The following is a 48023-nucleotide window of genomic DNA, read 5'->3' on the forward strand; positions in this document are numbered from 1 at the left end:
CGGCACCTGGGTCCAGACCGCGCCGAACGGTCGTCGCGTCCTGCACGGCAACCCGCTGCACCTCGTCAACAAGAAGGCCAAGGAGCTCGCCGGGCTGCTCGGCCAGAACGGCAAGCGCGTCTGGGTCGCCGAAGCCGTCTGCTTCACGGACGACGGCCTGCGCATCCGACTGCCCGCCCATGACGAGAACGGCGTCTACACCGTCTCCGAACTGGTCGCGATGCTGCAGCAGCCCCCGCGTGACGAGCGCCGACGCATCACCGCCGTCGACTCCCGCGAGATCAAGGTCGCCCTGGAGCGGGTCGGTGTCCGCCCCAGCGATGCCAAGTACAAGGTCGGCCCGTACGAGCTGAAGCGGAAGGCCTTCGACTCCGGCGAGACCTGGGCCGACTACCTCGCCGAGCACACTGAGCTGCCCGAGGTGGCCCGCGTCCGCATCTACCTGCGCGAACGCGGTTCGGACACCTCGATCCGGCAGTCCGTGGAGAACGCCGCCCGGCGCGAGGCCGCGGTCCTGCGCCGCTTCCGGCACCCCGGCGTCGTCCAGCTCAAGCAGTACGACCCGTCCGGGCACTCCTCCGGCCCCGCCCTGATCTTCGACTACCACCCGCACACCCTGCGTCTCGACGAGTACCTCTTCCAGTACGGGGAGAAGCTCGACATCCTCGGCCGCATGGCGCTCGTCCGCCAGCTCGCCGAGACGATGCGCTCCGCGCACTCCAGCCGCATCCACCACCGGGCGCTGGCCGCCCGCTCCGTCCACGTGCTGCCACGCAACCGGGGCCGCGAGGGTCAGGCCGTCGGCGAGGACGCGGCCTGGCTCTCCCCGCACCTGCAGATCTCCGACTGGCAGATCGCTACCCAGCGCAGCGGCACGGGCGGCTCCGGGGAGGGGATGACCCGGTTTGCACCGACCGCACTGTCCGCGATGCACCTGGCGGAGGGCTCCGACCCGTACCTGGCGCCCGAGCTGACCGCTCTCAACGCCGACCCGGTCTACCTCGACGTCTATGGCCTTGGCGTCCTCACCTACCTCCTGGTGACGGGCAAGGCACCGGCCGCGAGCCAGACCGAGCTGCTGACCCGCCTCGAAGCCGGTGAGGGTCTGCGTCCCAGCTCGCTGGTGGACGGCCTCTCGGAGGACATCGACGATCTGGTCCAGGCGGCCACCGCCTACCGGCCCGGCCAGCGCCTCTCCAGCATCGACGAGTTCCTCGAGATGCTGGAACTCGTCGAGGACTCCCTCACGACCCCCGCCGCGCCCCCGGTACCGGAGGCCCCCGAGAAAGACCCGCTCGAAGCCGTCGCCGGCGACGTACTGGGCGGCCGCTGGCAGGTCCGCCGCCGCCTGGGCACCGGCTCGACCAGCCGCGCCTACCTCGTCTACGACCAGGACCACGTGGCGCGCAAGACGCGCCCGCTCGCCGTCCTCAAGGTGGCGCTCTCCGACAGCCGGGGCGAGATCCTCGCCCACGAGGCCGCGGTCATGGGGCGCCTGCGCGCCGACTCCCGCGTGATCCGGCTCGTAGAGCCGGAGCCGTTGAAGATCGCCGACCGCACGGTGCTCGTCCTGGAGTACGTGGGCGACGAGCGGGAGGAGACTGGCGAGGGCGAGGAGTCGGGAGCCCCCCGTACCCGCCGCCGCGAGGAGACGGTCGCCCGCCAGCTGCGCGAGAGCGGCCGCCTCCAGATCGACCAGCTGGAGGCGTACGGCGACTACCTCTTCGGCGCGGTCGACTTCCTGGAGGGCGAGAGCGTCTGGCACCGCGACATCAAGCCCGACAACATCGCTATCCGCATCCGCCCGAACCGCACCCGCGAGCTCGTCCTCATCGACTTCTCCCTGGCCGGATACCCGGCGAAGGACTACGAGGCCGGCACCGAGGGCTACCTCGACCCGTTCATCGGGACGCTGACCCGGACCGCCTACGACTCGCACGCCGAGCGGTACGCGGTCGCGGTCACCCTGCACCAGATGGCCTCCGGCGAGCTGCCCAAGTGGGGCGACGGCTCGGTACTACCCCGCATGACAGACCCAAGGAAGCACCCGCACCCGATCATCGCGAAGGACGCCTTCGAACCCGGGGTGCGCGACGGTCTGGTCGCCTTCTTCGAGAAGGCCCTGCACCGGGACGCCGCCCAGCGCTTCCCCGAGCTGAAGCCGATGCGGGACGCCTGGAAGAAGATCTTCCTGGACGCCACGCAGGCCGTCCCATCCAGCCACCGCTCCCGCCACCCGGAACACTCCGAGACTCCGTCCCTCGACGCCGGTCAGGCCACCATCGCGGACGCCGAGCCGCTCACCGCAGAGCAGCAGCGCGAGCAGCTCGCGGCGGAGGTCACCCGCGAAACCCACCTGTCGGCCGCCGGCCTCACCCCTGCCGCCGAGGCGTTCCTGTACGGGCTGGGCGTCACGACGGTCGGGGAGCTCCTCGACTACAGCCGCCGCAAGCTCCTCAACGCACCCGGTCTGGGTGCGAAGACCCGCAGCGAGGTCCAGCGTCGCCAGCGCGAGTGGGGCGACCGGCTGCGCGAGACCCCGATCTCGCCGCTCACCCCGAGGGGCCGGGCCGAGGCCAAGGAGGAACTGGCCCAGCTGTCCGCCACCGAGTCGGCTCTGCTCGGCACCCTGGCCAGCGGAGACTCCGCCGGGGGCCTCACCGGCTCCGCGCTGCGCGCGGTCAGCCTGGACACGCTGGCCACGATCTTCGTACCGGAGCTCAACAACAACCGCTCGAACCACAACAAGGTCGAGACGGTACGCCTGCTCCTGCGTCTTCCCGACGCGCAGGGCGAGCTCCCCGATATCGGGGTCTGGCCCAAGCAGAAGGACGTCGCGGACGCGCTCGGCCTGTCGGCTGGCCGGATCCCGCAGCTCCTGAAAGAGGAGCGCAAGCGCTGGAAGAAGCACCCGGCGGTGCAAGCCCTGCGCGCCGAGATCATGGATCTCCTCTCCGATCTGGGCCGGGTCGCCTCCGCCGCCGAGATCGCCGATGCTCTGGCCGTGCGGCGCGGTACGCAGCTGTCCGAGCGCGAGCAGCGGCGCGCGCTGGCGCTGGCCGCAGTACGGGCCGTGGTGGAGGTGGAGCAACTGGAGCCTGAGGAAGCCGAGTTCCAGCACCAGCCCAACCGCAAGGCCACCGAGGAGGCCCTGGGTGCAGGCCTGCTCGCCCTGGATGTCCGCGAAGACGACGCCCCGGACACCCCGACGGCGCCGGGCCTGCTCGACTATGCGACCCGTCTGGGGAAGACGGCCGACCGCCTGGCCAAGCTCGAAACCCTGCCGACGGCGACGACGGTACTGAGCGAGCTCGGCTCCCTCACCCCGCCGCCCGGCTCGGTGGAGTGGGACGAACGCCGCCTGGTGGAGCTGGCGGCCGCCGCCTCCCTCAACGCGGCGGCGACGCCCCGCCTGGAGATCTACCGGCGCGATCTGTCGCTCGTACGCGCCCTGCGGCTGACCCAGGCCGGTCTGGTCCGGCTCATCCCCGGCGTCCCCGAGGCCCGCCAGCCGGGCGTGACGGGCGAGGACGTCCACGAGCGCGTCCGGGCCCGCTTCCCCGAGCTGGTCCTTCCTGACTCTCGTGGCGGCTTCTCCCACGACCTCCCGACGGCCGGCCCGCTGACGAAGGCCCTACGAGACGCGGGCTTCGACTTGACCCTGTCCACGCGCGAGGACACCAAGACCCTGCGCTACCTGCCCACGCGGATGGACAGCGCGTCCAGCTACCTGACCACGGGTGCGTGGAGGCAGGCCACGGACGTGGGTGCGGTGACGCGGTACGCGGACGACCCTGCCCTGGCGGGTGCGGTCCGCGCGCAGGAACGCCTGGCCGCTTCGGCCCGCCGCGACGGCTACCGGGTCCTGACCGTGCACCACCACCGCCCGGAGGAAGCGGTACGGGCACTGGGCGCTGCCCCCATCTCCGCCCACGCCGTCTCGGTGACGGCTCTCTTCCTGGAGGCGATGCACGCGCTGGCTCCGGAGGGGTCGAAGCCGACGTGGGAGACGCTGCTGAAGGCGGACGTGGCGGAGGCGGGCTCGCGGGGCGCGGTGAAGTTCGCGGAATACGCGCGGACGGCGTGGGGCGCGGTGGAGCCACAGGTCCGCAGCCTGCTGGACCGCGCCGCCGACTCGGGCCCGGTCCTCCTGACGGAGGCCGCGGTCTTCGCCCGCTACGACGCGATGGGCGTCCTGGACCGCCTGGCGGAGGCGGCCCGCCAGGGCGGTCGCGGCCTGTGGTTGCTGGTACCGCAGGGCGACCCGTCGAGGGAACCCAAGCTGAGTCAGGTCGCGGTGGCGTACCAGGCAGGCTTGGGTGAGTGGATCGAGCTTCCGGACTCGTGGGTCAAGGACGCGAGTACGAGCAAGGCAGCAGTGACGGACGGAACCGAGGGAGACACCAAGTGATCGACCGCAAGGCCCTGTTGAACGACCTGAAGCAGCAGGTCAAAGCGGTCGAGACGGACCTCGGCAAGCAGGTGAAGGCTGTTGCCGAAGTGGGCACCCGCTTGCGCACCGAATACGACCAGGCCCGCAAGCTGGGCCGCACGGCCGCGACATGGAACTCCTGGCTGGACGAGCGGGTCACCCAGGTCGCGGTGGCCTGGGTCCTGGGCACGGTTTTCGTCCGCTTCTGCGAGGACAACGAGCTGATCCCGGAGCCCTACCTGACGGCGCCGGACCCGGACCGTCGCGACTTGGCCCTGGCCCGGTACGAGGAGTACGTGGCGAACGACTCGGACCCGACCTTCCGTGGCTGGCTGGAGCGCGCGTTCGCGGACCTGGGCGCGGGCCAGGCGGGCCGGCTCCTGTTCGACCGCAAGCACAACCCGCTGTTCCAGATCCCGGTGTCCCACGACGGAGCGCGGGAACTGATCGCGTTCTGGCGCGAGCGAGATGAAGCGGGTGTGCTGGTCCACGACTTCACGGACAAGCTGAACGAGGACTGCACGGAGGGCTGGGACACCCGCTTCCTGGGCGACCTGTACCAGGACCTGAGCGAGGCGGCCCGAAAGACGTACGCCCTACTCCAGACCCCGGAGTTCGTGGAGGAGTTCATCCTCGACCGGACCATGGACCCGGCGGTTCGTGAGTTCGGCTACGAGGGCCTGAAGATGATCGATCCGACGTGCGGGTCGGGGCACTTCGTACTGGGGTCCTTCCGCAGGCTGGTCCGCCTCTGGGCAGAGGATCAGCCGGGCAAGGACCGGCACGAGCGGGTGCGGGCTGCGTTGGATTCGGTGCATGGTGTTGACCTGAACCCGTTCGCGGTGGCTATTGCTCGTTTCCGGTTGCTGGTCGCGGCGATGGCCGCGAGTGACACGCGGACGATGGCCGAGGCCGCTAAGTACGAGTGGCCAATTCACCTGGCGGTCGGCGATTCACTGATCAAGGCCCGGCAGCTGGAGCTCACGCTCGGCGGGGAGGAAGATACCGAGGACCCACTAGCTTCCTTCACATACGCCACAGAGGATGTGCACGAGCATCCTGCAATTCTGCAGCAGGGGCGATATCACGTGGTGGTGGGAAATCCTCCATACATCACAGTAAAGGACAAGCAGCTAAACACCTTGTATCGGGAGCTGTACGACGCCTGCGCCGGCAAGTACGCTTTGTCGGTGCCTTTCGCGCAGCGGTTCTTCGAGCTAGCCGCACGCGGCGATTCAGGCGGTCGCGGCTACGGCATGGTAGGGCAGATCACTGCGAGCTCTTTCACGAAACGAGAGTTCGGATCGAAGCTGATCGAGACATACTTCGGACATACAGTGGAGCTGACCGAGGTTATCGACACATCTGGGGCATATATTCCGGGGCATGGGACCCCCACAGTCATTCTGGTTGGTAGACGGCGGGGGGGTAGCGGCCGCTCCGAGACGATCCGCACCGTACGACGCGTTCAAGGCGAGCCATCCACTCCCGCAGCGGGCGAGGAAGGCAAGGTCTGGAAGGCGATAATCGAACAAATCGACCAGCCGGGGACGGCAAGTCAATGGGTATCAGTCGACGACTTGAATCGAGCCCGCTATTTCGGCAGTCAGCCGTGGATTTTGGCCGATGGCGGCCTTGAAATGGTCGAGCAGCTCGCACTTCATGCGGTGTCCAAGATTCGGGATTGCGCCACTGAAGTCGGAATCTCTTCAGTACCCGGCGAAGACGACCTCTACCTGCTCCCCGCCAACGGAAGCGGCGAGCGAAATCGTGTCGAGTTCGTACGCACGATGGTCACGGGCGACATTATCCGCGACTATCAACTGTCTCCAGCTTTTGACGCAGTCTGGGCATACGATCACGAGTTCAAGGTTCTACCACTCGACCAGATCCCCAATACGGAGCGATACCTGCGCCCATATTGGTCAATCATTTCGCGCCGCCGCCGCTTCGGCACCCCCATGCTCCAACGCGGACTGACCTGGTACGAGTGGCAGGAGCTATACCCGGCAAAGCTCCGCACTCCCCTGACGATCACATTCGCCTTCGTGGCTACCCACAACCATTTCGTGCTCGACAGGGGCGGGAAGGTATTCAAGCAGTCTGCCCCTGTGATCAAGTTGCGAGAGGGGGCGAGCGAGGAGGAGCACCTGCAGCTTCTTGGGCTGCTCAACAGTTCCACGACTTGCTTCTGGATGAAGCAAGTTAGCCACAATATGGGAAGCACGGTGGATACGAAGGGAGCCCGCCAAAGCACGCTGCCTTTCGAAGACTTCTACCAATTCAACAGCACACCACTCCTGGATTTCCCTCTCCCCGCCGCGTACCCCACTGCCCTCGCCACTGCGCTTGATTCGCTCGCCCAACAGCTCAGCGACTCCAGCCCCTCCACCCTAGTTACTGAAACCACCCCAGCCGCTCCTACGCTCCGCCAAGCCAAAGCTAGGTGGGAGTCCATCCGTTCCCGCATGATTGCGCTCCAAGACGAGTTGGACTGGCAGGTCTACTCGCTCTATAAGTTGCACCCCGAGGACTTGCGCGGCTCCGAGGATCCTGATTCCCCGGACATTCCCGAGCTCACGCTCGGTGAGCGTGCCTTCGAGATCGTGCTGGCCCGCCAGATCGCCGCCGGTGAGGCAAGCGACGAGTGGTTCAAGCGGCACGGGTCCACGCCCATCACCGAGATTCCTGCCCACTGGCCCACCGCCTACCGCGCGGTCGTCCAGAAGCGGATCAATGTCATCGAGTCGAGTCGCGCCATCGGGATGGTCGAGCGACCGGAGTACAAGCGACGGTGGGCCACCGAAGGGTGGGACGCGCTTGAGGAGAAGGCGCTCCGCTCCTGGCTGCTCGACCGGATCGAGAACCGTGACCACTGGTTCGACGAGAACGACATGCCCGCCCTCGTCAGCCTCTCGCGGCTCACCGACGTGCTCTCCCGTGACGAGGACTTCGTCTCCGTCGCCAAGATCTATGCGCCCCGCAAGGAGCTGCCCGCCGTCGTCGCCGAGCTGATGACTGACGAGCACGTGCCGTTCCTGCCCGCCCTGCGCTATAAGCCCTCCGGGCTGAAGAAGCGCGAGGACTGGGAGCACGTCTGGGACCTCCAGCGGCAGGAGGACGCCGCCCCGGACGAGCCGGCCAAGCGGAGGATCCGGGACACGATCCCCGTACCGCCGAAGTACACCTCGGCGGACTTCCTGCGCCCCTCCTACTGGAAGGCGCGCGGCAAGCTCGACGTACCCAAGGAGCGGTTCATCTCGTACGGGCAGACCAACACCTCCACGCCCGACCTCTACGGCTGGGCCGGCTGGGACCACCGGGAGCAGGCGTACGCGCTCGACGCGTACATCGCCTCTCACGAGGCACTGACCTCCGAGGAGCTGACGCCGTTCCTCGCCGGGCTGCAGGAACTCCAGCCCTGGCTCGAGCAGTGGCACGACGAGTTCGACGCTAACTTCGGCGCCTCACCGGCCGCGTTCTTCCGGGGCGACCGGCAGATGGTGCAAGGCGAGCACGGCCTGACCGACGACGACCTGCGCGCCTGGCGCCCGGCCGCCGCCACCCGAGGACGACGCACGACCAAGAAGTAGAGCACCGACAACGCCGGCGGCCTCCGCGAACCCAAGGGTTCTCGGAGGCCATCCGCTTTGTGGTCGTTCCTCAGCAAGGAAGTTGGCAGTCCTTGACGGCGGTGACGAAGGCCGACCAGCCACCCGCCGGGAACACGAGCACCGGACTGCGCGGGTCCTTGCTGTCCCGCACCGGGACGACACTCCCGAAGTCGTCGCAGACCTCGACGCACGCACCACCGTCCGGGTTGCTGTGTGAGCTCTTGCGCCAGGTCATGGCACTCAGGTCGATGGATCGCACGGCACTTCCTCCAACATGCGCAGGACGAACTTCCGCGACTCGGCCGGGGACAATGCCAGGTCGCGCACCGCATCGTAGGCGCGTTGTAGTCGCTCTACCGTGGCGTTTTCTTCGACCAGTTCGCCCTGATAGGCGTTCTCGGTGTACGCCACCGTACGCCCGTCCGGCATTCGCAGAAACCACACGTCGGTGCTCACCAAGCCGTGCGGCCCAGCACTCTCGGGCAGCACATGAATCGTCAGGTTCGGACGCTCGGCCATCTCGGCCAGGTAGCCCAACTGCTCCCGCCACGCCTGCTCATCTCTCAACGCCATCCGTAAGGCCGCCTCCGACAGAATCGTCCGGAACGGCGGCGCACCCTCCCCCTCCAGTAGCTCCTGCCGCCCCAGCCGCGCCTGCACTTGCTGCGTCAGTTCGTCCCCCGTGAACCCACCCGCAGCCAGCAACTCCCGCGCGTACCCCCGCGTCTGCAACAACCCCGGCAGCACACTCACCGCAAAGTGCCACAGGCTCACCGCCTCGGCCTCCAGCGTCATGTACCGCCGGTACCGCTCCTTGAACTGCGTCTTGTCCCCACGCGCCAGCTCCCACAACACGAGCAGCATCCCCGATGTTCCGTAGTGCTGGTCCAGCGCCTGCACCACCTCGGGCCCACCCAGGGTCTCGCCCTTCTCCATCTTCCCGAAGAGCGACCAGTCCCACCCGAGCCGTTCCCCCAGCTGCCGCAGGCTCGCCCCGCTCCCCGCGCGCAGCTGCCGCAGCTCCTCAGCGAAGCGCTGCCGCGGCTCCTGGCTCCGGCCCGTGACCACCCGGCGTGGTGGCATCGCAGCTCCCCTCCCTGATCTCCGTGGAAGGTGTGGAACTACCGCTGCGAGCCGGGGAACCACACCCCCACCCACGGTGTCGCCGGCCTCCTGCGGATACATGCTCGTAGTGCCCGGGCTACGCACCGTAATCCACCCCACACCCTCCGGTCCGGGAAACCAGAGCGCGACCAGCCGAAGGAGTCCGCCATGCCCACCTCCCGCCCCACCGCCCCCAACCAGCGCAAGATCAAGGAAGCCCTGGACGCCCGCGACGCCCTCGCCGCCGCTCTCACCCGGGCCGGCATCCAGTTGCCCGCCATGGACGTCCGTACCCCCTGGGCCGACGAGTCCCGCTACGCCCTCATCCACCTCGGCCTCTGCTCCGCGCCCGTGGCTCACGCCCTCGCGGAAGTGATCACGAAGGGCGCCTCCCGGTGACGGCCGAACCCCACCCCGGCCGCCCCGCCCTCGGCGAGATCGTCCGGGACACCCACCACAACCGCCTCGGCATCGTCACCGACCGCCTCGGCCCGTACCTCCGGCTCCGCCCCCTCGCCGGCGGCCGGGAATGGGACGCGGACCCGGAAGACACCGAGCCCCTCAGCCCACCCGAAGCCCTCCGTGCCCGCCTCGCGGAGGTGAACGCCCGCAGCCGCAAGCTCCGTCCGAGCGGGTGAGCCGACCGCCCGCCCCCTCGGCCCGTCCTTGTCAGTGCCCGATGCCATCCTGATCCACGGGAGATTTCCGGCCATCAGCCCCGTAACCAGCGATGATGCCGGACAATGTCCCGAGGAACTTGTCCCGGTACCGGCACGGACAGCGACGGCGACGGCCGTCAGAAGGTGAGCGAGACGCGCAATGGCCCAGCAGCCGCCCCTCCTCCGCGATGTGATCAACATCAAGGAGTCGATCTCCACGTCCGACTTCGTCCTTCAGCTCTCCGAGGCCACCACCCCCGAGGGTGCCGAGCTCGCGCTCAAGGACTACGTCGTCACGGAACGGCTGCTGGAGAACTTCGACGAGGCCCTCGGCCTCATCAAGGCCTCCCTCGACGGGCACACCTCCAAGGCCGCCTACCTCCACGGTTCCTTCGGTTCCGGTAAGTCGCACTTCATGGCCGTGCTGCACGCCCTGCTCAGCGGCAGCCCGGCCGCCCACCGCCGCGCCGACTTCGACTCCGTGCTGACCAAGCACGAGTGGCTCACCACGGACGGCAAGAAGTTCCTGCTCGTGCCGTATCACATGCTCGGCGCGAAGGCCCTGGAGCAGCGGGTCCTCGGCACGTACGTGAGCCACGTCAAGAAGCTCCACCCCGAGGCGCCGACCCCCCGGGTCTACCGCACCGACTCCCTCTTCGCCGACATCCACGCCATGCGGGAGCGGATGGGCGACGAGGCCGTCATCAAGGGCCTCGGCTCCGTCGGCGGGGATGCGGACGAGGACGACGAGTGGGGCGAGTCCTTCGCCTGGACCTCCGCCCTCCTCGACACCGCGCTCGCCGCCGAGGAGATCCACGAGTCGGGGTACGCGCTCAACCTCGTCGCCCCTTCCACCCCCGTGGAGCTGCGCGCCCGCCTGGTCCAGGACGCGAGCACGAACCTCTTGCCCGGCTTCACCCAGAACGCGCACGAGAACGAGCACGGCTTCATCTCGCTCGACGCCGGCCTGTCCGTCATCGCCGAGCACGCCAAGTCCCTCGGATACGACGGCCTGATCCTCTTCCTCGACGAGCTGATCCTCTGGCTCGCCACCCTCATCCACGACCAGAAGTTCGTGGGCCGCGAGGCCGGCAAGATCACCAACTTCGTGGAGGGCGCCGATGCCCGCCGCGCCATCCCGATCGTTTCGTTCATCGCCCGCCAGCGCGACCTGCGCGAGCTGGTCGGCGAGGAACTGTCCGGGGCCGCAGAGTCCTCCATCCAGGACACCCTCAACCAGGCGTCCGGCCGGTTCGACAAGATCACCCTGGAGGACCGCAACCTCCCCCAGGTCGCACACGCACGCCTCCTCCAGCCCAAGAACACCGAGGCCGCCGCGCTCATCACGGCCGAGTTCGAGAAGACCCGCAAGGTCCGCCAGGAAGTGTGGGACACCCTCCTCGGCTCCGACCGCGGGGCCGACGGCGTCGGCGCCGACGAGGAGAGCTTCCGGCTCACCTACCCCTTCTCCCCCGCCTTCATGGACACCCTCGTCCACGTCTCCTCCGCGCTCCAGCGCAACCGCACCGGCATGAAGCTGATGGGCCAGCTCCTCGCCGACCACCGCCACGAGCTGCGCCTGGGCGACCTCATCCCGGTCGGCGACCTGTATCCGCTGATCACCGCGGGCGGCGACAAGCCGTTCACCGACAGCCTCAAGGTCGTCTTCGAGGCGGCGGACAAGCTGTACCGGACCAAGCTGCGCCCGTTCCTCCTCGCCACGTACAACGTGTCGGAGGAGGTCATCGAGCAGTACACCCACCGCCCCGACAGCATCACCGACGCGGCCCTGCGCGGCCGGGTGAAGACCTTCGTCGGTGACAACCGGATCATCGGCACCCTCCTGCTCTCCGCCCTCGCGCCGAGCGTGCCGGCCCTCGCCGATCTGACGATCCGCAGGCTGTCCGCGCTCAACTACGGCTCGGTCGTCGCCCCGATCCCCGGCCGCGAGTACGGCATCCTGAAGAACAAGGTCGCCGACTGGGCGGGCCGCTTTCCGGAGATCAAGGAGACCGGTACCGACACCAACCCGGGCGTCCGCCTGGAGCTCTCCGGCGTCGACGTCGACTCGGTCATCGCGAACGCCAACGTCAACAACAACCCGGGCAACCGCCTCGCCCTCGCCAAGCGGCTGCTCGCCGAGGAACTCGACGTCAGCCACGGCCAGTTGGTCGAAGAACTGCAGTTCGTCTGGCGTGGTACGAACCGTTCCGTCGAGGTGATCTTCGGGAACATGGCGGACGAGGACGAGCTGCCCGACCATGACCTGATGCCCCGTGAGGACGGTCTTTGGCGCATCGCCGTCGACCTGCCCTTCGATGACGGCGAGTACGGCCCCGTCGAGGACGCCAACCGCATCCGGCGCCTGCGCGAGAAGCAGCAGGGCGAGCGGTCCCGTACCGTCGCCTGGCTGCCCACCCACCTCTCCAGCCAGCGGTACGGGGACTTCTGCCGCCTCGTCGTCATCGACAAGGCCCTCGCCGACGACCAGCGCTTCGACAGCCAGTACGCCGGCCACCTGAACGCCGACAACCGCACCCGGGCCAAGGGGCTCCTGGAGACCCAGCGCGAGTCCCTGCTCAAGACCGTCAAGGCGGCCTTCAAGCAGGCGTACGGGCTCGCCGAGAAGAAGCCCACGGACGTGGAGCTGGGCTTCGGCGACCACCTGGAATCGCTGCGCGAGGTCGACGGGCTCACCCTCTCCTTCGGCCAGTCGCTGCGCGACGGCATCCGGCACATCGCGGGCAAGCTGCTGGCGACGCAGTTCCCGGACCACCCGGACTTCGACCCCGCCCAGACCGGGGCGGTCGTCAAGGCCACCGACGCCAAGAAGGTCTTCACGCACGTCCGTGCCGCCGCCGAGGCCCGCGACGGCCGCGCCGAGGTTCCGTCCGGCGACAGGGAACTGATGAAGCGGATCGCCGGGCCGCTGCGCCTCGGGCAGCAGAAGGAGGCGTACTTCGAGCTCTCCCCGTACTGGGCCGACCACTTCCGCCAGCTCGCCCGCGAGAACGGCGCCACCGGCGACCTCACCCTGATCACGCTCACCGACTGGACCGACAAGCCGGCCCCGCGCGGGCTGCCGGACTTCCTCGGGCGGCTCGTCGTGGCGGCCTTCGCCGAGATGGACGACCGGGTCTGGGTGCGCGAAGGCATGCCGCTCGACCCGGCTCCCGAGCTGGCGCAGATCAAGGACCGCGACGCCCTGCGCAGTCAGCCGCTGCCCTCCCCCGAGGACTGGGAGGCCGCCAGGCAGCGCTTCGCGGCCGTCTTCGGGCAGTCGGCGCCCACCCTGCTGCGCGGACGCATCGTCAACCAGTTCGCCCGGCAGATCACCGAGCAAGCCCGCGGAGTTCAGGAGGCCGCCGCCGAGCTGGCCGAGCGACTGAGCGAGCACGCCGGTTTCCTGCACCTCGACCAGACCGCCGAGACCGGGCGCCTCGCACTCGCCCGGCGGGCCGTGGAGCTGCTCAAGGCCCTGACCGGCACGGCCGGCCAGGGAGCGGCCGGAGCGAAGAAGACGGTGGAGGCCCTCGCCCGTTTCGACCTCGGCGCGATGACCGCCGAACAGTACGGGACCTCGGTCAAGCAGGCCCGGAAGGTGGCCGAAGCGCTCGCCGCGACCTCCTGGAGCACTCTGGAGCTGGCATCGGCCGAAGGCCCCGAGGGCGAGGCGCTCCTCGACTCCCTGCGCAATGTCGCCCGCAGCGACCAGCAGCGCACGGACAAGCTGGAGGAAGCCCTCGTCCGCACCCAGCGCGAGGTGCTGGCTCTGCTCAAGCGGAACCGTGCAGTCTCCCCGCCGGTGGCTCCGAGCCCCGGCCCTCAGAGCCCCGCCGATGTTCCGCTGGACACGAAGACCAGCGATCCGCGGATTCCCTACGAGGGGTCTCCGACGGCGCCGTCCGCCCCTGCCCGGAAGCACCGCACGAGCGGGGCGCGTACGACGACGGCCTCGCACGCGGTGGCCGAGCTCCAGGCGGAGCTGGCCGAGCTGGCCGCTGCCGAGCCCGGCGTCACCGTGGAGATCACGTGGCGGGTGGTCGGCCGATGAGCGTCGCCTCCCCCGCCGTCGCCGTGCGCCTGAACCTCGCGACCGTCACCCAGTACCTGTCGTCCCAGAGCTCCCTCACCGCGTCCCTGAGCGGCAACGACCGGCGCCGTGCCGTGCTGCTGCGCTCGGCACCGCAGTGGGAGGGTCCGGCCGAGCCTTCCTGGGGGGACGGGCTGACGGCTCGCATCGCAGCCGCGCCGTCGCCACTGGCCGTGCACGAGCTGCTGCTGGACCATCTCGGAGGCACGGTGCCCGGACCGGCCGTACTCGTCGTCCTGACCGACCGCGAGCAGAACGAGCTGGATCCCGCCATCCTGGCGCGCGCGCACAAGAAGCGCGTCGACACCGTCGACAGCTGGGACGTGGTCCGCGACGCGTTCCGCGCCCAGCAGGTCGATCCCCGGCTCAAGGATTCCAACTGGGCCGCTGAGGCACTGCTGGACGCCACCCCGCCGAAGGGCGGCTGGCCTCCCGTCGCCGGCGGCATACTCTCCCGGCGCACCGCCCTCACCTCCCTGGCCCTGCGCAGGTTGCGGCTGGGCCGGTACGACAGCGAGGCGGAGTCCTCGGGCCGGGCCCCGGCCGGCGACACCCTGGACCCGCAGACGCTGTTCGGCTGGTCCCTGACCGCCGGCGGGCCCGAACTCCTGCTGAAGCTCCGCCGTCCGGAGCGAGAGGGACTGTCCGCGTTCCTCGGCGAGGAGGACCAGGCGGGTCACGCCGGACGGGCACTCCTCGCGCTGGTCGAGGCCGAACACGGCCCCGACGCGGTGGCCTTCGGGCTCGTCTGCGCCGCGCTGTGGGTCCACTGTGAGCCGGACGCCGCCGTCTACCGGGCTCGCGGGCGAGCGGAACGATGGTTGGGCGAGCAGCCCCTCGCCAAGGGTGAGGAGCTCGACCTCGTCGTGTCCCGGTTCGGGATCGCCTCCGAGGAGTACGTGGCCGCGCTGCTGACCTCCGCGTCCCGCGCCGGCGGCGATGCGGAAGCGGTGCGCGAGGCCCGCCGACTCAGTGACACCGTCCTGGACCGGGCCTCCGCGCTGGTCCGCCAGTTCGGCGCCGAGGATGCCGCCAAGGCCAGCGCGCTGCTGGCCGCGGGCCTCGAAGCACGTTTCGCAGCAGTGGGCCGGGCTCTGGCCGCCGGGGAGCCCCAGGCCGTCGCGGACGCCGTACGCACCCTGGGACAGCACAGGCAGGCCGACGGGCCGGAGGCACGGGCCCGGGTGGAACGGGCCCGGATGGGTCGGCGGCTGGCCCAGTGGCTGGCCGGTGACCCGGCCGTCACCTCGGACACGGTGGCCGATGCCCTGCAACGCCACATCACCGAAACCGGGTGGGTGGACCGGGCGCTCGAGCACATCGAAGCCGGCGGCGACCCGGACCCCGTCCTGAAGTCGGCGTACGACACGCTCGGCCGTCAGGTGCGCCGCAAGCGCCACGAGATCGACGGTGACTTCGCTCGCGCCTTGGCCGGCTGGACCGCTGCCGGAACCCGACCCGGCACGATGCTGACCGTGGAGACCTTCCTCGACCGCGTGGTGAAGCCGGTCGTACGGGGCGGGGCCGACCGCCGCGTGCTCCTGCTCGTACTCGACGGGATGAGTGCCGCGATCGCCTCTGAGCTGGGCGAGGAACTGCGTGCTTCGTGGGCCGAGTTCGATCCGCTGGACGAGGGTGTACCCCGCCGTCGCGCGATGGCCGCGGCTCTGCCCACGCTGACGGCCGTCTGCCGGACGTCCCTGTTCGCGGGCCGACTACTGAAGGGCACACAGGCGGAGGAGAAGAGGCTTTTCCCCGCCCACGCCTTCTGGGGCGGGGAGCCGGCCGCGGTCTTCCACAAGGACGATCTGCGTGCCGACGGCTCAGGGGACACGTTCGGTCCGGCACTCACGGAGGCCCTCGCCGACGGGCGCACGCACGTCGCGGTCGTACTGAACACCATCGACGACCGGCTCGCGAAGGAACAGAAGCTCGGTGACGGGGCCTGGCACCTCGACGAGATAGGGCTGCTGCGCGATCTGCTGCGGGTCGCCGCGGCTCAGGGCATGGCGGTGATCCTCACCAGCGACCATGGCCACGTCGTCGACCGGCGCGGGGTCAAGGTGGATGCCGGTGTACCGGAATCCGCCCGCCACCGCTCCCCCGGCGGCCCCCTGGATGCCACGGAGGTCGCCCTGTCGGGACCCCGCGTGGTCTGGCCCGAGCCGGGCGGCTCGATCGTCGCCCTCTGGGACGCCGACTCCCGCTACACCTCGCTCAAGGCCGGCTACCACGGCGGCGCGGCTCTGCGTGAGTTCACCATCCCCGTACTCGCTTTCCTGCCTTTCGGCGCCACTCCGCCCGGCGGCTGGCGAGAGCTGGGTGATCAGCGTCCGGCATGGTGGTTGCTCGACGGGCACACGCCCCTCCAGAACGCCGTTCCGGTCTCGGCGTCGGCTGCTGCCCGTCCGGAGAAGCAGAACCGGCACAAGCCGACGAAGGCGCAGGCCGAACTGGCCCAGACGCACGACTCCCTCTTCGACGTCGCTCTGGTTCCGGCGGCCGAACACGAGGGCGCCCTGGTCACACCCGTGCTGGTCGCGCCGGACGACGCGCTGATCACGGCACTGCTCGCCTCCGAGGCGTTCCAGGACCAGGTCGGACTACTGGCCCGGAAGCCGCCCCTGGACAAGCTGGAGAAGGCGATCCGGGCACTCCTGGAGGCCGGAGGCACCCTGCCCGTGACGGCTGTGGCGCAGCGCGTCGACTACCCGGCCACCCGCGCGGACGGCTTCGCCGCGGTGCTGCGGCAGGTCCTCAACTACGACGGAGTTCAGGTCCTGCAGACCCTGCCGGACGGACGGACACTCCGTCTCGACAGGAGTCTGCTGCAGCTGCAGTTCAGGGTGTGAAGCGGTGGGTCAGCCGACGTAGTCCCGCAGCAGGGTGGTGAAGGCCGTCAGCTCCCGCATCGACGCGAGAGGCAGAGGCTCCGCATCGAAATGAGCGATGCGGTTCCGAACGTCCTTCACACGCTGCAGATGACGGACGAACTGGCCGCGGTCCAGGGATTCGCACTGGAGCGCGGCCCAGTTGAGGTCCGCCTGCTGCGCCATGGTCTGCTTCTTCTGCTCCCCGTCGAGGAGATAGACGTAGTCGCCGAACGTCAGATCCTCGACCCTCCCGGAGCGGTGCTCGGCCTTCTTGTTCGTCTGAACCGCCCTGATCGCTTCTTCGTCGAGCTTGGCTCCCAGCCACCGGCGCAGGAGCGATTCGATCTCGCCGAGCAGGAAGAAGGGGCGGGCAGCGCTCTCGAAGCGGTGGACCACATGGGCCTGGGTCACGATGCCGGACAAACTTCCGTCCTCGCCTCGGACCAGAAGGTAGCCGTGCTCCGAGAGCATGGGCAGGCACGCGAAAAACTCCTGCCGCGCGTCGGCCACCGGCAGTGACTCCTGCTGCATGGCGTTCTCCAGGCTGCTCTCCTTACCCACCTCGTACATGAGGGCCAGGGAACGCCAGGTAATCACTCCGTGCAGGGTCGTCATGCCCGTCGTGACGGGTATCTGGGCGTACCCGCGTTGGCGCATCAGGTACGTCGCTTGAGAGAGCTCCGAAGTGATGGACACGCATCGCACCCCGCCGCGTGCGGAGGGCAGATCGCCGATCCGGAGCCGCTGCGGCAGCGCGGCCGACGGAAGCGGATCCCTCTCTGCATCGTCCGCGTCGTCGGGCTCGGGCGTGACCTGCGCGGCCGTGGCGAAGGCGACGATCTGAACCCGCTCGCCCGGAGCGCAGTTGGCGAAGTCCGGCAGAGTGGCGAGCCCTGCGTCGGTCAGTGCTTGCGCGATGTCGTGCACGTTCCACGGCCGGCGCACCCGCACATCGAACAGGTCCAGCAGTTCCCGGAGGGGGATCTCTGTGCCCTTGAGCGCGAGAAGGTCTTCGGTACTCGGCTTCTGGCTCACTTGACCGCCTTGCCGTCGGTCATGTCGCGCAGGATCGTCCGCTTGCCCATGGCTGCGTACACCATGTCCTCGAGCTGCTTGGCCCGTGCCGTGTAGAACGCCTCGTAATCGTTCGTCCTCAGGAAGTACGGATCGATCAGATGCGTCGCGATGACGTCGTCGAACCACTCACGGCGCATGTCGGAGGCAGCGGCGAGTGAGTCGAGATAGGTACCGGGTGCGCCGGTGAGGGCCTGGGCCGCGCGCAGAGACAACGGTGTCTTGTTGACGATGGAGTTGGCTGGGAAGGTCTTGGCCCCGCCGTACTGTCGGCGCACCCAGGCTCGGGGGAAAACGTGCCGGACGTCTACGCCGTACTCGTCCATCAGGCCGGGCTTCAGCGGCGTCTCCGTGTAGTGCCAGTCCACAGCGCCCTGTTTGATGAGCAGGGCATAGATTCCCTTATAGGCAGCACTGTTCCGGGTGGTGAGCGTGTCCAGCCGCTCCGGGAAGAAGTAGGCGTCGGTGACGGTCTCCGGGGCGGGCCCCTCACGCCGGACCCATGCCACCAGCTGTTCGACGTCCCGCGTGAAGCGGGTCTCGGTGGAGCCGCCGTACATCTCACCGAGCACGCCGCACCAGTACCACTGCGTGATCATGTCTTCCGCACCGAGCGTGTCGGTCGCCTCCTCGAGGATCGCCCTGACCGCGGCGAGCGGTACCAACTGGGTGCGGTAGGGCAGCTCGGCAGCGCGCACGATGCACTGCCTCTCAAGGAAGGCGCCCGCCCAGGCGAACGCCTTGGCAAGCCGCGGCGCGAGCGACTCGAAGTCAGCCAGGGGAAGCTCAAGGAGGTCACGGCGTTTGCAGGAGACGCCGGTGCCCTGCCCATCCTGTTTCCGGGACCACGTGCGCACCAGCGCCACGGCCTGCAGGAAATCGCTGCTGCTCAGTCCGTCGTCGATGCCCGCCTCAAGCCGTCCGAACACGGGATGACGGCCGGCCAGGTCTTCCTTGATCGCCCGCCAGACTTGCGGCAGCTGGTAGTAGTCGCCGGTCCGCTCGCGGTAGGCCCGGTCACCGGCGTAGGTCGCCGTCAGGAGCTCGAAGACGTTGAGGGGCACACCCCCTGTGTTCACTCGCTCGAAGACGGCACACACGGCGTCCATGGAAGTCGAGGCGGCCAGTTTGATCATGGGCACCTGGAAGGAGCGCACGGGCTCCAGGACCTGCTCCTCGAAGCGGCTCCACCGGTCGAAATGGCCGTCGTCCACCTTCTCGTACGCGCGCCGCCAGGCATTCACCTTCGCGGTGTCGAAGACGATGCTGAGGGGGAAGAGTCCTGCAGCGCACTCGCCTTCGGCGGTCGTCAGGTCATGAACGATGTTCCGGGCGAAATTGGACCGCTGGACCTTGTCCTCCGGCACGGACACGATGGCCTCGTCGCGGTCCGCGGGCGAGCCGATGGCGTTCTCGATGTCCACGTAGTACCAGCGCCTGACAGAGTTGCCACGCGCATCTGTGGTCTCGACGGGGCTGTCCTGGAAGAGGGCTTGGAAGAGCGACGTGAGACGCTGCTGCCCGTCGAGGAGCAGAAGGCTGGGCGCCACGTCCTCCGCAACCTGCGCACCGGTGAGCGACCGGGCACGGAAGGGTGAGTCGCCCCCTGTCTCCAGCGTCATCACCACGCCCAGGGGGTAGTCGAGCGTCACCGTCGCGACAATGGCGCGAATTCGATCGTCGTCCCACTTCCAGTCACGCTGGAAGTCGGGCAGCTGAAGAGAGCCCGACGCCACATCTGCCAGGAGCGCCTTGAGCTTCACATTGTCGAGTCCGGCCACGTGCTTGTTCCCCACCCTCGCAGTGCTGCGCGTTCTTCACGCGAGCGGCGATTAGACCAATCACGCGACACGGAGGTCAACGAGGTTGGCTGCACCAACAGTCGACTTCGGCCAACCGCCCGGCACCACTGGAATGGGACACTGGCTGACGTGAGTACCGCTGCTTCCTCCCGCCCCTCCCCTGCCAGTGCGGCGCGTCGCCGTGCGGTGATCGACGCCCTGCGTCGCGGCGCCGTCCCCGAAAGCGGGCTCGACCTCCTGGCCACCGGCCTGGACCGGTTCGAGGCAGCACTCGATGCCGAGCTCGACACGGTCGCCTCCGGTTCGTCGGTGTTCAAGGCCGTCCGCGGGGAGTACGGGTCGGGCAAGACCTTCTTCACCCGGTGGCTGGGCGAACGGGCCAAGCGGAGGGGCTTCGCGTTGGCGGAGATTCAGATCTCCGAGACGGAGACCCCCCTCCACAAGCTGGAGACCGTTTACCGGCGCCTCACCGAGCGGCTGGCTACCGCAAGCTTCCCCCCGAGCGCGCTCCGGCCGGTCGTGGACGCATGGTTCTACACCCTGGAAGAGGACGCCCTCGCGGACGGCGCGGAGGAGGAAGCTCTCTCGCAGGCGGTGGAGAAGCTACTGACGGCACGATTGACCGAGGTGTCCCGGCACGCACCCTCGTTCGCCACGGCACTGCGCGGCTACAAGTCAGCCCTCTCCGGGGGCGACGAGGCGACGGCAGCGGCAGTCCTGGCATGGCTGGGCGGCCAGCCGCACGTGGCAGCGGCAGCCCGGCGCTCCGCCGGAGTCCGCGGGGACCTCGATCACTTCGGGGCCTTCGGCTTCCTGCAAGGGCTCCTGACCGTACTGCGCGACTCCGGACACAACGGCCTGTTCGTCGTCCTGGACGAGGTCGAGACGCTGCAGCGCGTCCGTTCGGATGCGCGGGACAAGGCGTTGAACGCCCTTCGACAGCTCATCGACGAGGTGCACTCCGGCCGGTTCCCCGGCCTCTATCTCCTGATCACCGGAACTCCGGCGTTCTACGACGGCCAGCAGGGGGTTCAGCGGCTCGCTCCTCTCGCCCAGCGCCTCGCCACCGATTTCACCACCGACCCGCGCTTCGACAACCCACGTGCGGTGCAAGTGCGACTGCCGGGCTTCACACAGGAGTCGCTGGTCGGCCTCGGAGTGACCATTCGAGACCTCTACGCGGAAGGTGCCGCTTCGCCGGAACGCGTGAAGTCACTCGTCGACGACACGTACGTTGCCGACCTCGCCCGCGCGGTGGGCGGAGCCCTGGGGGGGAAGGCAGGTGTGGCGCCGCGGCTGTTCCTCAAGAAGCTGGTCGGTGACGTCCTGGACCGTGTCGACCAGTTCGAGGACTTCGACCCTCGTCAGCACTACCGACTGACCGTGACGAGCAACGAGCTCACGGACGTGGAGCGCAATCACGCGGCATCCGGCTCGGCCGACGACATCGACCTGGACGTGTGATGAGTGGAGACGAAGCGGGTGGAGGGTCCGCCCATGCCGGCGCCCACCGAGAAGGCACAGACCCCGTCGACCGACTCGATCCCATCATCCTCCACCATGTCGTGAACACGCTCGGCTGGCCCGACCTCCGGCCTCTGCAACGGGCCTCGATCGACCCGCTCATGGACGGCGAGGACGCCGTACTGCTCGCGCCCACCGCGGGCGGAAAGACCGAGGCAGCATGCCTGCCGATCCTGTCGGCCATGTCCCACGAGGGCTGGTCCGGAACGTCCGTTCTCTACCTGTGCCCGCTCAAAGCACTCCTCAACAACCTGGTTGTCCGCGTCGACTCCTACGCTCAGTGGCTCGGCCGCCGAGCCGAGCTGTGGCACGGAGACACGAAGGAGTCTCAGCGCAGGCGCATCCGTACGGACACACCCGACATCCTCCTCACCACTCCTGAGTCCCTTGAGGCCATGCTCATCGGAGTCAAGACCGACCACGCGCGCCTCCTGGGCGGGGTCCGGGCAGTCGTGGTGGACGAGGTGCACGCGTTCGCGGGCGACGACCGGGGCTGGCATCTGCTCGCGGTTCTGGAACGTCTGGAGCAGGTCACGGGACGCCCCATCCAGCGGGTAGGTCTCTCTGCAACCGTCGGTAACCCTCAACAGCTCCTCACCTGGCTCCAAGGTTCCGGTGCAGGCAAACGCCCGGGGCAAGTCGTAGCCCCCGACCTCACCCTCACCCCGGATGCCGCCCCGACCGCCGCCCCCACGATCGGGAACCTCCGGCCTCCAGGCGAGGTGGAGCTGGACTACGTAGGGTCGCTCGACAACGCGTCCAAGCTGATCGCCGCCTTGCACCGCGGAGAGAAGCGGCTGGTGTTCTGCGAGTCCCGACGACAGGTGGAGGAGCTGGGAGCCGCCCTGCGGGCGCGCGAAGTGACAGTATTCCTCTCCCATGCCTCGCTCTCGGCCGAAGAAAGAGCCCGGTCGGAACAGGCCTTCGCGGAGGCACGCGACTGCGTCATCGTCTCCACCTCCACACTGGAACTGGGCATCGACGTGGGCGACCTGGACCGCGTCATCCAGATCGACTCGCCCCGCACCGTGGCTTCCTTCCTCCAACGCATCGGCCGTACCGGCAGGCGCTCGGGAACCACTCGCAACTGTCTCTTCCTCGCTACCGGCAAGGACACCCTGCTGCAAGCCGCCGCCCTCCTGCTGCTCTGGGGCCGCGGCTGGGTCGAACCGGTCACACCGCCTCCAGAACCTCGCCACCTCGTGGCGCAGCAGCTCCTCGCTGCCACGCTCCAGCAGCACCGCATCGGTGACCGGACGTGGCAAGGAATGTGGAACGGACTGGCCCCGTTCGACCGGTCAGCGGCTCCCATCCTGCGACACCTGGTGGAGGAAGGGTTCCTCGACGAGGACGGCAGCATGCTCTTCATCGGTCCCGAGGCAGAGCGACGCTTCGGGCGGCGTCACTTCATCGAATTGACCGCTTCCTTCACCGCTCCCCCGCAATTCACGGTTCTGTCCGGTCGCACCGAGATCGGGCAGACGGATCCTTCCGTGCTGACGGAAGAGCGGCCGGGCCCGCGCCGGTTGCTGCTCGGCGGACGCAGCTGGCAAGTGACGTTCATCGACTGGGGGCGCAAGCGGGCCTTCGTCGAGCCGGCCGACGGTGGTGGCGTCGCCAAATGGACGGGCGGTTCCCTCGCCGGTCTCTCGTACGCCTTGACTCGCTCGATGCGCGACGTACTTCTCGGAGCAGACCCCCTGGTTTCTCTGACCCGTCGGGCCGAGGCGTGCCTGACCGAGTGGCGTGGGGAAGATGCTCCGCAGATCACGGATGCTGACGGCTCCCTGATCACCCGCCTGGGAACGGATGTGCGTTGGTGGACGTGGGCCGGCTACCGAGCGAACGCGACACTGGCCGCCACCCTTCCGTCGATCAGTGACCCCGTTCAACGACCGACGGACTGCTACGTGCGGCTGAGGGAAGACCTGACACCCGACATGTGGCGAGTGGCGCGTGCGGATGCCGACGCCGGAAACGCGTTGGTGTTGCCTGATGTCGATCACCGAGCCGTACACGGCCTGAAGTTCTCAGCAGCGCTCCCCCAGCGTCTCGCGGTGGCCACCGTTGCCGCGCGACTGGCCGACTTCGACGGCGCGCGAGCGGCCTTGCACGACACCGTACGGTTCCACACCGCGTCCACCCGTTGAAACGTGAGGCCAGGCTCTTGATCCGCTGCCTGTTCTAGAATGGCCGCGACAGACTCAGCGGCCCGACAGGCTTCCGCTCCGCATTCGCGGAACCAGGACATGCCCCCACCCGCACGAGCGACTTCGTGCTGCCTGGGGGCATTCTCTTGCTGTTCCGTGAGTCTGCGGCGTCACTGGCCACCCGCACCCACGTCGAGGGCCGATTGGCGCGGCTCCTGACGGAGAACTTCCTGCACCAGCACCGTCACCGGCCCCAGCCGGCGGAGGTCCGGGCTTGGGAGCGCAGCATCCCGGCACTCACCAACGTGCTCGTGGAAGCCGGGCTCGGCGAAGTGGAGATGCTGCTGGAGTACGGGCTGCCGCTGACCAGCAAGCGCGCTGACGTGATACTGGCCGGCGTGCATCCGGGCACCGGTGAGGCGTCGTACGTGGTGGTCGAACTGAAGCAGTGGAGCGAAGCCCACCCCGAGCCGGAGGATCCGCTGCTCTGCCATATCGACGCCTACGACCATCCGATCCTCAACCCGATCGAGCAGGTGCGCGGCTACTGCGACTACCTGGCCTCGTTCAACGGGGCTCTGGAGAACAATCCGAAGTCGGTCGTCGGCGTGGCATACCTGCACAACGCCACGGAGGCCAAAGTGGCGGGCCTGCGCCATGTCGCAGAAGACGATCGCGGCCGGATGTTCACCGGTGATCAGCGCGGCGCCTTCCTGAACTACCTGCGTTCGCGCCTGGCCGCGAAACCCGGTGCGGATGCGGCCGATGCCTTGCTGCAGGCCAAGGTCAGGCCGTCGAGGCAGCTGATGGCCGTTGCTGCCGCAGAGGTGCGCGACCGGGAACAGTTCGTCCTGCTCGATGAACAGCGGCTCGCCTACGAGACGGTCATGGCCGCGGTGCGGCGGGCGCGACAAGCGGATCACAAGCAGGTCGTCGTGGTGACCGGGGGGCCGGGCTCCGGCAAGAGTGTGATCGCCTTGTCTCTCCTCGGAGACCTCTACCGGCGCGGGGTGCCCGCCCTGCATGCCACCGGCTCGCAGTCGTTCACCAAGACGATGCGCAAGATCGCCGGCACCCGCAAGCCCGAAGTGCAGCGGCTCTTCCGCTATTTCAACAGCTTCATGGAGGCTGAGCCCAACGATCTCGACGTCCTTGTCTGCGACGAGGCGCACCGCTTGCGCAAGACCTCCGCCAACCGCTACACGAAGGCGACGCTCCGCACGGGCCGACCGCAGGTGGCGGAGCTGATGGCAGCGGCTCGGGTTCCGGTCTTCCTGCTGGACCAGCACCAAGTGGTCCGACCGGGCGAGATGGGGACGGAGGAGCAGATTCGGGAAGCAGCCGCCGCATTGGGGCTCGCATGCACCGTGGTGGAACTGGACAGTCAGTTCCGATGCGGTGGCAGCGACGCATACCTGCGGTGGGTCGTTGACCTTCTGGGGCTCGAAGGTCGAGCTCCCACCGTGTGGGAGCCCGACGACAAAGTCCGTTTGATGACCGTCGACACCCCGCAGGAGCTCGAAGACTTCCTGGCCGCTCAACGGGCGCAAGGCTACGGCGCCCGCATGTCCGCGGGCTACTGCTGGAAGTGGACGACGAAGATCACTTCCAGTATGAACGCGCTGCCCACCGACGTGGTCATCGGTGACTGGGCGAGGCCATGGAACCTCTACGGTGACCGAGCCCTGCTCGGCGCACCGCCGGCGCCACTGTGGGCCACCGCCCCCGAGGGGTTCGGGCAGGTCGGATGTGTGTACACCGCGCAGGGCTTCGAGTACGACTGGTCGGGTGTCATCATGGGCCCGGACCTCGTCTGGCGGATCGACCGCTGGGTGGTGGACCGCACAGCGTCGAAGGATCCCTCGTTCACGAAGGCGACATCGGACGACGACGTGGATCGCCTCGTGCGCAATACGTACAAGGTGCTTCTCACCCGGGGCATGATCGGGACGGTCGTCTATTCGACGGATCCCGAGACTCGCGAGAAGCTCCGCACGCTGATCCCTCCGACGTCTTGAGCACCAACCGCATTCGAGGCGCCGCGGAAATCAGGGCGCTCTCGGCCACTGGAGCACTGCGAAAACCACGACGCGCGGGCCGGGCCACGAGATAGCATGATCGCGCTGCGCACCTTCCCGGAGGGTACGAGGCAAGGGTCGGTACGCCTGCCCCAATGACCCCTGAGCGACGAACGGTTGTGCCCGTCGTGTGGCGACACACGACGCGAGCGTGGATGCCCGCAGGGCGTCCCCCTGCCATTCCGATCTCACTGCATTGGAGCGGCCATGACCTCGGTCGAGTACAAGCCTGCGCGTCGTGAACGGATCCGCGAGATCCTGATCGAAATCGTCGTCGGAGTCGTCACCAGTCTTGTGGTGACGGCCTTGCTGTCGATTGCGGGTCTGCTCTTCTAGAGCGGGGGGTGGCGGGCCCGGTGAGCCGGCCACTCACACCGAACGCGAAAGCGTGTCAGAACAGCGTCAGATCGGGCCCCTGCGACTTGCGCGCCTTCCGATTCCTCTTGCCGCGTCTTCCCCCGCTGGGTCGGGGCAGGTGCGGCTTGCGCGCCTCCGCTGGCAGATTCTCCCACGTAGGACGCAATGCGTGGAGCTCGACCGGTCCGACGAGTTCCTTGAGGTAGGTCCGGGTCTCCTCGTCTGTGGAGTAGAGCACTGTTGCCCGGCTGGCCCGGGTCATCAGCACGTGATAGGCGTGGCGGACGAGTCGGGCGAATTCCTCGTCGTCGACACTGCCCGCCTTCACCTTCGGGTCGAACGAGCCGGGGCGAGCCACTCGCTTGGCGTCGGACTCCTCGTCCTTGCGCTCCTTGCCCCGGCGGAACACCCATTGGCCGTCTCGGCGCACCATGTCCTCGCCCATGATGACGCCGCACCAGTCCCATTCGAGGCCCTGCGCCGTATAGACACAACCGATCTGGCCGAGGCCGTTCTCGTGCACGGACCATATCTTGGACGGGGGCACGTCGTCAGCGCAGAAGGTGTCGCTGTCCGCGTTCCACGGCCGGTGCCAGTCGCCGATGCGCACATCGGCCTCCAGTCGCCTCTCCTTGCCGAGTGGCTTGGTCCAGGGCCAGCAATAGCCGGCGACCATGCGCGCAGATGCACCGGCCAGCGCTTCGGCACGGATGATCCGTTCGAGTTCCTCAGGGGTGTCCGCCACTTCGACGTGCATCAGGCCGTCCGGGCGCCAGCACTCGGTCTCCTCGTCCGTCACACCGAGCACGGCGCGCACCCAACGGGGGTAGGCGTCGCTGCCGCCACAGCGGAACTGCTCGCGAAGCCGACCTCAACGAGGCGGGCATCGTGGCGGGCAGCAGCCTCCTTGATCAGCTGTACGGTACCGACCTCGTTCGGCCTCACCGACTGCCCTTCATCCATGAAGAAGACCGTCAGTCGCGAAGCGGCGAGGAGCTCGTCCACCTGCGGGCCCGTACCCCAGTCCTCGGGCTTCCAGAATCGATTCGTCGAGCGGTCGCGAAGCCGGTGTGCCTCATCGCAGATCAACACGTCCAGGGGTGGCTCCGGTGGTTTGACGAAATTGCTGAAGTATGTGAACGACTCCCGGTCTCCGTATCGGACGTGCTCTTGGAGCGCACCGTTGAACGCCCTACTTCCGCTGGCGTAGTTGACCGTGCGGCCCTGTGCCTCCAGCTCCGCTTTGATCTGCAGTCCGATCGCGCTCTTTCCCGTTCCGGCGCCACCGGTCACCAGAAAGATCACCCGTTGTTCGTCCGGGACCAAGGTGGGACGCTCGGGATCCGGTAGAACCTTGGCGGCCGATTCCAGGACCTGGTCGGCCACTGCCTTCTGGCGCCCACGGAGGGTGAAGACGGTGTCGGCCCCGCGGGACCAGATCATCGCGTCGAGCAGCGGGGTGTTGCGCAACCCCATGTTCTGCAGCATCCTCTCGGCCTCTGAGGCCGCGCCTTCAACGGCGAAATGCCGCTGGAGGTCGGACAGCAATTGTGCGCGCCGGTCGCTCGTGTGCACGCGGGCGTAGGCACCTGTCGGCGCATCCCGTCGATCAAGGGCCGAACCGAATCATCCGCGGCGTTGTGCAGGTAGGCGAAACCTCCGCATTCGAAGTCCGAGCGCCGGAATGGGCCCCTGTCACTCGTGAACGCCTCGTAATACGAGCGCAATTGCAGTGCTGGGTGCTGCTTCACCTCGTCCATGGCTGGCACGTAGAGCAGGTCTGCCGTGGCCTGCTCCACCCTGGTCACCGTCGACCAGCGCTTCAGCTCGACCAACTGGACCGACGGCACGTTGCGTTCCGGGTGTCGGCCCACCAGAACGACGTCGATAAGGCGTGGGTTCTCGGAACGGTTCACCTCGTCGAGCGTGGCGGCACATTCGACGATCATCTCCACGTTGCCGCGCTCCGCCGCGACCAGGTCGTTCGCCAGGCTCACCAGGCTTTCCGCCCACGCGGAACGTTCCGACAATGAGGCGTCCGCGCCCCTGAAGTGTCGCCATCGGGCAGCAAGGTGCGGAACCATTCTGCGACGCGAATTCAGAGTGAGCAGGTCCTCCACCGACAGTTTCAGCAGGAGCATGGACACGAGGTGGTTCCCCCAGGGCACGAGTGACTCGTGCGGGTGGAGGCATGTCCTATTCAGGAAGCCCGTCGGGCCGCAATCGGTTGGAGTAATCCTAGTAAGGCCCGACCTGCCGAAGAACGACACCTCGGCTGTCGGCGAGAACTGCGTCGATCATGGCTGGATCACGCAGTACGGGTCATGGACCCTAGATCTCGAGATGGCAACTGTCAGCTCATTCTCGGGGCGCCGACTGCGCGGGCCGGAAACTCCCGGGCGACCGCCGCCGGCTGCCCACCGCTGTTCCCGACGGGCTCCGTCGACCCTGCCGCTGGCAGTGACGCTGAGAAACCGCTACTGGGGCGCCACAGGGCAACGAGTGAGTGTCATTGGCAAAAGTCAGGCTTGGCATTCGCGATGTCATAGGGCTAACGGCTTGCGGGTCGGCGACCAAGCCGTTGGCCCGGTCGCGTCCGTGGACGCGGCCGGGCCAACGTGATGGGGCTTCAGAACGTGCGTCAATTGAGCGTCAGCAGCCCGAGGAGAGCCCTGATGCCGCTAGCTAGGACCGCGACGTCCCGTACTGAAACTGCAGGTCAGGTTGCTTCAGCAGCACCGACGCGCCTTCACGCGTTGCTGGCCCGGAAACAGGTCGAGCAGCTCACGGAGACCAGGAAACCCCAGGTCAGTCGCCCTTCTTCACCGGCTCGAGGATCGCCACGCACTCCACGTGGTGCGTCATCGGGAACAGGTCGAAGGCGCGCAGCGTGCGGACCTTGTAGCCGCGGTCGGCGAAGTAGGAGAGGTCGCGGGCGAGGGCGGCCGGGTCGCAGGCGACGTAGGCGATGCGGCGGGCGCCGAGGCCGGCGAGGTGGTGGACGGTCTGCTTGCCGGCGCCGGCGCGGGGCGGGTCCAGGACGATGAGGTCGACGTCGGTGATGCCGGTGCGCGGGAGGACCGACTCGACCTTGCCCTGCTCGACGCGGACGCGCGGGAAGTGGGCGAGGTTGTGGCGGGCGTCCTCGACGGCGCGCTTGCCGGACTCGATGCCGAGGACGGCGCCCTGGTCGCCGACGCGGTCCGCGAGGGCGCCGGCGAAGAGGCCGACGCCGCAGTAGAGGTCGAGGGCGGTGTCGCCCTTGCGCGGCAGGAGGCCCTGCATGACGGCCTTCATGAGGGTGTCGGCGGCCTTCGGGTGGACCTGCCAGAAGCCGCCGCTGCCGACGCGGTGGGTGCGCTCGTCGGCCCGCTCGCGGACGAAGGCGCGGCCGTGGACGCGGTGCACGCCGCCGTCCTTCTCGTCGACGCGCATCACCGAGACCGGCTTGTCGAGCTCGACGAGCGGGAGGCGGGCGCCGGGGCGGGGGGTGAGGATGACCTGGCGGTCGTTCGAGCCGGAGGCGGCGATGGCCTCGACGGCGGCCATCCCCTCCCAGGTGCGCTTCTCGATGCCGAGCTCGGAGACGCCCTCGGCGGCGATCATGCAGTGGTCGATGACCTCGACCTCGTGGGAGCGGTGCCGGCGCAGGCCCGCCCGGCCCTCGGTGTCGACCGCGTACTGGACGCGGGTGCGCCACTGCGGGACCTCGCCGGCGGGCAGCTTGTCGCCCTCGGCGGGCATGACGGTGCCGTCCCAGCCGGCCTCCTCCGGGGTGAGCCCGGCCAGCCGCTGGAGCTGCTCCGCGATGACCTCGCCCTTGAGGCGGCGCTGGGCGCCGGGCTTGGCGTGCTGCCAGTCGCAGCCGCCGCACTTCCCGGGGCCGGCGAAGGGGCAGGGGGCCTCGACGCGGTCCTTGGAGGCGTCCAGGATCTCGATCGCGTCGGCGCGCAGGAAGCGGGAGGTCTCCTCGCCCTCGGTGATCCGGACGCGGACCCGCTCGCCGGGCAGCGCGTGGCGGACGAAGAGGACCCGGCCGGCGTCGGTGCGGGCGATGCAGTGGCCGCCGTGGGCGACCGGGCCGACCTCGACCTCGTACTCCTCCCCGATCAGGGACGTCACAGGGGTGTTCTGCATGATCGGGGGCTCCGTAGCGAAGAAGAGAGATGGGCTGCTGTTCGCACAGCAGCCCACCAGTCTAGTTGCTCTTCGCCGTCGGTTCCTTCCTGGCCTTCTCGACCGGGCCGCGGCGGACCGCGCCGGGCGCGTTCCAGTCCTGCCGCTTGCGGGCCCGCTTCTTCGCGGCCTCGGAGGACCGGAGCTGGTAGGGGACGGAGGTGACCATCACGCCGGGGGTGAAGAGGAGCCGGCCCTTGAGGCGGAGCGCGGACTGGTTGTGGAGCAGGTGCTCGTACCAGTGCCCGACGACGTACTCGGGGATGTAGACCGAGACGGCGTCGCGCGGGCTCTCCTTGCGGAGGTTCTTCACGTACTCGATGACCGGCCGGGTGATCTCGCGGTACGGCGAGTCGAGGATCTTCAGCGGCACGTTGATGCCGCGCCGCTCCCACTCGTCCTTGAGCGCCTTGGTCTCCGCCGGGTCGACGTTGACGGTCAGCGCCTCCAGCTCGTGGGCGTGGAGGAGCTTGGCGTAGGCGAGGGCCCGGAGGGTGGGCTTGTGGAGCTTGGAGACGAGGACGATCGAGCGGACCCGGGAGGGGCGGACGTACTCGTCGGGGCGCTCCTCGGCGGCGGCGATCTCCGCCCCGACGGAGTCGTAGTGGCGGCGGATCGCGGTCATCGTCACGTAGAAGATCACCATGCCGAGCAGGGCGACCCAGGCTCCGTGGGTGAACTTGGTGGCGAGGACGACGACGAGGACGAGGCCGGTGAAGAAGGCGCCGAAGGCGTTGATCGCCCGCGAGCGGATCATGTGCCGGCGCTTGGCCGGGTCGCGCTCGGTCCGCAGGTGCCGGTTCCAGTGCCGGACCATGCCGATCTGGCTGAGGGTGAAGGAGACGAAGACGCCGACGATGTAGAGCTGGATGAGGCGGGTGGAGTCGGCGCCGTAGAGGACGACGAGGAGCGCGGCGGCGCCGGCGAGGAGCACGATGCCGTTGGAGAAGGCGAGGCGGTCGCCGCGGGTGTGCAGCTGGCGCGGCAGGTAGCGGTCCTGGGCGAGGATCGAGCCGAGGAGCGGGAAGCCGTTGTACGCCGTGTTGGCGGCCAGGAAGAGGACGAGCGCGGTGGCGGCGGCGAGCAGGACGAAGAAGAACGTTCCGTCGCCGAAGACGGCCGCGGCGACCTGGGAGATCACCGGGTCCTGGACGTAGCCCTCGCCGACCGGGACGCCGTTCAGGAGCAGGTCCTCGGCGGGCTTCTCGGCCATCCGGACGTCGGTGGCCTGGGCGAGGAAGATGATGCCGCAGAACATGGTGACGGCGAGGCCGCCCATGAGCGCGAGGGTGCTGGCGGCGTTCTTCGACTTCGGCTTGCGGAAGGCGGGGACGCCGTTGGAGATGGCCTCGACGCCGGTGAGGGCCGCGCAGCCGGACGAGAAGGCGCGCAGCAGCAGGAAGATCAGGGCGAAGCCCGCGAGTCCCGGGTGCTCCGGCTTGATCTCGAAGTCGGCGGTGGGGGCCTTCATGGTGTCGTCGAGGACGAGCCCGCGCCAGGCGCCCCAGGCGATCATGCAGAAGACGCCGAAGACGAAGACGTACGTCGGGATGGCGAAGAGGCTGCCGGACTCCTTCACGCCGCGGAGGTTCATCACCGTGAGGAGGACGATCACGGCGACGGCGCAGGCGACCTTGTGCTCGACGACGAAGGGGATCGCGGAGCCGAGGTTCTCGATGCCGGAGGAGATCGACACGGCGACGGTGAGGACGTAGTCGACGAGCAGGGCGCTCGCGACGGTGAGTCCGGCCTTGGGCCCGAGGTTGGTGGTGGCGACCTCGTAGTCGCCGCCGCCGCTCGGGTACGCGTGCACGTTCTGGCGGTAGGAGGCGACGACCGTGAACATCAGGACGACGACGGCCAGCGCGATCCACGGGCTGAAGTGATAGGCCGACAGACCGGCGACGGAGAGGACGAGGAGGACCTCGCCCGGCGCGTACGCCACCGAGGACAGCGGGTCGGAGGCGAAGACGGGGAGGGCGACCCGCTTGGGGAGAAGGGTCTCTCCCAGCTTGTCGCTGCGCAGGGCCCGCCCGATCAGGATCCGTTTGGGCACGTCGGTCAGTTTGGACACGCAGAGGATCGTAAGCGTTCGAAAAGAGCCATCCCGACCGCGACCCCCAATCCATACGGAATCTTTCCGGCTGCCCCTCGGATGCAGTCCCGTTCGGCGTTGCGGCTTAAGCTCGGACCGGGCAACCCGACAGGGCGTTGTCCGCCACGGCCCGGGCCGATCGGGCGAGGAAAGTTGTGAGCAGCGTGTTTTCGCAGGTCAGCAAGGCGATCAGGAGTGCGGGGTAAGGGGACGTGCACATCGTCATCATGGGCTGCGGGCGAGTGGGCGCCGCTCTCGCGCAGACCCTGGAGCAGCAGGGCCACACGGTCGCCGTCGTCGACCAGGACCCGACGGCTTTCCGCCGCCTCGGCTCCGGTTTCGGCGGCCGGCGCGTCACCGGGGTCGGCTTCGACCAGGACACGCTGCGCGAGGCGGGGATCGAGGAGGCCGGTGCCTTCGCCGCGGTGAGCAGCGGCGACAACTCCAACATCATCGCGGCCCGGGTGGCCCGCGAGATGTTCGGCATCGAGAACGTGGCCGCGCGGATCTACGACCCGCGGCGTGCCGAGGTCTACCAGCGGCTGGGCATCCCGACGGTCGCGACGGTCCGCTGGACCGCCGACCAGATGCTGCGCCGGCTGCTCCCCTCCGGCGCCGAGCCGCTGTGGAGCGACCCGAGCGGCGGCGTCCAGCTCGCCGAGGTGCACACCTCCCCGGCGTGGATCGGCCACAAGATCAGCCGGCTCCAGGACGAGACCGGCGTGCGGGTCGCCTTCCTCACCCGGCTGGGCGAGGCGGTCATCCCGTCCTCGCAGACGGTGCTCCAGGAGGGCGATCTGGTGCACGTGATGATGCGGACGGACGAGATCGCGAAGGTCGAGGCGGCCTTCGCCGAGGGTCCTGAGGAGGGCGGTCACTGATGCGGGTCGCGATTGCGGGCGCGGGCGCGGTGGGCCGTTCCATCGCGGGCGAGCTCCTGGAGAACGGCCACGAGGTCCTGCTCGTCGACAAGGCGCCGACCGCCATCTCGGTGGAGCGGGTGCCGCAGGCGGAGTGGCTGCTGGCCGACGCCTGCGAGATCACCTCGCTGGACGAGGCGGCGCTCCAGCGCTGCAACGTGGTCATCGCGGCCACCGGCGACGACAAGGTGAACCTGGTCGTCTCGCTGCTCGCGAAGACCGAGTACGGGGTGCCCCGGGTGGTCGCCCGGGTGAACAACCCGAAGAACGAGTGGCTGTTCAACGAGGCGTGGGGCGTGGACGTGGCCGTCTCGACGCCGCGTCTGATGTCGGCCCTGGTCGAGGAGGCGGTGAGCGTCGGCGACCTGGTCCGGCTGCTCCGCTTCAGCCACGGCGACGCCAACCTGGTGGAGCTGACGCTGCCGCCGGAGTCGGCGGTGGCGGGGACGCAGGTCGGCGAGGTCGCCTGGCCGCAGGACACCTCGCTGGTGACGATCATCCGCGGTTCGCGGGTGCTGACGCCGAGCCCCGAGGAGACCCTGGAGGCCGGCGACGAGCTGCTGTTCGTGGCCGCGCAGGCCCGCGAGGAGCAGCTGGAGGAGCTCCTCCAGGTCCGCCGGGAGCCGGCGGAGTAGAGCAGCCGCACCGCGTGGTGGGGCGGTGCCGCACGGGGAAGGGCCCGGGACCGGTGACGGTCCCGGGCCCTTCCCCGTGCGCTCCGGTGGTTCCGGGGGGCCTGATCCGACGGGAATGGTCGGACAGGCCCTAGGGGGCGTCCGGCTCCTGCCGGGCGGCGGCGCGGGCCGCGGCCTCGCGCTCCTTCTCGGCCTTCTCCTCGGCCTCCATCTCGGCGAAGACGTCGATCGGCGGCGGCGCCTTGGCGAGGAAGACCCAGGTGAGGTAGACGGCGAGCAGGAAGGGCGGGATCTTCAGGGCGACGAGGACCCAGCCGAGCTGGGTGGTGTCGGCCCACCAGTAGAGGGGGAAGAGGATCGCGCACTTGGCGAGCAGGATCAGGCCCCAGGCCCAGCTGGCCTTCGCGTAGGCCCTCTTCCGTCCCGGGTTCCGGGTCCGCCAGGAGAGGTTCTCCTTGAAGACCGGGCCGAGGATGAGGCCGATCAGCGGGACGCCGGCGAGGGTGGTGACGATGTACGCGAGGCCGAGGCCCAGCGTGTAGATCATGCCGGGGAGGTAGAAGTCCTTGGCGTTGCCGGTCATCATCGCGAAGACGACGCCGAAGGCGACGCCGAAGACTCCGCTGAAGGCGTGCTTGACGGTGTCGCGGCGGACGAGCCGGACGGCGACGAGGAGCAGGGAGACCGCGAGCGCGGCGATGGCCGAGCCCTTGAGGTCCTTGTTGATCGTGTAGATCGTGACGAAGAGCAGTCCGGGCAGGACCGTCTCGACCATGCCCCGGACGCCGCCGAACGCCTCGAACAGCGCGGCCTCGGTCACCGCCTTGTCGGTCCGGGCGTTCTGGTCCGGGGTCGGCGGTGCGGTGGTCGGCTTGTCGACGGACGTCACCGGCTACTCCTGTCCGAGCGGTCGGAGCTCGTATTTGGGGTTGAAGAGGACCCGCCGGCCGTGGCTCATGGAGATCCGGCCGGAGGCGATCAGCTTGCGGCCCGGCTCGATGCCCACGATGGAGCGGCGGCCCAGCCAGACGACGTCGAGCGGCGCGGTGCCGTCGAAGAGCTCGGCCTCCAGGGCGGGGACACCGGCGCGGGGGCGCAGCGTGACCGTGCGCAAGGTACCAGTCACCTTGACTATCTGGCGGTCGGAGCAGTCCGAGATACGCGTGCAGCCCGAGGCCGCCGTGTCCTCCTGGAGCTCCTCGGACTCCAGGTCCTCCGGCGAGGAGGAGAGCCGGTCGAGCATCCGGCGGAACCGGCCTGCCGGCTTGTCGGTACGGGGTGCAGCACTCATGTACAAAAGCGTACCGGCCCCCGCCCCGCCGGGAGGAGGCGCGGATCACCGTTCGAAGCGGTACCCCATGCCCGGTTCGGTGACGAAGTGGCGCGGGTGGGAGGGGTCGGTCTCCAGTTTGCGGCGCAGCTGCGCCATGTAGACCCGGAGGTAGTTGGTCTCGGTGCCGTAGGCGGGCCCCCAGACCTCCTGGAGGAGCTGCTTCTGGCTGACCAGGCGGCCGCTGTTGCGGACCAGGACCTCCAGGAGGTGCCACTCGGTGGGGGTGAGCCGGACGTCCCGTCCGTCGCGGTGCACCTTCTTGGCCGCGAGGTCGACGGTGAAGTCGTCGGTCTCGACCAGGACGGTCCCGTCCTCGGCTCCGCCGACGGGTTCGGCGCGGCGGACGGCGGCGCGCAGCCGGGCGAGGAGCTCGTCCATGCCGAAGGGCTTGGTGACGTAGTCGTCGGCGCCGGCGTCGAGCGCCTCGACCTTCTCGTCGGAGGTCTGGCGGGCGGAGAGGACGATGATCGGGACCCGGGTCCAGCCCCGCAGGCCCTTGATGACGTCGACGCCGTCGATGTCGGGCAGGCCGAGGTCGAGGACGACGACGTCGGGGTGGCGCTCGGCGGCGAGCTTGAGGGCGGTGGCGCCGTCGGGGGCGGAGTCGACCTCGTACTTCCGCGCCTTGAGGTTGATCACCAGGGCGCGGACGATCTGTGGCTCGTCGTCGACCACGAGGACCCGGGTCATGGAGGGGCCTTCCTTCTGCCGGTACGGCGGCGGGTGCGGGGGCGGAGTACGGGGGGTGCGGGGGCGGAGTACGGGGGGTGCGGGGCGGGGAGCGGAGGGGGCCGGGTGCCGGGTGCCGGGGCCGCGGGCTCAGCTCACCACGTGGGCCGGCAGCTCGGTGACGGGCGGCGGGGCGTCTCCGCCGGCGGCGCGCAGGGTGAGGACCATGGTGAGCCCGCCGCCGGGGGTGTCCTCGGCGCTGAGGGTGCCCCCCATGGCCTCCACGAAGCCGCGGGCGACGGCGAGGCCGAGGCCGACCCCGGAGCCGCGCGGGGCGTCGCCGAAGCGCTGGAACGGCTCGAAGATGCCGTCCTTGGAGTCGTCGGGGACGCCGGGCCCGCGGTCGACCACCCGGAGCTCGACGCGGTCGCCGAGGGCGCTGGCGGCGACGGCGACCGGGATGCCCTCGGGGCTGTACTTGACGGCGTTCTCGACGATGTTGGCGACGGCCCGTTCCAGGAGGCCCTTGTCGACCTCGACCATGGGCAGGGTCTCGGGGACGTCGGCCTCCGCGCTGCCGTCCGGGACCCCGCCGAGGGCCATCGGGACGACCTCGTCGAGGTCGACCGCCCGGATCAGGGGGGTGACGGTGCCGGTCTGGAGGCGGGACATGTCGAGGAGGTTGCCGACCAGGTGGTCGAGCCGGTCGGCGCCGGCCTCGATGCCCTCCAGCAGTTCGGCCCGGTCCTCGTCCGACCACTCCACGTCGTCGGAGCGGAGCGAGGAGACCGAGGCCTTGATCCCGGCCAGCGGGGTGCGCAGGTCGTGGCTGACGGCCGCGAGCAGGGAGGTGCGGATCTTGTTGCCCTCCGCGAGCTTCCGGGCCTCCTCCGCCTCACCCACCAGCCGCTGCCGGTCGAGGACCACCGCCGCCTGGGCGGCGAAGGCGCCCAGCACCCGCCGGTCCTCGGCCGGCAGCACCCGGCCGCTCAGCGCGAGGGCGAGGTGGTCGCCCACCGGCATGTCCACGTCGGCGTCCTCGGGCCGGAGGGCCGGGTGGGGGCCGACGGTGGCGGCGTGGCCCCACGGCTCGGTGCCGTCGGTCCGCTCCAGGAGGGCGACGGACTCCATGGAGAAGGTCTCGCGGACCCGTTCGAGGAGGGCGTCGAGGCTGGTCTCGCCGCGCAGCACGCTTCCCGCGAGGTAGGAGAGGACCTCGGACTCGGCGCGCAGCCGGGCGGCCTGGTGGGTGCGGCGGGCGGCGAGGTCGACGACCGAGGCGACGGCCATGGCGACGCCGAAGAAGACCGCGATGGCGACGATGTTCATCGGGTCGGCGATGGTGATCCGGTGGATCGGCGGGGTGAAGAACCAGTTGAGCAGCAGGGAGCCGACCGCGGCCGAGGCGAGCGCCGGCAGGAAGCCGCCGAGCAGGGCCGAGGCGACGGTCAGCGCCAGGAAGAGCAGCATGTCGTTGGCGAGCCCGAGGTCCGCGTCGGTGTGGGTGAGGCACAGCGCGAGCGCGATCGGGCCGGCGACGCCGACGAGCCAGCCGCCGAGGAGGCGGGAGCGGCCCAGGCGGGCGCCGCGCGCGACCGGCAGGCCGCGCCCCTTGGCGACCTCGCCGTGGGTGACGATGTGGACGTCCAGGTCGGGACCGGACTCGCGGGCGACGGTCTGCCCGACGCCCGGACCGAGGACGTACTGCCAGGTGCGGCGGCGGCTGGAGCCGAGGACGATCTGGGTGGCGTTCACCCCGCGGGCGAACTCCAGGAGGGCGGTCGGTATGTCGTCGCCGATGACGTGGTGGAAGGTGCCCCCGAGGTCCTCGACGAGGGTGCGCTGGACGGCCAGCTCCTTGGGCGAGGCGGCGGTGAGGCCGTCGCTGCGGGCGATGTAGACGGCGAGGACCTCGCCGCCGGCGCCCTTCTCGGCGAGCCGGGTGGCGCGCCGTATCAGGGTGCGGCCCTCGGGGCCGCCGGTGAGGCCGACGACGATCCGCTCGCGGGCCTGCCAGGTGGAGCGGATGTTGTGCTCGCCCCGGTACTGGCGCAGGTACTCGTCGACGCGGTCGGCGGTCCACAGGAGGGCCAGTTCGCGCAGGGCGGTGAGGTTGCCGGGGCGGAAGTAGTTGGAGAGGGCCGCGTCGACCTTGTCCGGCTTGTAGATGTTGCCGTGGGCCATCCGGCGGCGCAGCGCCTGCGGCGACATGTCGACCAGCTCGATCTGGTCGGCCCGCCGGACGATCTCGTCGGGGACGGTCTCGCGCTGCCGGACGCCGGTGATGGCCTCGACGACGTCGCCGAGGGATTCGAGGTGCTGGATGTTGACCGTGGAGACGACGTCGATGCCGGCCGCGAGGAGCGCGGCCACGTCCTGCCAGCGCTTGGGGTTGCGCGAGCCGGGCACGTTGGTGTGGGCCAGCTCGTCGACGAGGACGACGGCGGGGCGGCGGGCGAGGACGGCGTCGACGTCCATCTCGGTGAAGACGGCGCCGCGGTACTCGATCTCGCGGCGGGGCAGCTGCTCCAGGCCGTGCAGGAGGACCTCGGTGCGGGGGCGTCCGTGGTGCTCGACGAAGCCGACGACGCAGTCGGTGCCCCGCTCCACCCTGCGGTGGGCCTCGGCGAGCATCGCGTACGTCTTGCCGACGCCGGGTGCCGCGCCGAGGTAGATCCGAAGCTTGCCACGTCCCATGCCCCGACCATACGTCCGGCCGATCGGACATTCCGCACGCGGAGGAACACCCCGGTGCGGTATTGACGTGATTCTGATGCGCGGTCCGGCGCCGGGGCGCCCTCGCCGTGTCGAGAACCCGCGTCCGGCTCCGACTCCACCGCGGAGGCGGGCCGCCGGGCCCGCCGCGACAGCACGAGGAGCGCTCCACGCAGTACGTGCCGCTGACGCGGTCCAGCGCGCGGACCCTCGACGTCCCCTCGATCGCCGAGGGGGCCCCGGAGGCCGTCCGGCCCACATCGGCTTCGTGATCACCACGAACGGGAAGCCGCGGGCCTCCGGCGAGCTGCTCCAGGCGGAGGGCCTGGAGCTGCCGGAGACGGCCAGGATCGGGCGGGCGGGCGCGGGCGGGGCGGCGCCGAACATGCCGATCGGGGTGCGGGGGATCCCGGCGGGCCCCCGGAGGTCCGGGCCGCGCGGCGGGGCCCGGCGCGGGGCGACGGGGTCCGCGCCGGACCGCCGGGGGCCGCCCGTGGGCCCTCCGGCGTCGGTGCGGGGCCTGCGGGAGAGCCTTCCGAGGCCGCCGGAGGTCTCTGGAGGACGCCGCAGGGGTACGGGGGGGGGTTCCAGGGTCTCCGGAGAACCTCGCGGGCTGCGGGAGGGGCCTCCCCCGGCCCTCCGGCGGTGTCAGGACTCGGCGATCTCGCCGTCGCGCAGTTCGAGGACCCGGTCGGCGAGGCCGAGGAGCTGGTGGTCGTGGGTCGCGACGAGGGCCGTGCAGCCCTCGCTGCGGACCACGGCCCGCAGCAGTTCCATCACGGCCAGACCGGTCTCGGCGTCGAGCTGACCGGTCGGCTCGTCGGCGATGAGCAGGGCCGGCCTGTTGGCGAGCGCGCGGGCGATGGCGACCCGCTGCTGCTGGCCGCCGGAGAGCTCGCCGGGGCGCTGGTTGGCGTGGTCGGCGAGGCCGACGAGGGCGAGGAGCAGGGCGACCCGCTCCTCTCGCTCGGCGGGGTCCGCCTCGCGCAGCCGGAGCGGGACGCCGACGTTCTCGGCGGCGGAGAGGATGGGCAGCAGGCCGAAGGACTGGAAGATGAAGCCGATCCGGTCGCGGCGCAGCTCCAGGAGGCCTTCCTCGCCGAGGGTGGAGAGGTCGGTGCCGTCGATGACGATCCGGCCGCCGTCGGCGCCGTCGAGGCCGCCGACCAGGTTGAGCAGGGTGGTCTTGCCGGAGCCCGAACGGCCCTTGAGGGCGACCAGCTCGCCGCGGGGGATGTCGAAGGAGACGCCCTTGAGGGCGTGGACGGCGGCCTCGCCCTCGCCGAACGACCGGCGCAGTCCCTCGACCCGGATCATGGGCTCCCCGGCCGGGTCCTCGGCGACCGCCGTGGCCGCCCCCGTGCTGTTCTCGCTCACCCTGCGCTCCCCCTCCTCGAACACGTGCGCTGGCCAGTATGGTCGGCCGCCGCCGCCGAGACCAGAGCCCGGCTCCCCCGGTCTTCGGACGGCGGGCCCCGCTCTCCGGACACCGGAGCCGCCGCACGGCCGGGCGGAGATCCGGCCGCGGACGGATCGAGGACCGGGGAGGGGCGGGGTGGGGTGGGAGGGCCGGCCGGGAGGGGCGGGCGGGCCGGAAGGGGCGAGGCGGGCCGGGCCGTACGGGGAGCGGGGCGCGGCCGGACCGGGAGCACGGGATACGGGCCTCCGGCCGCCGGTCGCCGCACGCCCCGGGAGCGCCCTGAGGCGGGTCGGCCGGCAGCCGCCCGTACGGCGTGCGCACGCCGGAACGCGCGTGCGCCCCGGCAAAAGGCCGGTGGGCCGTCGTCCGTACGGCATGCGTACGGACGACGGCCCACCGGACCGGGGTTCCGGGTGCGTCAGCGGATCTCGGAGATCTCCGGTCCGCGCTGGAGCTGACCCATGCCGCCGGAGAAGCGGGAGCCGGCCTGCTCCTCCTGCTGGACGCCGTCCGGCACCATCTGCGCGTCGTTCGGCAGCTTGAGGACGATCGGGTCGCGCGGGGCCATCGGGCCCTCGCCGCGGGCGACGACGGTGTCCCGGACGATCTGCTCCAGGAGGCCGGCCGCCTCGGGCTGGACCGCGCCCTGGCCCGAGATGACACCGCGCAGGAACCAGCGCGGGCCGTCGACGCCGACGAACCGCACGATCTGCACGCCGCGGTTGCCGTCGGGCAGCTGGACGGGGACCTGCGCGCGCAGCTCCCAGCCGAGCGGGCCCTCGACCTCGTCGATGACACCGCCCTGCTGGACGATGCCGGTGGCGATCTCCTCGCGGACCTCGCCCCAGATGCCTTCCTTCTTCGGCGCCGCGAACGCCTGGAGCTGCACGGCGCTGTCGCGCAGCACGACGGTCGCGGCGACGATCGCGTCACCGGCCACCTCGACGCGGAGCTCCATGCCCTCGACTCCGGGCACGTAGAGGCCGCCGAGGTCGACGCGGCCCTCGTCGGGCTTGGCGACCTCGGAGATGTCCCAGGGACCGTCGGGCCGGGGCGCCGGCGGAAGGTTCACCTTGCGGGGCCGGTCCGCCGCCTCCGCGGCGTCCTCGCCGTCCACGGCGTCGACGACCTGCTCGACCTCGCCCGCCTCGTCGGCGGCACCGCTCTTCTTGCGACGTCCGAACACGTCACTGTCCTTCCCGGTCGGATACGACCGAAGCGTATCGATTCCCACCCGTGGTGCCGTCCACGGCGGCATGGCCGCCGGTGGACCCGAAGCCCCCCTCGGCCCGCGCCGAGCCGGGAAGCTCCGCCACCTCGTGGAAGCGCACCTTCTCGACCTGCTGGACGACCAGTTGGGCAATCCGGTCGAACCGTTCGAACCGCACGCTCTCGCGCGGGTCGAGATTGACCACGATCACCTTGATCTCTCCACGGTACCCGGCATCCACCGTCCCCGGGGCATTCACGAGCGCCACTCCGCAGCGGGCGGCCAGTCCGGAGCGGGGGTGGACGAAGGCGGCGTAGCCGTCCGGGAGGGCGATCGAGACGCCGGTGGGCAGCACGGCGCGCTCTCCGGGGGCCAGGACGGCGGCCTCGGTGGTGACGAGGTCGGCGCCGGCGTCGCCGGGGTGGCCGTAGGCCGGGATCGGCACCTCCGGGTCCACCCGGCGGATCAGCACGTCGACGGGAGGGCGCATCAGGGGTTCACCTCGAAGGCGCGGGCGCGCCGGATCTGGTCGGGGTCGGCCATGGCGGCCCGGATCTCCTCCGGCCGGCCGTTGTCGATGAAGTGGTCGACCTTGACCTCGACGAACATGGCGTCGGCGCGGACGGCGACGGGGCCGTCGGGGCCGCCGATGCGGCCGGTCGCGGTCGAGTAGATCTTGCGTCCGTGGACGGCGGTGACCTCGGCCTGGAGGTGGAGGACGGTGCCGACCGGCACGGGCCGGCGGAAGTCGGTCTCCAGGCGGCCGGTCACGGCGATGACGCGGAGCAGCCAGTTCAGGGAGCCGAGGGTCTCGTCGAGCGCGGTGGCGAGGACGCCGCCGTGGGCGAGGCCGGGGGCGCCCTGGTGGTCGGCGGTGACGGTGAACTCGGCGGTGACGGTCACGCCGTCGCCCGCGCGGGCGTCCAGGTGGAGGCCGTGGGGCTGTCCGTCGCCGCACCCGAAGCAGTGGCCGTAGTGCGAACCGAGCGGCTCGCCGGGGGCGGGCGCGTCCGGGTGGCGGGTCGGCGCCACGGCGTCGGCCGGTGGGGTGAGGGCGGCAGATGTTGCAGTCACAGGCGCAGACCTTACCCGCGCGGCCGGGCGCCGGTCGCGCCGTGCCAAGCTTGGACGCATGCAGCCTCCCGCACCGTCCTCATCGTCCGGGTCCTCCGCCCCCGGGTCCCCCGCGTCCCCGGCCGCGCCGCGCTTCGACGAGCGGCTGACCGTGCCCGGCTCGTGGTGGGCGATCGTCGCCCTGCTGGCGCTCTCCGGCGGGCTGGTGATGTTCCCGCTGGGGACGGTGCCGACCCTGGGCGGCGTGATCGCGGCGGGCGTGGCGGCCGGCGTGGGGGCGTCCTCGTACGGCTCGGCCCGGATCCGCGTGGTGGCCGGTTCGCTGGTGGCGGGCGAGGCCCGGGTGCCGGTGTCGGCGCTGGGGGCGGTCGAGGTCCTGGACGAGGAGGAGGCGCGCGCCTGGCGCACGCACAAGGCCGATCCTCGCGCCTTCATGCTGTTGCGCAGCTACGTGCCGCGGGCGGTGCGGGTGGAGGTCACGGACCCGGCGGACCCGACGCCGTACCTGTACCTGTCGAGCCGCGACCCGGAGGGTCTGGCGGCGGCGGTGGAGGCGGTGCGGGAGGCGGGCTGAGCCCTCTCCGCGCCCTCTCCCCGGGGGCTGGACCCGGCCGGTCCGCGGCCCGCACCGGCGCCCTCTCCCCGGGTGTTCTCCCCCGGGGTCCGTCCCGGGGCCGCCCGGGCGGCCCGGGGCGGTCTAGAAGCCCAGCTCCTTGCGGCCCTCGGGCGGCGGGAGGGGGTGTTCGGGCTGTTCCAGCGGGGGCAGCTCCACGAGCCTGTCCCAGGCGATCCGGCGGGCCCTGAGGTCCTTGCGGATGTGGCCGGCGAGCTTCTTGGTGTCGCGCCGGTTCATGACCGCCCCGACGGCCGCGCCGACCATGAACGGGGTGAGGTTCGGCAGGTTGCGGACCATGCGCTTCATGATCTGCTGGCGCAGTTCGCGCTTGAGCTGCCCGCCGAGGGCCGCGTTGATCGTCGTGGGCTTGGTGGGGTCGATGCCCCGCTCCTCGGCCCAGGAGGTCAGGTAGGCGGCGGAGCGCTGCGGCAGGGTGCCGGGCGGCCGCAGGCCGTAGACCTCGTGGAGCTCGGCGATGAGCTTGAGCTCGATCGCGGCGACGCCGGTGATCTCCGCGGCCAGTTCGGCCGGCATGGCCGGCGGCACGGGGAGCATGGCGGCGGCGCCGATGCCCGCGCCGACGGTCGAGCTGGCGTTGGCCGCGCCGGAGACCAGCTTGTCGGCCAGCTCCTCGGGACCGAGCCCGGGGAACTGCTTGCGCAGGGTCGCGAGGTCGCGGACGGGGACGCGCGGGGCCAGGTCGATCAGGCGGTCGGCCAGGTAGCCGATGCCCGCCTTGGCTCCGTCGCCGCTCCGCTTCACTCCCTGCTTGACGCCTTCCACGCCGCGGCGGACCGCGTCGATGCGCGCGGCGTCGATCCTGATGCGGTCGAGCTGCGTGCGCGCCGGATCGGCCAGCCGCCTGACGGCGTCCAGCCTTCCGTGACGCCTGTCGTCACGCTCCTGGGGCGCCTCGGGGTCCGAGGGGCCTTCGGGGTCCCGCTCCACGGGGAGGGGCGCCCCGCCCTGTCCCGGGACGGCAGCTGCGAGCGAGGCCGTGGGGCCTCGCTCGTCGTCCGCCACGCCGAGGGAGGGCGGAGGGGCGGCCTGCGCGGCGTCGGGAGCCTCCTGGGCGCCCTCCGACGGGCCGGTGCCGCCCTCGTACGTCCGGGGCTTCGAGGGAAGCCTCAGACGCCGCTTCCGGGACGGTGTGTCGCCTGCCACGGCCGCGCCCGACTCAGTCGCAGTCGCGGCAGATGGGCTGGCCGTTCTTCTCGCGCGCCAGCTGGCTGCGGTGGTGCACCAGGAAGCAGCTCATGCAGGTGAACTCGTCGGCCTGCTTGGGCAGGACCCGGACGGCCAGCTCTTCGTTCGAGAGATCGGCGCCCGGGAGTTCCAGGCCCTCGGCGGCCTCGAACTCGTCTACGTCGACCGTGGAGGTCGACTTGTCGTTCCGACGAGCCTTGAGCTCTTCGAGGCTGTCCGAGTCGACGTCGTCGTCGGTCTTGCGTGGGGTGTCGTAGTCCGTTGCCATGTCGCTCTCCCCCTCTGGGTGGTTGCGGGTGTCTCAGCGCACGTAACGCGTGAGAGGTCGGACTTGTGCCCGACCTGAGGCGCAGATTTTGCCTCACATCAAGGTCTGTTACTCAATCGACACCCGTCCCGCACTCCTGGGGAGTGATCCGGTACGAGTGGCGATGCGGACCGTACACGGTCCGCGGGGTGGCCGCGTGGAGCGCCACCCCGTCTATTTTCCGCCCGTAGGTGCCCGGGAAACCCGGACTTTTCCCGGTTTTCCCGTGGAATTCACGGTCACGGAGTGCGATCCTCCGGGCACTCGCGCTTGTGATCGATCACACACGGCCATCTCAGGACGGGCTTCCGATAATTCCGCTCAAAGCGAACAGATCGGGCTCCGCCCCCGCAGTCTGTCAGATCGGAAGAGTGACACGCATCACCAGACCGCCCCCTTCGCGGGGCTGCGCGCTGATGCGTCCACCGTGCGCCCGGGCCACCGACCGCGCGATCGACAGTCCCAGACCGACCCCCTTGTCGCTGCCGGTCCGCTCCTGCCGGAGCCTGCGGAACGGCTCGAAGAGGTTGTCGATCTCGTACGCCGGGACCACCGGGCCCGTGTTGGAGACCACGAGCACCGCCTGACCGTGCTGGGCCTCGGTGGTGACCTCGACCCAGCCTCCCTCGGGAACGTTGTACCGCACGGCGTTCTGGAGCAGGTTCAGGGCGATCCGCTCCAGCAGGACGCCGTTGCCCTGGACGACGACGGGGGCCCGCTCGCCGCGGATCTCCACGCCCTTCGCCCCGGCCTCGCCGTGCACCTGGTCGACCGCCCGCTCGGCGACCTCGGCCAGGTCGACGGGTTTGCGTTCGGCGATCTGGTTGTCGCTGCGGGCGAGCAGCAGCAGGCCCTCGACCAGCTGCTCGCTGCGCTCGTTGGTGGCCAGCAGCGTCTTGCCGAGCTGCTGGAGCTCCACCGGCGCCCCGGGGTCGGAGAGGTGGACCTCCAGGAGCGTGCGGTTGATCGCCAGCGGGGTGCGCAGCTCGTGCGAGGCGTTGGCGACGAAGCGCTGCTGGGCGGTGAAGGCCCGCTCCAGGCGCTCCAGCATCTCGTCGAAGGTGTCCGCGAGCTCCTTCAGCTCGTCGTCCGGGCCGTCCAGCTCGATCCGGCGGGCCAGGTCGGAGCCGGCCACCTGGCGGGCGGTGCGGGTGATCCGGCCGAGCGGCGAGAGCACCCGGCCCGCCATGGCGTAGCCGAAGGCGAAGGCGATGATGCTCAGGCCCAGGAGGGCGAAGAGAGAGCGGCGCAGCAGGTCGTCCAGGGCCCGGTCGGTCTGCTGGCGCAGACAGACGGAGACGGCCTCGTTGAACTGCTCGCCGGTGCCCTTGTCGGGCAGCACGCACCACGAGGTGGTGGGCTGGACCTCGCCCGTGACGATCTTGAAGGGCAGCTGGGCGGCGCTGTGGCTGAGGGCCTGCGCGGTGAAGAGGTAGATGATCGACAGCAGCAGGATGCCGGCGATCAGGAACATGCCGCCGTAGAGCAGCGTGAGGCGTATCCGGATGGTCGGCCGGAGCAGCGGCCTGACCGGGTCCCGCGGGTCCCAGGTGGGTTTCGGTGGCGTCTGCGGGGGCGACGCCGGGGTGGCGGCCATCGGGTCAGATCCGGTAGCCGGAGCCGGGGACGGTGACGATGACGGGAGGCTCGCCCAGCTTGCGGCGGAGGGTCATGACGGTGACCCGGACCACGTTGGTGAACGGGTCGGTGTTCTCGTCCCAGGCCTTCTCCAGGAGCTGCTCCGCCGAGACGACGGCCCCCTCGGAGCGCATCAGCACCTCCAGGACGGCGAACTCCTTGGGGGCGAGCTGGACCTCCCGGCCGTCCCGGAAGACCTCGCGGCGGTTGGGGTCGAGCTTGATGCCGGCGCGCTCCAGGACGGGCGGCAGCGGCACGGAGGTGCGCCGCCCCAGGGCGCGGACGCGCGCGGTGAGCTCGGTGAAGGCGAAGGGCTTCGGAAGGTAGTCGTCGGCGCCCAGCTCCAGGCCCTCGACGCGGTCGCTGACGTCGCCGGAGGCGGTGAGCATCAGGATGCGGGTGGGCATGCCAAGCTCGACGATCCTGCGGCAGACGTCGTCGCCGTGGACCAGGGGCAGGTCGCGGTCGAGGACGACGACGTCGTAGTCGTTGACCCCGACGCGCTCCAGCGCGGCGGCGCCGTCGTACACGACGTCGACGGCCATGGCCTCCCGGCGCAGTCCGGTGGCCACCGCATCGGCGAGCAGCTGCTCGTCCTCGACGACGAGTACGCGCACGTCGTTCTTCCTTCCTTCGGCGCTCCGGTCCGGGCGGACCGGCGGGCAATCCTGAGTACTGACTGTGCGTGCCCATCCTGCCCCGTACGCGCGTAAACCGGCTGTAAGACGGCGGTGCGGGGCCTTCCCCGGAAGAGGACACGGGCAAGGACGCGGGCGGGCGCACGGACGGTGCACAGGCCGCGCACGGACGGTGCGCAGGCGGGAGGCGCGGACGGGGGGCGCGGAGGGGGCGCGAAGAATTCACATGATTCGCGGGCCAGTTGAGGTTTCCGTGCGAGGAGGCCTGGGGAGGACCTTCTGCACACCCCGCGATCACGCCCTGTATGTGGCACGCCCACGGCTCTTCCGTCCCCCGGGAGCGGACAGCGCGTGATCCACCCACCCTCGGCACGCCCCGTGCCACCGGACCCACGAGGAGGGGCGCATGGACGCGTTCACCGCAGGACTGCTGCACCGCATCAGGACGACGCAGTCGGACCTCACGCGCGCCCGCGAGACCGGCGACGAGTACCTCGCGGAGGTCGAGCAGGCCGAGCTGGAGGACCTGCACCGGCTGGCCGCGGAGCACGGTGTGCAGGTCGCACCGGTCTGCGCGCAGAGCGCCTGAGCGGCGGCACTCCCCCGGGAGTGCCGCGGCGGTGCCCCCGGAGCCGATCGGCTCCGGGGGCACCGCCGCGTCGGGGGCCGGGTCTCAGTCGTGCCAGGCGCCCAGCCGCTCCAGGAGCTCCTGGAGCGGCTCGAAGAGTCCCTCGGGGGCCGCCACGGCCAGTTCGCCGGACTCGGGCTCCCCCGGGCGTCCGCCGGTGCGCGCGCCCGCCTCGCGGGCGATCAGGGCCCCCGCCGCGTGGTCCCAGGGGTTGAGGCCGCGCTCGTAGTACGCGTCGAGCCGGCCGGCCGCCACGTCGCACAGGTCGATCGCGGCCGAGCCGCCCCGCCGGATGTCCCGGACCAGCGGCAGGACCTCCCGAAGGACCTCGGCCTGGTGGGAGCGGCGGGCCTGCACGTAGCCGAAGCCGGTGCCCAGGAGGGCCTGCTCGAAGGGGGGCGCTGTGCGGACGGCGAGCCGGCGCTCGCCCAGGTACGCGCCGCCGCCGCGGACCGCCCGGTAGGTCTCGCCGCGCAGCGGGGCCTCGACGACGCCGACGACGGTCTCGCCGTCGAGCTCGGCGGCGATGGAGACCGCCCAGGACGGCAGGCCGTAGAGGTAGTTCACGGTGCCGTCGAGGGGGTCGATGACCCAGCGGACGCCGCTGGTGCCGGGGGTGGCGGCGCCCTCCTCGCCGAGCAGGCCGTCCTCGGGCCGGTGCTCCGCGAGGAAGCCGGTGATCAGCTTCTCGGCGGCGATGTCCATCTCGGTGACGACGTCGATGGCGCTGGTCTTGGTGGCGGCCACGGCCAGGTCCTCGGGCCGGCCGTCGCGCAGCAGGGCGCCGGCCCGGCGCGCGGCTTCCAGGGCCAGGTCGAGCAGCTCGGCGTGCAGGGGGGCGGGTGCGGGGCTCACGGTGGGGCTCCTCAGGCGTAGGGACTGTCGGCGCCGGCGGCGGCGGGGTGTTCGGTGCGGGCCGGGCAGCAGCCGATCGGGCAGAGGTCGTGGGAGGGGCCGAGGGCGCCGAGGGCGCACCGCCGGGC

At 70.2% G+C, this 48023-nt stretch carries 36 protein-coding genes (1 of these 36 only partly in view); 14 read left to right on the forward strand and 22 right to left on the reverse strand.

Features of this window, described 5'->3' with window-relative positions; translation table 11 throughout:
* Nucleotides 1–4411: the 3' portion of a BREX system serine/threonine kinase PglW gene (pglW, locus tag IE287_RS31520; protein WP_189852655.1), read on the forward strand. The gene continues 233 nt to the left of window position 1, outside the view; only the last 4411 of its 4644 coding nucleotides appear in the window; the start codon falls outside the window, past its left edge; the stop codon is at nt 4409–4411.
* On the forward strand, nt 4408–8025 hold the full coding sequence (gene pglX / locus IE287_RS31525; protein ID WP_189852656.1) for a BREX-2 system adenine-specific DNA-methyltransferase PglX: 3618 nt from the start codon (nt 4408–4410) through the stop codon (nt 8023–8025). Before pglW ends, pglX begins: the two co-directional genes overlap by 4 nt.
* 70 nt (nt 8026–8095) lie before the next feature.
* Here the strand turns inward: pglX and IE287_RS31530 are convergent, their stop codons facing one another.
* A complete protein-coding gene (locus IE287_RS31530) occupies nt 8096–8305 on the reverse strand; it encodes a DUF397 domain-containing protein (RefSeq protein ID WP_189852657.1) in 210 nt (69 codons plus the stop codon).
* On the reverse strand, nt 8287–9129 hold the full coding sequence (locus tag IE287_RS31535; protein ID WP_189852658.1) for a helix-turn-helix domain-containing protein: 843 nt from the start codon (nt 9127–9129) through the stop codon (nt 8287–8289). The genes IE287_RS31530 and IE287_RS31535 overlap by 19 nt, the downstream gene beginning before the upstream one ends.
* Before the next feature lie 189 nt (nt 9130–9318).
* Between IE287_RS31535 and IE287_RS31540 the strand changes: the two genes are divergently transcribed.
* The 4 genes from IE287_RS31540 (at nt 9319) to pglZ (ending at nt 16754) form a co-directional block, all read left to right on the forward strand.
* On the forward strand, nt 9319–9549 hold the full coding sequence (locus IE287_RS31540) for a hypothetical protein (RefSeq protein ID WP_189852659.1): 231 nt from the start codon (nt 9319–9321) through the stop codon (nt 9547–9549).
* Nucleotides 9546–9788 (forward strand): hypothetical protein, encoded by a 243-nt coding sequence (locus IE287_RS31545; RefSeq protein WP_373307932.1) that lies wholly within the window; start codon nt 9546–9548, stop codon nt 9786–9788. Before IE287_RS31540 ends, IE287_RS31545 begins: the two co-directional genes overlap by 4 nt.
* A 181-nt stretch (nt 9789–9969) precedes the next feature.
* A complete protein-coding gene (pglY, locus tag IE287_RS31550) occupies nt 9970–13863 on the forward strand; it encodes a BREX-2 system ATPase PglY (RefSeq protein ID WP_189852660.1) in 3894 nt (1297 codons plus the stop codon).
* Complete coding sequence (pglZ, locus tag IE287_RS31555; RefSeq protein WP_189852661.1) at nt 13860–16754, forward strand: BREX-2 system phosphatase PglZ; 2895 nt, start codon at nt 13860–13862, stop codon at nt 16752–16754. The genes pglY and pglZ overlap by 4 nt, the downstream gene beginning before the upstream one ends.
* 9 nt (nt 16755–16763) lie before the next feature.
* On the opposite strand, the gene IE287_RS31560 is transcribed toward pglZ, so the two are convergent.
* Together IE287_RS31560 and IE287_RS31565 are read right to left on the reverse strand one after the other, a co-directional pair.
* The gene (locus IE287_RS31560) at nt 16764–17810 is read right to left on the reverse strand and encodes a CBS domain-containing protein (protein WP_189852662.1); all 1047 of its coding nucleotides are present in this window, start codon (nt 17808–17810) and stop codon (nt 16764–16766) included.
* Nucleotides 17807–19630 carry a GmrSD restriction endonuclease domain-containing protein gene (locus tag IE287_RS31565; protein ID WP_189852663.1) on the reverse strand — a complete coding sequence of 608 codons (1824 nt, stop codon included), beginning with the start codon at nt 19628–19630 and terminating at the stop codon, nt 17807–17809. Before IE287_RS31565 ends, IE287_RS31560 begins: the two co-directional genes overlap by 4 nt.
* 150 nt (nt 19631–19780) lie before the next feature.
* Here IE287_RS31565 and brxD point away from each other — a divergent pair, with 150 nt between their 5' ends.
* The 4 genes from brxD to IE287_RS38865 all read left to right on the forward strand — a co-directional run bounded on the left by brxD (nt 19781) and on the right by IE287_RS38865 (nt 25739).
* Entirely contained in the window at nt 19781–21115 is a 1335-nt protein-coding gene (gene brxD / locus IE287_RS31570) for a BREX system ATP-binding protein BrxD (RefSeq protein WP_189852664.1), read from the forward strand.
* Nucleotides 21115–23325, forward strand: coding sequence for a DEAD/DEAH box helicase (locus IE287_RS31575; protein ID WP_189852665.1), 2211 nt, complete (start codon nt 21115–21117; stop codon nt 23323–23325). The genes brxD and IE287_RS31575 overlap by 1 nt, the downstream gene beginning before the upstream one ends.
* Nucleotides 23326–23471: 146 nt before the next feature.
* Entirely contained in the window at nt 23472–25343 is a 1872-nt protein-coding gene (locus IE287_RS31580; protein ID WP_189852666.1) for a DUF2075 domain-containing protein, read from the forward strand.
* Between the two features lie 267 nt (nt 25344–25610).
* Complete coding sequence (locus tag IE287_RS38865) at nt 25611–25739, forward strand: DUF6408 family protein (RefSeq protein ID WP_229883862.1); 129 nt, start codon at nt 25611–25613, stop codon at nt 25737–25739.
* A 55-nt stretch (nt 25740–25794) separates the two neighbouring features.
* Here IE287_RS38865 and IE287_RS39535 read toward each other — a convergent pair whose 3' ends face one another.
* The 5 genes from IE287_RS39535 to IE287_RS31595 form a co-directional block, all read right to left on the reverse strand.
* Nucleotides 25795–26577 (reverse strand): DNA/RNA helicase domain-containing protein, encoded by a 783-nt coding sequence (locus IE287_RS39535; RefSeq protein ID WP_373307933.1) that lies wholly within the window; start codon nt 26575–26577, stop codon nt 25795–25797.
* Entirely contained in the window at nt 26556–27248 is a 693-nt protein-coding gene (locus IE287_RS39540; RefSeq protein ID WP_373307934.1) for a DNA/RNA helicase domain-containing protein, read from the reverse strand. Before IE287_RS39540 ends, IE287_RS39535 begins: the two co-directional genes overlap by 22 nt.
* Entirely contained in the window at nt 27200–27907 is a 708-nt protein-coding gene (locus IE287_RS39545) for a hypothetical protein (RefSeq protein ID WP_373307935.1), read from the reverse strand. Before IE287_RS39545 ends, IE287_RS39540 begins: the two co-directional genes overlap by 49 nt.
* A gap of 661 nt (nt 27908–28568) precedes the next feature.
* A complete protein-coding gene (locus IE287_RS31590) occupies nt 28569–29897 on the reverse strand; it encodes a class I SAM-dependent RNA methyltransferase (RefSeq protein ID WP_189852667.1) in 1329 nt (442 codons plus the stop codon).
* A gap of 61 nt (nt 29898–29958) precedes the next feature.
* Nucleotides 29959–32010, reverse strand: coding sequence for an APC family permease (locus IE287_RS31595; RefSeq protein ID WP_189852668.1), 2052 nt, complete (start codon nt 32008–32010; stop codon nt 29959–29961).
* Nucleotides 32011–32243: 233 nt separating this feature from the next.
* Here IE287_RS31595 and IE287_RS31600 point away from each other — a divergent pair, with 233 nt between their 5' ends.
* The gene (locus IE287_RS31600; protein ID WP_189852669.1) at nt 32244–32912 is read left to right on the forward strand and encodes a potassium channel family protein; all 669 of its coding nucleotides are present in this window, start codon (nt 32244–32246) and stop codon (nt 32910–32912) included.
* Nucleotides 32912–33586 (forward strand): potassium channel family protein, encoded by a 675-nt coding sequence (locus tag IE287_RS31605; protein ID WP_030496285.1) that lies wholly within the window; start codon nt 32912–32914, stop codon nt 33584–33586. Before IE287_RS31600 ends, IE287_RS31605 begins: the two co-directional genes overlap by 1 nt.
* A gap of 130 nt (nt 33587–33716) precedes the next feature.
* On the opposite strand, the gene IE287_RS31610 is transcribed toward IE287_RS31605, so the two are convergent.
* The 8 genes from IE287_RS31610 to IE287_RS31640 form a co-directional block, all read right to left on the reverse strand.
* Nucleotides 33717–34475, reverse strand: a complete 759-nt coding sequence (locus IE287_RS31610; protein WP_189852670.1) for a DUF3159 domain-containing protein — start codon at nt 34473–34475, stop codon at nt 33717–33719.
* A 3-nt stretch (nt 34476–34478) separates the two neighbouring features.
* On the reverse strand, nt 34479–34877 hold the full coding sequence (locus IE287_RS31615) for an OB-fold nucleic acid binding domain-containing protein (RefSeq protein WP_078868359.1): 399 nt from the start codon (nt 34875–34877) through the stop codon (nt 34479–34481).
* Nucleotides 34878–34922: 45 nt separating this feature from the next.
* Nucleotides 34923–35609 carry a response regulator gene (locus tag IE287_RS38870; RefSeq protein WP_229883863.1) on the reverse strand — a complete coding sequence of 229 codons (687 nt, stop codon included), beginning with the start codon at nt 35607–35609 and terminating at the stop codon, nt 34923–34925.
* Between the two features lie 129 nt (nt 35610–35738).
* Nucleotides 35739–38285 (reverse strand): DUF4118 domain-containing protein, encoded by a 2547-nt coding sequence (locus tag IE287_RS31620; protein WP_229883864.1) that lies wholly within the window; start codon nt 38283–38285, stop codon nt 35739–35741.
* 666 nt (nt 38286–38951) lie between these two features.
* Nucleotides 38952–39620 (reverse strand): ABC transporter ATP-binding protein, encoded by a 669-nt coding sequence (locus tag IE287_RS31625; RefSeq protein WP_373307936.1) that lies wholly within the window; start codon nt 39618–39620, stop codon nt 38952–38954.
* A 521-nt stretch (nt 39621–40141) separates the two neighbouring features.
* Nucleotides 40142–40909, reverse strand: coding sequence for a DUF3710 domain-containing protein (locus IE287_RS31630; protein ID WP_189852672.1), 768 nt, complete (start codon nt 40907–40909; stop codon nt 40142–40144).
* A gap of 1 nt (nt 40910) precedes the next feature.
* The gene (gene dut, locus IE287_RS31635; protein ID WP_189852673.1) at nt 40911–41423 is read right to left on the reverse strand and encodes a dUTP diphosphatase; all 513 of its coding nucleotides are present in this window, start codon (nt 41421–41423) and stop codon (nt 40911–40913) included.
* Nucleotides 41423–42007 (reverse strand): PaaI family thioesterase, encoded by a 585-nt coding sequence (locus IE287_RS31640; protein WP_189852674.1) that lies wholly within the window; start codon nt 42005–42007, stop codon nt 41423–41425. The genes dut and IE287_RS31640 overlap by 1 nt, the downstream gene beginning before the upstream one ends.
* A gap of 58 nt (nt 42008–42065) precedes the next feature.
* On the opposite strand from IE287_RS31640, the gene IE287_RS31645 reads away from it, so the two are divergent.
* Nucleotides 42066–42581, forward strand: a complete 516-nt coding sequence (locus tag IE287_RS31645) for a DUF3093 domain-containing protein (RefSeq protein ID WP_189852675.1) — start codon at nt 42066–42068, stop codon at nt 42579–42581.
* A gap of 123 nt (nt 42582–42704) precedes the next feature.
* On the opposite strand, the gene IE287_RS31650 is transcribed toward IE287_RS31645, so the two are convergent.
* The 4 genes from IE287_RS31650 to IE287_RS31665 form a co-directional block, all read right to left on the reverse strand.
* The gene (locus IE287_RS31650; protein WP_189852676.1) at nt 42705–43787 is read right to left on the reverse strand and encodes a hypothetical protein; all 1083 of its coding nucleotides are present in this window, start codon (nt 43785–43787) and stop codon (nt 42705–42707) included.
* Between the two features lie 13 nt (nt 43788–43800).
* Nucleotides 43801–44097: a DUF4193 domain-containing protein gene (locus IE287_RS31655; RefSeq protein ID WP_003955561.1), complete on the reverse strand. Its 297-nt coding sequence runs from the start codon at nt 44095–44097 to the stop codon at nt 43801–43803.
* Nucleotides 44098–44494: 397 nt separating this feature from the next.
* Nucleotides 44495–45733 (reverse strand): sensor histidine kinase, encoded by a 1239-nt coding sequence (locus IE287_RS31660; protein ID WP_189852677.1) that lies wholly within the window; start codon nt 45731–45733, stop codon nt 44495–44497.
* A gap of 4 nt (nt 45734–45737) precedes the next feature.
* Nucleotides 45738–46391, reverse strand: coding sequence for a response regulator transcription factor (locus IE287_RS31665; protein WP_189852678.1), 654 nt, complete (start codon nt 46389–46391; stop codon nt 45738–45740).
* 427 nt (nt 46392–46818) lie between these two features.
* Between IE287_RS31665 and IE287_RS31670 the strand changes: the two genes are divergently transcribed.
* Nucleotides 46819–47001 carry a hypothetical protein gene (locus IE287_RS31670; RefSeq protein ID WP_189852679.1) on the forward strand — a complete coding sequence of 61 codons (183 nt, stop codon included), beginning with the start codon at nt 46819–46821 and terminating at the stop codon, nt 46999–47001.
* A gap of 84 nt (nt 47002–47085) precedes the next feature.
* Here the strand turns inward: IE287_RS31670 and IE287_RS31675 are convergent, their stop codons facing one another.
* The gene (locus IE287_RS31675; RefSeq protein ID WP_229883865.1) at nt 47086–47895 is read right to left on the reverse strand and encodes an inositol monophosphatase family protein; all 810 of its coding nucleotides are present in this window, start codon (nt 47893–47895) and stop codon (nt 47086–47088) included.
* Nucleotides 47896–48023 lie beyond the last annotated feature (128 nt).

The organism is Streptomyces omiyaensis (assembly GCF_014650895.1).
GTDB lineage: Bacteria > Actinomycetota > Actinomycetes > Streptomycetales > Streptomycetaceae > Streptomyces > Streptomyces omiyaensis.

Bases quoted from the DNA above. Each gene is read 5' to 3' on its own strand.
- IE287_RS31645 (WP_189852675.1), top strand. From the start codon at position 42,066: ATGCAGCCTCCCGCACCGTCCTCATCGTCCGGGTCCTCCGCCCCCGGG.
- IE287_RS31540 (WP_189852659.1), top strand. From the start codon at position 9,319: ATGCCCACCTCCCGCCCCACCGCCCCCAACCAGCGCAAGATCAAGGAA.
- IE287_RS38865 (WP_229883862.1), top strand. From the start codon at position 25,611: ATGACCTCGGTCGAGTACAAGCCTGCGCGTCGTGAACGGATCCGCGAG.
- pglZ (WP_189852661.1), top strand. From the start codon at position 13,860: ATGAGCGTCGCCTCCCCCGCCGTCGCCGTGCGCCTGAACCTCGCGACC.
- IE287_RS31590 (WP_189852667.1), bottom strand. From the start codon at position 29,897: ATGCAGAACACCCCTGTGACGTCCCTGATCGGGGAGGAGTACGAGGTC.
- IE287_RS31670 (WP_189852679.1), top strand. From the start codon at position 46,819: ATGGACGCGTTCACCGCAGGACTGCTGCACCGCATCAGGACGACGCAG.
- IE287_RS31605 (WP_030496285.1), top strand. From the start codon at position 32,912: ATGCGGGTCGCGATTGCGGGCGCGGGCGCGGTGGGCCGTTCCATCGCG.
- IE287_RS31615 (WP_078868359.1), bottom strand. From the start codon at position 34,877: ATGAGTGCTGCACCCCGTACCGACAAGCCGGCAGGCCGGTTCCGCCGG.
- dut (WP_189852673.1), bottom strand. From the start codon at position 41,423: ATGCGCCCTCCCGTCGACGTGCTGATCCGCCGGGTGGACCCGGAGGTG.
- IE287_RS39540 (WP_373307934.1), bottom strand. From the start codon at position 27,248: ATGCTGCAGAACATGGGGTTGCGCAACACCCCGCTGCTCGACGCGATG.
- IE287_RS31660 (WP_189852677.1), bottom strand. From the start codon at position 45,733: ATGGCCGCCACCCCGGCGTCGCCCCCGCAGACGCCACCGAAACCCACC.
- IE287_RS31655 (WP_003955561.1), bottom strand. From the start codon at position 44,097: ATGGCAACGGACTACGACACCCCACGCAAGACCGACGACGACGTCGAC.
- pglY (WP_189852660.1), top strand. From the start codon at position 9,970: ATGGCCCAGCAGCCGCCCCTCCTCCGCGATGTGATCAACATCAAGGAG.
- IE287_RS31625 (WP_373307936.1), bottom strand. From the start codon at position 39,620: ATGATCCGGGTCGAGGGACTGCGCCGGTCGTTCGGCGAGGGCGAGGCC.
- IE287_RS31620 (WP_229883864.1), bottom strand. From the start codon at position 38,285: ATGGGACGTGGCAAGCTTCGGATCTACCTCGGCGCGGCACCCGGCGTC.
- IE287_RS31535 (WP_189852658.1), bottom strand. From the start codon at position 9,129: ATGCCACCACGCCGGGTGGTCACGGGCCGGAGCCAGGAGCCGCGGCAG.
- IE287_RS38870 (WP_229883863.1), bottom strand. From the start codon at position 35,609: ATGACCCGGGTCCTCGTGGTCGACGACGAGCCACAGATCGTCCGCGCC.
- IE287_RS31575 (WP_189852665.1), top strand. From the start codon at position 21,115: ATGAGTGGAGACGAAGCGGGTGGAGGGTCCGCCCATGCCGGCGCCCAC.